The organism is Psychrosphaera sp. B3R10, assembly GCF_018861025.1.
In the GTDB taxonomy this organism is placed as follows: Bacteria; Pseudomonadota; Gammaproteobacteria; order Enterobacterales; family Alteromonadaceae; genus Psychrosphaera; species Psychrosphaera algicola.
Map to the genome: position 1 here is coordinate 115,344 of NZ_JAHKQH010000045.1, position 57,671 is coordinate 173,014.

Annotated in this window: 53 protein-coding genes (1 of these 53 only partly in view); 35 read left to right on the forward strand and 18 right to left on the reverse strand. The window is 39.9% G+C overall.

Going from position 1 to position 57,671, the window contains the following annotated elements; translation table 11 throughout:
• Positions 1–74: 74 nt before the first annotated feature.
• On the forward strand, positions 75–446 hold the full coding sequence (locus KO525_RS18280) for a DUF3718 domain-containing protein (RefSeq protein WP_215965277.1): 372 nt from the start codon (positions 75–77) through the stop codon (positions 444–446).
• Between the two features lie 34 nt (positions 447–480).
• Here KO525_RS18280 and KO525_RS18285 read toward each other — a convergent pair whose 3' ends face one another.
• On the reverse strand, positions 481–2,982 hold the full coding sequence (locus KO525_RS18285) for an EAL domain-containing protein (RefSeq protein ID WP_215965278.1): 2,502 nt from the start codon (positions 2,980–2,982) through the stop codon (positions 481–483).
• 177 nt (positions 2,983–3,159) lie between these two features.
• Here KO525_RS18285 and queA point away from each other — a divergent pair, with 177 nt between their 5' ends.
• A complete protein-coding gene (queA, locus tag KO525_RS18290) occupies positions 3,160–4,218 on the forward strand; it encodes a tRNA preQ1(34) S-adenosylmethionine ribosyltransferase-isomerase QueA (protein ID WP_215965279.1) in 1,059 nt (352 codons plus the stop codon).
• Positions 4,219–4,259: 41 nt separating this feature from the next.
• On the opposite strand, the gene KO525_RS18295 is transcribed toward queA, so the two are convergent.
• On the reverse strand, positions 4,260–4,520 hold the full coding sequence (locus KO525_RS18295; protein WP_215965280.1) for a hypothetical protein: 261 nt from the start codon (positions 4,518–4,520) through the stop codon (positions 4,260–4,262).
• 219 nt (positions 4,521–4,739) lie between these two features.
• Here KO525_RS18295 and tgt point away from each other — a divergent pair, with 219 nt between their 5' ends.
• The 5 genes from tgt to KO525_RS18320 all read left to right on the forward strand — a co-directional run bounded on the left by tgt (position 4,740) and on the right by KO525_RS18320 (position 9,774).
• Complete coding sequence (gene tgt / locus KO525_RS18300; RefSeq protein WP_215965281.1) at positions 4,740–5,873, forward strand: tRNA guanosine(34) transglycosylase Tgt; 1,134 nt, start codon at positions 4,740–4,742, stop codon at positions 5,871–5,873.
• A 93-nt stretch (positions 5,874–5,966) separates the two neighbouring features.
• The gene (gene yajC, locus KO525_RS18305) at positions 5,967–6,302 is read left to right on the forward strand and encodes a preprotein translocase subunit YajC (protein WP_215965282.1); all 336 of its coding nucleotides are present in this window, start codon (positions 5,967–5,969) and stop codon (positions 6,300–6,302) included.
• Positions 6,303–6,368: 66 nt separating this feature from the next.
• Positions 6,369–8,228: a protein translocase subunit SecD gene (gene secD, locus KO525_RS18310; RefSeq protein WP_215965283.1), complete on the forward strand. Its 1,860-nt coding sequence runs from the start codon at positions 6,369–6,371 to the stop codon at positions 8,226–8,228.
• Between the two features lie 18 nt (positions 8,229–8,246).
• Complete coding sequence (secF, locus tag KO525_RS18315) at positions 8,247–9,218, forward strand: protein translocase subunit SecF (RefSeq protein ID WP_215965284.1); 972 nt, start codon at positions 8,247–8,249, stop codon at positions 9,216–9,218.
• A gap of 70 nt (positions 9,219–9,288) precedes the next feature.
• Positions 9,289–9,774 (forward strand): YajQ family cyclic di-GMP-binding protein, encoded by a 486-nt coding sequence (locus KO525_RS18320; protein WP_215965285.1) that lies wholly within the window; start codon positions 9,289–9,291, stop codon positions 9,772–9,774.
• Positions 9,775–9,796: 22 nt separating this feature from the next.
• Here the strand turns inward: KO525_RS18320 and KO525_RS18325 are convergent, their stop codons facing one another.
• Complete coding sequence (locus KO525_RS18325) at positions 9,797–11,407, reverse strand: hybrid sensor histidine kinase/response regulator (protein WP_215965286.1); 1,611 nt, start codon at positions 11,405–11,407, stop codon at positions 9,797–9,799.
• Between the two features lie 1,702 nt (positions 11,408–13,109).
• On the opposite strand from KO525_RS18325, the gene KO525_RS18330 reads away from it, so the two are divergent.
• From KO525_RS18330 to KO525_RS18350, 5 genes are all read left to right on the forward strand, one after another.
• On the forward strand, positions 13,110–13,517 hold the full coding sequence (locus KO525_RS18330; protein ID WP_215965287.1) for a YacL family protein: 408 nt from the start codon (positions 13,110–13,112) through the stop codon (positions 13,515–13,517).
• Positions 13,518–13,524: 7 nt separating this feature from the next.
• The gene (locus KO525_RS18335; RefSeq protein WP_215965288.1) at positions 13,525–15,276 is read left to right on the forward strand and encodes an ATP-binding protein; all 1,752 of its coding nucleotides are present in this window, start codon (positions 13,525–13,527) and stop codon (positions 15,274–15,276) included.
• A complete protein-coding gene (locus tag KO525_RS18340; protein WP_215965289.1) occupies positions 15,273–16,100 on the forward strand; it encodes a PAS domain-containing protein in 828 nt (275 codons plus the stop codon). The genes KO525_RS18335 and KO525_RS18340 overlap by 4 nt, the downstream gene beginning before the upstream one ends.
• A 15-nt stretch (positions 16,101–16,115) precedes the next feature.
• On the forward strand, positions 16,116–16,769 hold the full coding sequence (locus KO525_RS18345; protein WP_215965290.1) for a response regulator transcription factor: 654 nt from the start codon (positions 16,116–16,118) through the stop codon (positions 16,767–16,769).
• 94 nt (positions 16,770–16,863) lie between these two features.
• Complete coding sequence (locus KO525_RS18350) at positions 16,864–19,605, forward strand: ATP-binding protein (RefSeq protein ID WP_215965291.1); 2,742 nt, start codon at positions 16,864–16,866, stop codon at positions 19,603–19,605.
• Positions 19,606–19,654: 49 nt separating this feature from the next.
• Here the strand turns inward: KO525_RS18350 and KO525_RS18355 are convergent, their stop codons facing one another.
• The 3 genes from KO525_RS18355 to KO525_RS18365 all read right to left on the reverse strand — a co-directional run bounded on the left by KO525_RS18355 (position 19,655) and on the right by KO525_RS18365 (position 21,997).
• On the reverse strand, positions 19,655–20,518 hold the full coding sequence (locus KO525_RS18355; RefSeq protein ID WP_215965292.1) for a DMT family transporter: 864 nt from the start codon (positions 20,516–20,518) through the stop codon (positions 19,655–19,657).
• A 157-nt stretch (positions 20,519–20,675) separates the two neighbouring features.
• The gene (locus tag KO525_RS18360) at positions 20,676–21,161 is read right to left on the reverse strand and encodes a peptidylprolyl isomerase (RefSeq protein ID WP_215965293.1); all 486 of its coding nucleotides are present in this window, start codon (positions 21,159–21,161) and stop codon (positions 20,676–20,678) included.
• Between the two features lie 8 nt (positions 21,162–21,169).
• Positions 21,170–21,997: a folate-binding protein YgfZ gene (locus tag KO525_RS18365; protein ID WP_215965294.1), complete on the reverse strand. Its 828-nt coding sequence runs from the start codon at positions 21,995–21,997 to the stop codon at positions 21,170–21,172.
• A gap of 225 nt (positions 21,998–22,222) precedes the next feature.
• Between KO525_RS18365 and KO525_RS18370 the strand changes: the two genes are divergently transcribed.
• Together KO525_RS18370 and KO525_RS18375 are read left to right on the forward strand one after the other, a co-directional pair.
• Positions 22,223–22,525, forward strand: coding sequence for a succinate dehydrogenase assembly factor 2 (locus tag KO525_RS18370; protein ID WP_215965295.1), 303 nt, complete (start codon positions 22,223–22,225; stop codon positions 22,523–22,525).
• A 13-nt stretch (positions 22,526–22,538) separates the two neighbouring features.
• A complete protein-coding gene (locus KO525_RS18375; protein WP_215965296.1) occupies positions 22,539–23,057 on the forward strand; it encodes a hypothetical protein in 519 nt (172 codons plus the stop codon).
• A gap of 68 nt (positions 23,058–23,125) precedes the next feature.
• Here the strand turns inward: KO525_RS18375 and nadB are convergent, their stop codons facing one another.
• Positions 23,126–24,736 (reverse strand): L-aspartate oxidase, encoded by a 1,611-nt coding sequence (gene nadB / locus KO525_RS18380; RefSeq protein ID WP_215965297.1) that lies wholly within the window; start codon positions 24,734–24,736, stop codon positions 23,126–23,128.
• 270 nt (positions 24,737–25,006) lie between these two features.
• On the opposite strand from nadB, the gene rpoE reads away from it, so the two are divergent.
• The 14 genes from rpoE to KO525_RS18450 all read left to right on the forward strand — a co-directional run bounded on the left by rpoE (position 25,007) and on the right by KO525_RS18450 (position 38,035).
• Complete coding sequence (gene rpoE / locus KO525_RS18385; RefSeq protein ID WP_215965298.1) at positions 25,007–25,588, forward strand: RNA polymerase sigma factor RpoE; 582 nt, start codon at positions 25,007–25,009, stop codon at positions 25,586–25,588.
• A 122-nt stretch (positions 25,589–25,710) separates the two neighbouring features.
• Positions 25,711–26,328 carry a sigma-E factor negative regulatory protein gene (locus tag KO525_RS18390; RefSeq protein ID WP_215965299.1) on the forward strand — a complete coding sequence of 206 codons (618 nt, stop codon included), beginning with the start codon at positions 25,711–25,713 and terminating at the stop codon, positions 26,326–26,328.
• Between the two features lie 97 nt (positions 26,329–26,425).
• A complete protein-coding gene (locus KO525_RS18395; RefSeq protein WP_215965300.1) occupies positions 26,426–27,472 on the forward strand; it encodes a MucB/RseB C-terminal domain-containing protein in 1,047 nt (348 codons plus the stop codon).
• On the forward strand, positions 27,472–27,942 hold the full coding sequence (locus tag KO525_RS18400) for a SoxR reducing system RseC family protein (RefSeq protein ID WP_215965301.1): 471 nt from the start codon (positions 27,472–27,474) through the stop codon (positions 27,940–27,942). Before KO525_RS18395 ends, KO525_RS18400 begins: the two co-directional genes overlap by 1 nt.
• Positions 27,943–28,028: 86 nt before the next feature.
• The gene (locus KO525_RS18405; protein WP_215965302.1) at positions 28,029–28,658 is read left to right on the forward strand and encodes an OB-fold-containig protein; all 630 of its coding nucleotides are present in this window, start codon (positions 28,029–28,031) and stop codon (positions 28,656–28,658) included.
• 107 nt (positions 28,659–28,765) lie between these two features.
• Complete coding sequence (locus KO525_RS18410) at positions 28,766–30,583, forward strand: flotillin family protein (RefSeq protein WP_371744431.1); 1,818 nt, start codon at positions 28,766–28,768, stop codon at positions 30,581–30,583.
• A 225-nt stretch (positions 30,584–30,808) separates the two neighbouring features.
• Entirely contained in the window at positions 30,809–32,599 is a 1,791-nt protein-coding gene (lepA, locus tag KO525_RS18415; RefSeq protein WP_215965304.1) for a translation elongation factor 4, read from the forward strand.
• A 23-nt stretch (positions 32,600–32,622) separates the two neighbouring features.
• Complete coding sequence (lepB, locus tag KO525_RS18420; RefSeq protein ID WP_215965305.1) at positions 32,623–33,540, forward strand: signal peptidase I; 918 nt, start codon at positions 32,623–32,625, stop codon at positions 33,538–33,540.
• A gap of 84 nt (positions 33,541–33,624) precedes the next feature.
• Positions 33,625–34,299, forward strand: a complete 675-nt coding sequence (gene rnc, locus KO525_RS18425; protein WP_215965507.1) for a ribonuclease III — start codon at positions 33,625–33,627, stop codon at positions 34,297–34,299.
• Positions 34,300–34,330: 31 nt separating this feature from the next.
• Positions 34,331–35,257, forward strand: coding sequence for a GTPase Era (era, locus tag KO525_RS18430; protein WP_252736776.1), 927 nt, complete (start codon positions 34,331–34,333; stop codon positions 35,255–35,257).
• A 3-nt stretch (positions 35,258–35,260) separates the two neighbouring features.
• A complete protein-coding gene (recO, locus tag KO525_RS18435) occupies positions 35,261–36,040 on the forward strand; it encodes a DNA repair protein RecO (protein ID WP_215965307.1) in 780 nt (259 codons plus the stop codon).
• A gap of 18 nt (positions 36,041–36,058) precedes the next feature.
• A complete protein-coding gene (gene pdxJ / locus KO525_RS18440) occupies positions 36,059–36,796 on the forward strand; it encodes a pyridoxine 5'-phosphate synthase (RefSeq protein ID WP_215965308.1) in 738 nt (245 codons plus the stop codon).
• A gap of 2 nt (positions 36,797–36,798) precedes the next feature.
• Positions 36,799–37,173: a holo-ACP synthase gene (gene acpS, locus KO525_RS18445; protein WP_215965309.1), complete on the forward strand. Its 375-nt coding sequence runs from the start codon at positions 36,799–36,801 to the stop codon at positions 37,171–37,173.
• A 70-nt stretch (positions 37,174–37,243) separates the two neighbouring features.
• Positions 37,244–38,035 (forward strand): ABC transporter substrate-binding protein, encoded by a 792-nt coding sequence (locus tag KO525_RS18450; protein ID WP_215965310.1) that lies wholly within the window; start codon positions 37,244–37,246, stop codon positions 38,033–38,035.
• Here the strand turns inward: KO525_RS18450 and KO525_RS18455 are convergent.
• Complete coding sequence (locus KO525_RS18455; RefSeq protein WP_215965311.1) at positions 38,032–38,751, reverse strand: Sir2 family NAD-dependent protein deacetylase; 720 nt, start codon at positions 38,749–38,751, stop codon at positions 38,032–38,034. The genes KO525_RS18450 and KO525_RS18455 overlap by 4 nt on opposite strands.
• Positions 38,752–38,767: 16 nt before the next feature.
• On the reverse strand, positions 38,768–40,282 hold the full coding sequence (locus KO525_RS18460) for a DUF3612 domain-containing protein (protein WP_215965312.1): 1,515 nt from the start codon (positions 40,280–40,282) through the stop codon (positions 38,768–38,770).
• Positions 40,283–40,434: 152 nt separating this feature from the next.
• Here KO525_RS18460 and KO525_RS18465 point away from each other — a divergent pair, with 152 nt between their 5' ends.
• On the forward strand, positions 40,435–41,034 hold the full coding sequence (locus KO525_RS18465) for a malate synthase (RefSeq protein ID WP_252736770.1): 600 nt from the start codon (positions 40,435–40,437) through the stop codon (positions 41,032–41,034).
• A 60-nt stretch (positions 41,035–41,094) separates the two neighbouring features.
• On the opposite strand, the gene rdgC is transcribed toward KO525_RS18465, so the two are convergent.
• Together rdgC and KO525_RS18475 are read right to left on the reverse strand one after the other, a co-directional pair.
• Complete coding sequence (rdgC, locus tag KO525_RS18470) at positions 41,095–41,985, reverse strand: recombination-associated protein RdgC (RefSeq protein ID WP_215965313.1); 891 nt, start codon at positions 41,983–41,985, stop codon at positions 41,095–41,097.
• 87 nt (positions 41,986–42,072) lie between these two features.
• Positions 42,073–43,836 carry an ATP-binding protein gene (locus tag KO525_RS18475; RefSeq protein ID WP_371744432.1) on the reverse strand — a complete coding sequence of 588 codons (1,764 nt, stop codon included), beginning with the start codon at positions 43,834–43,836 and terminating at the stop codon, positions 42,073–42,075.
• Between the two features lie 439 nt (positions 43,837–44,275).
• Here KO525_RS18475 and thrA point away from each other — a divergent pair, with 439 nt between their 5' ends.
• From thrA to ung, 4 genes are read left to right on the forward strand one after another with little or no spacing between them, the layout of a single operon-like run.
• Complete coding sequence (gene thrA, locus KO525_RS18480) at positions 44,276–46,732, forward strand: bifunctional aspartate kinase/homoserine dehydrogenase I (protein ID WP_215965314.1); 2,457 nt, start codon at positions 44,276–44,278, stop codon at positions 46,730–46,732.
• Positions 46,729–47,682 (forward strand): homoserine kinase, encoded by a 954-nt coding sequence (gene thrB, locus KO525_RS18485; protein ID WP_215965315.1) that lies wholly within the window; start codon positions 46,729–46,731, stop codon positions 47,680–47,682. The genes thrA and thrB overlap by 4 nt, the downstream gene beginning before the upstream one ends.
• Before the next feature lie 43 nt (positions 47,683–47,725).
• The gene (thrC, locus tag KO525_RS18490; protein ID WP_215965316.1) at positions 47,726–49,003 is read left to right on the forward strand and encodes a threonine synthase; all 1,278 of its coding nucleotides are present in this window, start codon (positions 47,726–47,728) and stop codon (positions 49,001–49,003) included.
• Positions 49,004–49,015: 12 nt separating this feature from the next.
• On the forward strand, positions 49,016–49,687 hold the full coding sequence (gene ung / locus KO525_RS18495; RefSeq protein WP_215965317.1) for a uracil-DNA glycosylase: 672 nt from the start codon (positions 49,016–49,018) through the stop codon (positions 49,685–49,687).
• A gap of 54 nt (positions 49,688–49,741) precedes the next feature.
• Here the strand turns inward: ung and KO525_RS18500 are convergent, their stop codons facing one another.
• The 4 genes from KO525_RS18500 to tal all read right to left on the reverse strand — a co-directional run bounded on the left by KO525_RS18500 (position 49,742) and on the right by tal (position 53,834).
• On the reverse strand, positions 49,742–49,921 hold the full coding sequence (locus tag KO525_RS18500) for a DUF3545 family protein (protein WP_215965318.1): 180 nt from the start codon (positions 49,919–49,921) through the stop codon (positions 49,742–49,744).
• A 182-nt stretch (positions 49,922–50,103) separates the two neighbouring features.
• Positions 50,104–50,988: a DMT family transporter gene (locus KO525_RS20035; RefSeq protein WP_215965319.1), complete on the reverse strand. Its 885-nt coding sequence runs from the start codon at positions 50,986–50,988 to the stop codon at positions 50,104–50,106.
• An 86-nt stretch (positions 50,989–51,074) separates the two neighbouring features.
• The gene (pgi, locus tag KO525_RS18510) at positions 51,075–52,703 is read right to left on the reverse strand and encodes a glucose-6-phosphate isomerase (protein WP_215965320.1); all 1,629 of its coding nucleotides are present in this window, start codon (positions 52,701–52,703) and stop codon (positions 51,075–51,077) included.
• Positions 52,704–52,880: 177 nt separating this feature from the next.
• A complete protein-coding gene (gene tal, locus KO525_RS18515; protein WP_215965321.1) occupies positions 52,881–53,834 on the reverse strand; it encodes a transaldolase in 954 nt (317 codons plus the stop codon).
• 253 nt (positions 53,835–54,087) lie between these two features.
• On the opposite strand from tal, the gene KO525_RS18520 reads away from it, so the two are divergent.
• Together KO525_RS18520 and yaaA are read left to right on the forward strand one after the other, a co-directional pair.
• Positions 54,088–54,570, forward strand: coding sequence for a DUF3429 domain-containing protein (locus tag KO525_RS18520; protein WP_215965322.1), 483 nt, complete (start codon positions 54,088–54,090; stop codon positions 54,568–54,570).
• Positions 54,571–54,706: 136 nt separating this feature from the next.
• Positions 54,707–55,483 (forward strand): peroxide stress protein YaaA, encoded by a 777-nt coding sequence (gene yaaA, locus KO525_RS18525; RefSeq protein WP_215965323.1) that lies wholly within the window; start codon positions 54,707–54,709, stop codon positions 55,481–55,483.
• Between the two features lie 115 nt (positions 55,484–55,598).
• On the opposite strand, the gene KO525_RS18530 is transcribed toward yaaA, so the two are convergent.
• The 3 genes from KO525_RS18530 to KO525_RS18540 all read right to left on the reverse strand — a co-directional run.
• Entirely contained in the window at positions 55,599–56,045 is a 447-nt protein-coding gene (locus tag KO525_RS18530) for a hypothetical protein (protein ID WP_215965324.1), read from the reverse strand.
• A gap of 148 nt (positions 56,046–56,193) precedes the next feature.
• Entirely contained in the window at positions 56,194–57,129 is a 936-nt protein-coding gene (locus KO525_RS18535) for a tetratricopeptide repeat protein (RefSeq protein WP_215965325.1), read from the reverse strand.
• Between the two features lie 59 nt (positions 57,130–57,188).
• Positions 57,189–57,671, reverse strand: partial view of a hypothetical protein gene (locus KO525_RS18540; RefSeq protein WP_215965326.1) — the 3' portion only. 471 nt of this gene lie beyond the right edge of the window; the window shows 483 of its 954 coding nt (coding positions 472–954); its start codon lies beyond the right edge, outside the window; the stop codon is at positions 57,189–57,191.

A 57,671-nucleotide genomic window follows, 5' to 3' on the forward strand; every position in this document is an offset into this window, starting at 1 on the left:
TGACAAAACATAGACTTGAATAACAATAATTCTGTGGTAATGTCCTTAATAATAATAAAAAAGCGAGAATGTTTATGAAGTTTGTAACAACACTATTGTCTGTTTCTTTGATTTTAGGTGGAATTGCGTTTTCAACTCCAGCCAAGTCTGCAGATATGGCTTCAGTGCTTGCAGGATTTTGCGATAACGTTGCAACTGATAACAAATCACGTGTCCGTAAGAAGTTAAAAGAAGCCGGCGTAAAACTACGCCATATCTATGACGGCATAACTTGTGGCGGAGAGAACTTGGTTCGTTACGCAATGACAAAAAATGCTCAAGGCGCGGGCGAGTTTATCGTTAAACGTATGCCAGCATCACATTTTGCTGATTCAGGTGATTTAGATTGGGCAAATGCCAATGGTCACGGAGATTCAGAGATAGCCAAAGCAATTAAAGACAGATAATTTAAAAATTATTTGGATAAAAAAAGCCACTTTATTAAGTGGCTTTTTTATTGTGTGCGAATTGAAAGTCTTTAACGTCATCAAGTTGTAACGGTCGGCTAATGTAATATCCTTGGGCATATCGAACCCCCATTTTCAACAACTCGTCAAAGATATCGGCGTTTTCAACAAACTCCGCGACGGATGTCTTACCTAACGCGGTTGCGACTTCTGCAATAGCACTTACAAGAGTTTTATCAACCGAATTATTGTTCATGTCTTTAACAAAACTACCGTCAATTTTAACAGAGTGTGCCGGCAGTTCTTTCAAATAAGCAAACGTACTAAAGCCCGTACCAAAATCGTCTATGGAAAATTCACAACCTAGCGCGCTTATGGTCTCAATCATCCGCCTTGTGCCACTTACATTAGTTAAGCTGGCTGATTCAGTGAGTTCGAATATAATTCGATGACCATCGACATTGTATTTTTTTAGTTTTGATTCAATAAGTGGCGCTAAGCGTTCATCTGAAAAAGCATGTGCAGAAAGGTTAATGGCCACACGGTGTAATTCAGGGTTACTACTCAGGGATTTTAATGCTTGGTTAATCACTTGATGATCGAGAAAACTAATGTCCTCTGCACGTTCAAGCGCAGGAATAAACTCGTTTGGATAAGTTAACGTATCGCCATGTTGCAGTCTGACCAACGCTTCAAAGTAGGCCACTTTGTTTTCTTCAAGATCCCAAACTGGCTGGAAGTGCAGTATTAGATTGTCATTAATAACAGCATCTTGTAGCCGGTGTACCCATTTCATATTGTCGAATTGCATTGTCGATTCAACGTCATCTTCTGCAAAACAATGAATTTGATTTCGGCCTTTATTCTTGGCCACATACAAAGCGATATCAGCTTGTCGGAGGTATTCAGGCGCTGTGCTGTGGCCGTCTATTTCTGACAGACCAATACTGGCGCTGATTTTATAGGTGTTGTTGGAAAATTGAAAATGGGTATCGGATATTTGCTTACAAATATTATTGCCAATCGTTTTTGCGTTTTCCATTGTTGTACTGGACAACAGGATAACAAATTCATCACCACCAACTCGGCATAAAATGTCTGACTGTCTAAGGCGTTGCGAAAGTATCTGAGACACTTCTCGAAGGACCATATCACCCGTTTGATGACCTTCTGTATCATTAATTACTTTAAAGTGGTCAAGGTCGATGTAGAGCAAACAGTGGCTGTCATCTCCGCGTGACGCAAGGAGTGTCAACCGACTCAGTTGCGTATCAAAGTAATATCGATTATAGAGACCAGTTAACGTGTCGTGTAATGCAAGGTGACTTAATTTTTCTTCTGCTTTTTTACGATCATGAATATTATCAACTGTTGCACTTAAACCTGACGTTACGCCATTTTTAATTATTTTATGCAGCTTAATCTCAACCCACAAATTGTAATTGTAAGCCGTTTTAATTTTGACCTCTTCGGTAGAGGATGTTTGATTCAACTTCAACATGCTGTTGATTTTGGCGGTGAATCTGACAGCGCCTAATTCATCAACTTCAATAAACTCGAGTAAGTTTTTGCCAATACATCGTTCAATCGAAAACCCAGTTAAACTGCACCAGGTTTTGTTCAGGAATTTTATTTTACCGTCTTTATCTAATTCAATGACAACAGAACTCAAGTTCTCTAGAAGGGTTGTATGCTCGTCAAAAAGGTCGCGAAATTTCCGTTCACTTTGTTCTAGCTGCGATACTTTTTGCGCAAATTGATTATTGCTGATCATAAAGTCATTGCGTCGCGCAGCCCGTTCACAAATATTAAGGACTCGGGAAGGATTTAAAGGACGGTAGATAAAGTCACTTGCGCCATGGATCATGTAATATTCGGCAACTTCAATATCGTTCCTAGGAACGATAACGACACATGGAATTTCTGGCAGTTCTTGATGTACAGCTTTGATTAATTCTGACGCTGTGTTTTCCGGCAGCGCATTATCAACGATTAGAAAGTCAATGTTTTGTTGGCGGAGAATAGCCAAGCCATCTTTGGCATTTGGAACGGTGAAGGTCTCAAATTTTGAATCAATAAGTAATTCGATTTCCGACGCTAAGCTTTTGTCCGCCATAACATTTAAGGCGGTCATTTTACTACTGATCGGTAATGAGAGAGAAAACGCGTCGGCTAAGATTTCGTTTACTTTAGATGTTTCACTTTTAGTTAATACCGCGTTTATACCAAATGCTTTAGCTGTGGCTTCGGCAATACGTTCACTGTGAGTGTCGGTCAACAATACGATAGGAATTTTACGGTCGCATACGTAAATGTCCGATCGAATTAAACTTGATAGACACCAACCATCAACATCACCGATATCAATATCTGAAATGATAAAGTGAAAATTATTATTTTTTAACTTTTCAATTGCACTTGTGCTGTTTTCAACAGTATGGATATCAAACAGTTGTAAACTTCTGATTCGACTACTTAGTTGTACACGATTTTTAGGATCAGATGTAATGAGTAGTAGGGGAAGTTTACGATCCACGAAATTACAACCTTTATATTACGCGTTCATTTAACGCATCTGTGCCTAAAAAGACCTTTACTCTATAAAGAAACGAGAATTTAAACAAGTCGTGAATAAGATAAGTACCACAAGTTGGGGATTTCTATTAAAGACTGGTAGAATATCGCGAATTTTACCAACTATTTGAGGTTAGATGTGCAAGTCGCCGATTTCCATTTTGATTTACCCGAGCAGTTAATTGCCAAAGCACCTAAAAGTGAACGCAGTAGTAGCAAACTAATGGTGTTAGATGGCAATACGGGCGAGGTTAACCACAGGGTATTTTCTGATATCGTGTCGTTGGTAGAACCTGGTGATTTACTTATCTTTAACAATACTCGTGTTATTCCAGCCCGGATGTATGGCAAAAAAGAATCTGGCGGAAAAGTTGAAATTTTAGTTGAACGATTGATTGACGAAGCTTCTGTCTTAGCGCATGTCAGAGCCAGTAAAGCGCCAAAGCCCGGGACTATTCTTATTCTAGAAGAGGACGTTCGGGCAGAAATGATCCAGCGGCACGATGATTTATTTGAATTGCGATTTCTTACAGACTCCACAGTTCTTGAGGTTTTAGAACAAAAAGGGCATATGCCACTGCCACCATATATTGACCGTCCGGACACCGAATCTGACAGGGAACGTTATCAGACGGTTTATAACGAAAAGCCAGGTGCGGTTGCTGCACCAACGGCTGGTTTGCATTTTACTGAAGGGTTATTAGCGGAATTAGCCGCAAAAGGTGTGCAAACTGAGTTTGTTACTTTACATGTAGGCGCTGGAACGTTCCAGTCGATTCGTGTTGATACGGTGACCGACCATAAAATGCATGCTGAATATGCAGATGTGTCGGCAGAGGTTGTTGAAGCAATTCAAAAAACTAAAGCGAATGGAAAACGAGTCATTGCGGTCGGGACAACGTCGGTGAGATCAATTGAATCGGCGGCTTGGAAGTCAGAGATGCAAACGGGTCAATATTCGCAATTAAAACCTCTAACTGGCGAAACAGATATTTTTATTTATCCTGGATATGAATTTAAAATAGTTGATGCGATGGTCACTAATTTTCATTTACCTGAGTCAACCTTGATCATGTTGGTGTCTGCTTTTGCTGGTCAACAACATATTTTGAATGGCTATAACTTAGCGGTTGAAAATGAATACCGATTTTTTAGTTACGGTGACGCGATGTTCTTAACTAAAAAAACGGTTCCATAGCTGATGAAAGAAAATGGTAGAGCGGAAAACCGCTTTACCATTTAGACTTGCACTCGGCCTTTTCTAAAATATTTATACAATCCAACCAAAGACGCTGCTATCCAAAACAGTTCAATGACAAAACTCGCTAAGTTAAAATTAATGCAAAGGCTAATCAGCAGCAAGATTGCGCCAACCAAATTAAGCAAATTGTAGATCACGCCTTTGGGATCCATTTTATCCAATTGGATCATGAAATAGGCAAGAACAATCGAAAAAGTGCCGCACATACCAATGATGTCGGCAATTATTGAGGTAGACATTATGACTCCTAAATCTCTATACAGATTAAAATAACCTGGCGCGGTTCCTTGGAGACATGCCCATGCAGCGTGCGCTGACTTCCATTTGGCAGAAGTTGCCATTGTAATTCACCTAGTTGATTATTCAATAGGGATTTTTACTAAGAACTCAGATATAATGCGCGCAATTTTAGAAGACTTAATCAAGCTAAATAGTGCTTGTCATTTTAGAGACCAACGATGAAATTTGAATTGATCAACACCGACGGCAAAGCTCGCCGTGGTAAATTAAAGTTTGATCGCGGTGAGGTAGAAACTCCTGCGTTTATGCCGGTCGGTACTTACGGTACGGTTAAAGGGATGACACCCGACGAATTATTAGATACCGGTGCTCATATTTGTTTAGGCAATACGTTCCATTTGATGTTACGTCCAGGCACTGAAATTATTCGTAAACACGGCGATTTACACGACTTCATGAATTGGCAAAAACCAATTCTGACAGACTCGGGTGGTTTTCAGGTATTTAGTTTAGGCGATTTGCGCAAGATAACTGAAGCCGGTGTGGAATTCCGTTCACCAATTAACGGTGAAAAAATTATGTTAACGCCAGAACGTTCAATTGAAGTTCAACGCGATTTAGGCGCTGACGTTGTGATGATTTTTGACGAATGTACGCCATATCCAGCGACAGTTGAAGAAGCTAAAACGTCAATGGAATTATCATTACGATGGGCACAACGTTCTAAAGAAGAACACGGTGACAGCAAAGCGGCATTGTTTGGTATCGTGCAAGGTGGCATGTACCCAGACTTACGTGAAGTTTCACTAGCGGGTCTAGAAGAAATAGGTTTTGACGGTTACGCCATTGGTGGATTGTCGGTTGGTGAGCCTAAAGAAGATATGATAAATATCTTAGATACTACGGCTTACAAATTACCAGAACAAAAGCCTCGTTATTTAATGGGGGTTGGAAAGCCTGAAGATATCGTTGAAGCGGTAAGACGTGGTATTGATATGTTCGACTGCGTAATGCCAACTCGAAATGCTCGCAATGGTCATTTATTTGTTACTGACGGTGTTGTTAAGATCCGTAATGCACGTCATAAAGACGATACGGGCACACTTGATGCTGGATGTGATTGTTATACCTGTGGTAATTATTCCCGCGCTTATTTACATCACTTAGACAAATGTAACGAAATTTTGGGCGCTCGTTTAAATACGATCCACAACCTTCGTTATTACCAACGATTAATGCAAGGCTTACGTGATGCAATTCAAAACGATCGACTAGATGAATATGTTGCTGAGTTTTACGCATTACGTGATTTACCTGTTCCGCCAATGTCGGATGAAGGGTTAAACAAATAGCTTAAAATTAGTGGACGAGGCATTGTATAAACGCTGTTTCGTCCTTATATAGAATTTCATTGTAAAAATTATTAAAGAGATTAAGGGAAATCCATGAGTTTATTCATTTCTAACGCATATGCCGAAGGCGGCGCTCCAGCTGCAGCTGCAGGACCTGACATGTTGATCATGTTGTTAATTTTCGGTGTGATCTTTTATTTCATGATCTACCGTCCACAGGCTAAACGCGTAAAAGAACATAAAAACCTAGTATCGTCACTTGCAAAAGGCGATGAAGTTTTAACGGCTGGCGGCATGATTGGTAAAATCACTAAAGTTGCTGACGATAAAGACTTCGTTCGTGTTGAACTTGCGGAAGGTATTGAAGTAATGGTTCAAAAAGGCTCAATTAATTCTGTTCTGCCTAAAGGCACAATAAAATCAATTTAGTAGTTGTTAAGTCCGGCTTAGCCGGGCTTTTTCATTTAACGATAATAATTATAAAAGGGTCTTAACGTGTTAAATAAGTATCCACTCTGGAAATACGTCATGGTGGTGTTGGTACTGCTTATCGGCGGGTTGTATTCTGCACCAAATCTCTACGGCGAAGATCCCGCCATCCAAGTATCTGGCGTCCGTGGCGCTGAAGTTAATGCGTTAGTATTAGACACTGTTGTGGCTAAGTTAGATGAAGCCAAAATAGAATATAAAAAATCAGAATTGGCTGAAGGTCGTATTTTGGTTCGACTTAAGCGTGAAGATGATCAATTAAAAGCGAAAGAAGCGATTGGCGATAGTTTAGGCGACGGCTTTGTAGTAGCGTTAAACCTTGCTCCTGCAACACCTGGATGGTTACAGGCCTTTGGTGCTGGTCCACTTAAGCTTGGTCTTGACTTACGTGGTGGTGTGCATTTCCTTATGGAAGTGGACATGAAAGAAGCCATGAATAAAAAATTCACTGAAATGGAAGAAGACTTTAAAGCTGACCTTCGTGAAGAGAAAATTTATTATCGTCGTATAGCGCAAACCGGTTCTGGTGAAGCTGTCCGAGTTCAGATTCGAAAAGCTGAAGAATTAGACGACGCCCGTCGCTTTATCGAGAAAAAATATCCGGATCTTGTCGTTATTGAAGATAGCAAAACAAGTGAACCTGACTTGTTAGTTTCAATGACGGAACAAAAAATCAAAGAAACGCGTAATTACGCGGTTGACCAAAACATTACTATTATTCGTAATCGTGTAAACGAACTCGGCGTAGCTGAACCTTTAGTTCAACGTCAAGGGCAAGAACGAATTGTTGTGCAATTACCAGGTGTACAAGACACTGCACGTGCGAAAGAAATTTTAGGCGCCACTGCGACATTAGAATTTAAAATGGTTTATCAAGACGGTGATATTGGCGCTGCTATGAACGGCCGTGTTCCACCAAAAGCTAAACTATATGACAGTAAGAAACAGGGACCTGTTTTACTTGAGAAAAAAGTAAGACTTACGGGTGACCACATAGTTGACGCACAAAGTTCATTTGATCAATACGGAATGCCGCAGGTAAGTATTTCATTAGATACAAAAGGCGGCAATAAAATGTCGGCGATGACAAAAGACAACATTGGTAACCCAATGGCTGTTGTGTTCATCGAATACAAGCCAACTGAAGTAAAAGACAAAAATGGCGTTTCGATTCTTAAAAAATATGAAGAAGTTATTAGTGTTGCAACGATTCAAGCGCGTTTAGGTCGTAACTTCGTTATTACCGGTTTGGATTCGTCATCAGAAGCACATAACCTTGCCTTGATGTTACGTGCGGGTGCGCTAATTGCGCCAATTCAAATTGTTGAAGAACGTACGGTTGGTCCAAGTTTAGGTCAAGAAAATATCGATGCTGGTTTTAATGCCGTAATGTTAGGCTTTGGCTTAGTTTTACTGTTTATGCTGGTTTATTACAAAAAGTTTGGTCTTGTTGCAAACGTCGCACTAGCTGCAAACTTAGTTATGATCATCGGTGTAATGTCTATGATCCCAGGCGCAACACTAACCCTTCCTGGTATTGCGGGTATCGTATTAACCGTTGGTATGGCAGTTGACGCCAATGTACTTATATTTGAAAGAATAAGAGAAGAGTTGAAAGATAACCGTAGCCCTCAACAGGCGATTCATCATGGTTATGACAGTGCTTTCTCGACAATTGCCGATGCCAATATCACAACGTTTATTGCTGCGGTTATATTGTTTGCTATAGGTACTGGACCAATTAAAGGCTTTGCGATTACGTTAGCCATTGGTATTGCTACTTCCATGTTTACTGCCATTGTTGGGACACGTGCAATCGTGAACGCAACATGGGGTGGTAAACGAATCGAAAAACTTTCGATATAACTCGGCGAGATTATTAATATGCAACTTTTAAATTTATCAGAAACAGTTAATTTTATGTCGCTTCGCCGCATAACGTCGGCGTTTTCAATCTTATTAATTGTCGCTTCAATCGCGTCATTTGCAACAAAAGGTTTAAACTGGGGCCTTGATTTCACCGGTGGTAGCTTAATCGAAGTTTCTTTTGAGCAAAGTGCTGACTTAACAAAAGTCCGTCAAGTTATGGATGAAAACGGCTTTGGTGACGCTACGGTACAAAACTTTGGCTCAAGTCGTGATGTATTAATCCGAATTGCACCAAGATTACATGCTGAGGGCGAATCAGTAGGTGAAAAAATTGACTCTAAAATGATCGGAGATACGATCATGTCAGCGTTAACTGCTATGGACGATACAGCGACAATGCGTCGAATCGAGTTTGTTGGCCCGAGCGTGGGCGGTGAACTTAGAGAACAGGGCGGTTTAGCCATGTTAACGGCGTTATTATGTATCCTAATCTATGTTGCTCTTCGTTTTGAATGGCGATTTGCGTTAGGCTCGGTATCCGCGTTAGGACATGACGTTATTATTACGGTTGGTTTATTTAGTGCCCTAGGTATTGAATTTGACCTAACGGTATTAGCTGCTGTGTTAGCCGTAATCGGTTATTCACTTAACGATACTATTGTTGTATCCGATCGAATCCGAGAAAACTTTCGAAAGATACGTCAAGGTGAAGCAGAAGAAATTATCAATATCTCGTTAACGCAAACGCTTAACCGTACTATGGTTACATCATTTACGACAGCTCTAGTGTTGTTGGCCTTGTTGTTTGTTGGCGGTGAGCTAATTAAAGGCTTTGCCACTGCGTTATTGTTTGGTGTTGTAATTGGTACATATTCATCAATTTATGTTGCGAGCTCTATCGCGCTTGCTTTAGGGATCAGTAAAGAAGACATGATGCCAACAGAAGTTGAAAAAGAAGGTGCTGATCAAGACCAGTTAATGCCTTAACAAAGTCCGCGTAAATTTGTATTTTGATAAACGGTAAGCCTAGGCTTACCGTTCTTTTTTGGAGATTATTATGCCTAGTTTCGATATTGTGTCAGAAATTGATGTAAATGAAGTGCGTCACGCTACTGAAAATGCAACTCGAGAAGTGTCAACACGATTTGATTTTCGTGGGGTTGAGGCCAACTTTGAATATAAAGACGGCACCGTGAAAATGGTTGGTGAAGGCGATTTTCAGTTAAAGCAAATGTTAGATATTTTGAGAAATAAATGCACCAAGCGCGGATTAGATCCGGCATCAATGGACACCGAAGGGAAAGTCGATATCACCGGTAAAACCTATACACGAGTTATTGGTTTTAAAGAGGGCATTGAACAAGACATGGCTAAAAAGATCGTTAAGTTGATCAAAGAAGACAAACTTAAAGTTCAGGCGTCTATCCAAGGTGATAAAGTCAGAGTGACGGGTAAAAAGCGTGATGATCTGCAACAAGCTATGCAAGTGCTACGAAGCGCAGAGCTGGGGCAACCGCTACAATTTAACAATTTCAGAGACTAGTCGATATTTTACGATCTACGTTTTAGGTAGTCGCTTGGATTAGTAAATTTTGACTAATCGCGTCGACTAATTGGTCAAGAGCAATTGGTTTAGTGAGAAAGCTATCAAATAAGGCTTTCTCTCTACTTGACCTATACACATCTGCGGTAAGTGCTAGGATCGGAATTTTGACTTTGTTCGCTCTTAGCCGGCGAGTGGCTTCTATCCCACTTATTCCCGGTAAATGAATATCCATCAAAACTAAGTCAAAATCAGCATTTGTACCAAAGGTTACAGCCTCTTCGCCAGTCCCTACGATTTTAAACTGCACCGGTATTGCGCCTAACAAGGCTGCAATAACCATTTGATTGACTTTATTATCTTCAACAACAAGTATGTTTGTCGTGTCTGGGATGTTCTTTGTTTGTATATTGCTGGACGAGGGCGTCGGTACATTCTTATAAGGCAGAGACACAGTTACTGTTGTGCCGACTTTGTTTTTACTTTGAACATCGATATGACCATGCATGAGTTCGACTAAGCCCTTAGTAATCGATAGCCCTAAGCCCGAACCTTCATTGTTTTGTGATTGCCCCGTAATTTGCGCAAACTGATTAAATAGGTAAGGGATCTTTTCAGTTTGAATTCCAATACCGCTATCGACGACTTTTAATATCAGTGTCTCATTAAGCACTGATGCACTCACAATGACCTTGGAGTTTGAATGACTAAACTTGATGGCATTGTTTATTATATTAGATAAAACACAACCAAATTTAGCTTCATCAATTGCCACTGTTTTAGGAATATCATTGGCTATTTGGACATCAACTTTAATGCTTTTTTCGTTGGCCTTGATCATTAAGTTGTTTACGACAAATTTGATATAGTCAGAAGGGTCAGAATGCGTAATTTCTAGATTTAACACACCAGCATCAATTTTACCGACCTCCAATAAGGCATTCAATGTTTTTAACATTTGCTTGCCGCTTAAGTCTATTTGCGACAAGTTTTCAGTGACGGCGGGAAATTGCGCTGCGAGTTCGACATTTTTCGTCAACAAGTCGGAAAGGCCAATGATTGCATTCAGAGGGGTTCGCACGTCATGGGAAATATTAGACAAAAACGATTCTTTGTAGCTGTTTGCTAAAATGAGCTTGGTACTTTGTAATTTTAATTCTAGTTGAGACATCACGGACGTTGCCAAAGTAAGCAATGATTTACTTTGCTTTGAACTCAATGTTTTAGGTCGGTCACTGGCAACGCAAATCGTGCCTATATTTAGACCTGATGGGGATTTAAGGGGCGCTCCTGCATAAAATCTAATGTGTGGAGAATTGGTCACGAGTGGGTTGTCAGCAAACCGTTCGTCTAACATAGTGTCACGAACTTCAAATATTTCATCTTGTAAAATTGCATGGGCACAAAACGCTACGTCACGACTTGTGCAGTCTATATCGACACCAATCCGAGATTTATACCATTGTCGCTTTGCATCTACTAAGCTAATCATTGCAATTGGGCATTCACATATTTCAGACGCCAATATTGTTAAGTCATCAAAAGCTTTTTCATGTTCTGTATCAAGTATCCCATAGGAAAATAAGGTCTTCAGACGTTCTTTTTCATTTTTAGGTAAATCAGCAATTTTCATAATAAGTGTACCGAGTAATTGATTACGTCCATTTATTTCCGCCTATCGTGTAAAAATAGCTTGCGAACCGTCAGCATCAATTTTACTCATTGCAGTTGTCTGTTATAAGCGAGCAAGTTACATCGCAAGTTTATTGATATTGCTTATTAACAATATGTTTTTACCCAAGTAAGTTGTAAATATCCCCACCGCTTCGTTTATACATGTACCTTCAATTACGCAAGAAATGCTCTAGCGGTAAAAATTAAAATCGACTCTTAATTAGATTATAGACAGTAAATAAAATGTTGAGGGACTAATTTTGATCACTTTTAATGGAGTAAAAAATAGGTGAGAAATAGTAGAATAAAAAGCTGAAATCCATATGATTCAGTAGCTGTGTGTGCATGTCTGGGTTTATTTGACAGAGCTTGATGATAAAAGCTGTAGGTGCGAAGTTCAGTTTGAATGTTAGTCGTATGAATAACTTAAAATGACGTAATTACACAATAGAATGTCGATAAGCGGTGATCTACAGTCATAAAAAAAGCAGCGCTAAGCTGCTTTTTTCATAGACTCTTTAAGCGTCCTGCTCAACTAATTCCGTTAGTATCGTCTTCCCTGTTTGCTCCTTGCCCTCAATTCCATTGAGTTCCCATCCATTTGGTCCCATATTCCTTTGCGCTACCTTGCGTTCATGTCCTTATGATTCCAATTTCCATACCGACTGATTTCCGTATTGTTCGCTCCGTGCGTCCATATTAGTCCGTTAACGCATCCTACGTTTCCATCCCTAATAGTCCAATTAGCTTCCCATCTATCCCTATCCATTTCCTTGTGTTTAAGCTCCTGCTTTCCTACAATATTTCCTTATTCGCTTCCAGCGTTTCCTATCCCTGTGTGTTAAATCATTTAACACTCTCGTCGTTTCGTTGAGTTCATATTAGAGACAAACGAAAAATGGGGAACTATGAAAATATTATGGTTTCTAAATATAAAAGTAGTCACATTGTGTTTTTATTGTTATTTTCCTTATGAAACAAGTGTTTATGGTGTTTTGTTCTATGGTTTAGTCGTCTATATTCAGAAAGGTCTTAGGGTACTGTGAGATATGTCTTACAAGTTTTCAGGCGGTATACGCTTTTGCCCATAACGTAACTTGGTATCCGCCATTCAAAATGAATTTTTAGTCAACTGTAATGGTCTGCCGGGTCAACCCTTTATATACTAGAGTACTTTACGTGATGGTGAGTTTAGTCCAATATTTTCTTTTAATAACGACACTCAAGCAATGCAGGTTGATAGTAATTACGGAAATGCTAGCTTATTTAAAACTCCTGTTGCCAATGTCCTAGGATCAATGTGGTCGATAATTATCAATAAGCAAGAGGATGACTTATTATTAAAGCGTAACGGTTAGTTATTTTCTTGTAGTAAGAATTTGTTTGGATATGATGAAAGGAAAGTCTATAGGCACTTTTAGTGAATTATTTATCGTTTCTAAACAACTTCTAACGCGAATTTTGACGCGAATTTTACGGAAATGCTTCAATTGGTTATTCCTAATCTAGTTGCAGCGCTTAAGCTACTTAACAAGAATACCCACTTATTTTTAATATCCGCAGATTATTCATTAAGGCTTTTTGTTTAAAACAACTACTATAAGTTAATACGACACTAGCGTAATGCGAGCGGTATACGCAATTACAACAAAGGACTTAACTTGGACTTTCAGTTTGTTTACGATCGACGTCTAAAACGACATTTTTTAGAACTTGGCGGTGAGTACACTGTTGTCGCTAATTTTTTTAACGACGAGTTAGCGCCAGCTGGTATGAGTATTTCAGTGCTGCAAACTTTACGCGAGCAATTGCTAAAAAATTCTGGGGTATTGCTCGGGCAAGAGTGGTCGGTCAATATTGAAGCAGAAGAACTCACTATTTATCACAATAATTATGCTGAGCATTTAGAAAATCTGGTTACTGAACGTGACGAAGATGAGGATATGCGTCAGGAAAAAACAGAAGATGAAAGCGAATACGATGTATTTCTAGGTGACCATATTTTGAGGTGCGGTAAGGACGATCTTATTTATCTAATTGATAAATGGATTGATTTTATTCAGGAATGAATAACGAATGTTAAATAGTACAAATTCACCTCGTCATTTTGTAGTGGCCACGTTGGCATTTTTTGCTTCGTTTGTTGTGATTATTTTTATGTCACAAATGCAAACAGCCATCTTTCTAAACTATGATTTTTTTGTAAAAGTTAAAAGCTTCAAGGCAGTACTGTGTTTGTCTGCGCTATTTTATCTTTCATTTTTAACAAAAAGTTATTTGGGCAGTGTATTACGTTGGGATCGTTTTAAATGGCATATACCGACTATATTGGTAGCACACGGCATTGAATCAACATTTTATGGGTATGTTGATAATCCCGCATACTGGGTTGTCATTAGCTGTATAACATTAATTATTTCCGCCGTTGTTACGCTATTTTATGTTGTATCCCAGATAAAAAAAATCAAAAAAGAATGGCTGATTAATATTCTAATTGGTACCGGGTTAATTTTTAGCTGTGTTTATGCATTTACATTAAATGTGAATTTTAATCATATTGATGAATTCAGTTTGTTGCTTGTCATACTGGTTACGTTTTCAGCCTCGTGTTTAATTTTGTCTTCATTACTGCTGTTGAGTCATCCCCATAGTTCGCAACGTGAAATGCATTCTGTACCTTTGGTCATAGCTATTATTTCTTTATTTGAAATATTTGGTCGGGAAGGGTTCGTTGTCTGGTGGGGAGCGGTAATTCTCCATGTATTTCTATTTTATTTGTTGGTTGTCACAATTGTTAGAATAAATCAGTCAGTAGCTCGCGTGATGAATATGTATCAACAAGGCTTAGATACGAATTTAACTCCATACTTTTGTGGTAGCCTAAATGGCCGTATCTTGTTTGCTAATCAAGCATACAAGCGTCTTGTTGGCGAGAAAATTGATAGCAACACCAAAGAATTACATAATGTTTTGTTGGAACACCCCCTTTGGCCAGAAATTAAAGAAAAATTTTGTACAAAAGGTTTTTATAAAGCGGAAACAGTAATCAATCGAAATAACTTAGCCCCACATACAGTGTCGTTACATATTAAACCATTGCATCCAGAAAACGATTGGTACCAAGCGTCTTTTACCGATTTGGAATCTCGAATCGAAATCCAAAAGAATCGTGATGATGCGCTTGAAAAACTCGCTCAATTGTCAAAAAACTTGATGGAAAAGCAGGAAGAAGAAAGACGATACTTTGCTAAAGAACTTCACGACGAAATTGGCCAAGGTTTGACGCTTCTTAAAATTCAGCATCAATTGCCTGAACCGGATATTGAACTAATTAATCATGTGCTAAACGAGTTATTGGAATCGGTTCGTAATCTATCACTTAATTTAAGACCTTCAATTTTGGACGATATGGGGGTATCTGTTGCATTAGGCTGGCTAGCAGAACGACAGGTTAAATTCAGTACATTAAATGTTGAGACTAAGATCCAAACTGATGTTCCGAGGATGTCCGAAAAATTGGAGATTTCTATTTTTAGGATTGCACAGGAAGCGTTTACCAATATTCATAAATACGCTAAAGCGACAAAAGTTAAGCTCGAGTTCACCTTTGTTGATAATACAATTACATTATCAGTAATCGACGACGGCATTGGTTTTGATGTAGGCTCTAAGTTAAATTTTGCAATCAAGAGTCAAAGTTTAGGACTGGTAAGTATTAGAGAGCGTGCTTTTACTATTAATGGAAAATTGCAGTTAAATTCCAGTCCTGAAACTGGGACATCGATTAAACTGGTGGTGCCTTTTGTTGGCAGAGGTAACGTAGTTTGAAATCTCTTAAATATATAGTCGTTGTGTTGCTGGTATTGGCATTTAGTGCAAATGCTAACGCACAGGCCAATTTTAATGTGGTTTATAAGGTCATTACCAGCGCCGATAATCAGCTATTTTTAGTTACCGATAATGGGACTTGGAAAGTAGACGGTCAATATATTGTTAGAGTTGACTCTGTAACAGTTGAAAAGCTTAAACTTGCTAATTTTGATTTTCCAAAACCTGTTTTATCGTTTAACCATGTTTCAGAAAACCCAAGTTGGCATGGCATTTTTATTGTTATCGTAGGGATATTACTTTGTATTGCACTATTTATTTTGCAGCGCGATTCAAGCCTTAAAGATAAACAATATATGACTACGTTGAGGCAACAGAAACGATTAATGGATTTGTGTTTCTGGGTGACAGGTGACATTGTATTAGATTGTGATTTAGAACAAAATTTTGTCGAAAAAATCACAGACAGTAAGCTGTTTTTTGATCTGGATGGAATTACATTTTTATCTGACAGCTACTTAAATCAGATCCACCCTGACGATAAATCAATGTTTCAAACGCAATATCAAGCTATATTGGCAGCTGGCCACAATCGATTTCAATTGATGTACCGATTTTCTGATAACAATGGCGATTGGCGATGGATTGTTGAAAGGGGGTGCGTCATCGAACGTGCGTCTAACGGAGAAGCAAAACGAATAGTAACGAATTTGCGAGATGAAAGTGAGTTGCGACGTGAGCAAAATAATCTGGTTAGAATTAATCATGCTCTGGAAAAGAAAATTGCAGCGATTAAAGTGCAAGAGCAGGCAAACAAAAACTAAAATAGGTGATAGTTAATGGAGAAATACACCATATTATTTGCAGATGATCATACCTTGATAAGACAGGGGATCATCAGCTTAGTCAGACACTTTGCCTTTATTGATAGTGACAACATATTACAGGCAAGTAATGGCCTAGAGGCCATCGCTATCGTTAAACGTGCGCATCCTGATGTTGTTGTTATGGACGTTTCTATGCCACAGATGAACGGACTTGAAGCGACCCAACTCATTAAAAGTCAGTTTCCGGAAGTGAAGGTGCTTATATTGTCTCATTACAATAACGAACCTTATGTGTTAAGAGCCTTAAAAGCTGGTGCCGATGGTTATATGTTAAAAGACGCTGCGGTAAGCGAATTGGAGCAAGGTTTATTAAATGTGCTACATGACAAATTGTATATTAGTCCGGATATCGATCAGAATATTATCGCAAAGTTGAATAATAGCCCTAACGGACTGAATGACGCATTAGAATTGTTAACTGCACGGCAGCGTAATATTCTACAATTAATTGCAGAAGGTCATTCTACTAAAGATATAGCCGAAAAACTTTTCCTGAGTGTAAAAACCATTGAAGCTCATCGTTCTAATATAATGGATAGACTCGCTATACGTGATATCCCTGGGTTGGTTCGTTTTGCAATTCGAGTTGGACTGATTCAAGCCTAAATTATTAATAAATAACTCAATAGCTTTATTTGGAAATGCAGAATTTTTAATAGGACTTATACTAAGGTTACATATTTAAAAAAGGGTATTTGAATTGACTAATAACTCGCTTCTAGCGCAGCGGTATGCATTTTTGTTACTTGGCTATTTTGGTACCGGTTATATCCTTTCTAATATTTCTTTTAACAGTCAAATTGTACCAGTTTGGTTACCTGCGGGTATCGCGCTTAGCGCTGTATATCTATGGGGATACAAGCTATTACCTGCGGTATTTGTCGCATCAATCATTTTCAATTTTTCAGTTTTGCCCAATTTTGAAGTTTCTCAAATATTGTCTGAACTCGGCTTTCAAAATATCCTAATCGCCTCCGGTGCGACGTTGCAGACCTTTGTCGGTGCATACATTCTTAATCGTTGGATTGGTAATCCTATAAAACAAGCAGAAAGTAAAAAAACCATCAGTTTTATTTTTTTTGTGGGCCTATTTGTTAATTTAATTTCGTCAAATATTGGCACTTTGTCACTGACTTTACTGAATGACCTTTTTAGCTGGGACGCTTACCTACTTAATATGATGTACTGGTGGTTGGGAGACTCATCGGGTGTATTGATCATGACACCATTTTTACTCAGTCTTTACACAGTTAATGATGAACAGCAGGACTCAAGTCAACCGAAATATATGGTTGTGAATTCGGTTAGTATCTTGTTTGTAGCAATTGTTATGATGACTTGGTTATTCGTAGAGGACTCTAATCAAAATGCGGATTCGCATATTGATTCAAATATTAAAACCATTGAAAATGCGATTTACAGAAAAATAACAACCAATGTCGCTAAACTTCAGCAATTGAGTCATTCAATTCAATTGCAGGATGACTTAAAAAAATCTGATTTTTTAATGTTATCTGATGATTTTTTGGCCATTGATAATTCGATTAAGGCATTGTCCTGGAACCCCTTAATTTCACAAGACAAACTGGATGCTGCGCAACAACTTCTGGCAAGAGAATATAGTGATGGTGAGCATATTAAAGGTGACCCTTTAAGTGAGGGGGACCCTATTGTTTATGTGCAATATATCAATCCAATTGAAGGTAATAAGCAAGCCGTTGGCTTTAACGTCTATTCAAATCCTTTGAGAAAGCTTACTATTGATTCAATTTTAAATACCTATCAACCCGCAGCGACGCAAATTTTACAGTTGGTTCAAAACGACTTTTTTGATCCATCTTTTTTGGTGTTTTATCCAGTTCTAAAGCCTGGTCACGACATCGATGACCCCACCAAAAATCACATCACTGGATTTGCTACAGGTGTTTTTTCGGTTTCTAAAATAATCGAAATGGCCTTAACTAAAGAGCAACGACATTTATTTGAGTACGAGTTATTTGAATTTGGCGAAGAACACCCATTTTTAACCAGCAAAAATTTTCAGGACGTTAATACACTAAAGACTAGCGCAATTTTAAATCTAAATATGTTGAACCAGATTTGGAAGATGAAAATATTTGTCAATGAAGCAAATCTCATACTATTTAAAAATCGTTCGTATTTAGTGTTGTTTATCCTGCAATTTACTTTAGTGGTTATTTTTATAAGCTTAATTTTAATGATGAATAATCGACAAGTTGTATTAGACCGCCTCGTTTCACAAAAGACCAAGTCGCTCAGTTTGGCGGTGAAGGAAGCCAAACATGCAAATGAAGCCAAAAGCCGGTTTTTGGCGAATATGAGTCATGAAATTCGAACACCAATGAACTCTGTTGTTGGTTTTGCTCGACTTGCGAATAAATCTGATGATATCGATGAGATTAAGTCGTTTGTTAATAAAATCGAAATTTCGTCAGATATTATGATGAATGTCGTCGACGATATCTTAGATATTGCCAAAATTGAATCCGAGAAATTGAAACTAAGCGAAGAGGATTTTGATTTAAAAATAATTTTGCAAAAGGTATCTGTGATATTTAAAGCTCAAGCAGAGCAAAAATCCATAAACTGGTTGATTAATGACAACTTACCCGACGGGGTGTTGTATAAAGCTGACAAAACAAGGTTGCAACAAATTATTATGAATTTGTGCAGTAATGCTATTAAATTTACCGATAGCGGCAGTATTACCTTAAGTGCCGATGCTAAAATGCAAAGGAACGGGGTTGCGGAAGTAAAGATTGGCATAACGGACACAGGAATAGGCATGACCCCGAGCCAACTTAGGCACATTTTCACGCCATTCACTCAGGCAGACGATACAACCTCAAGGAAATACGGTGGCACAGGATTGGGATTAGCCATATCTAAACAATTGAGTGAATTGATGGGAGGACAGCTTACTGCTAAAAGTCAAATATCAAAAGGGACGTATTTTGAACTATCGTGCCCGTTGAAAATATCAACTAAACATGGACATGAGAAACTTAAAACACAGCAATCTGTACCAACGGTAGATATTAGCCATTTAAAAATATTGGTTGCAGAAGACAATAAAATTAACCAACTGCTTGTGACTAAGGTACTTGAAGAATTTGCTATTACACCAACTGTTGTAGAAAACGGTGCATTGGCTGTTGAGGCAGCAAAACGCGAACCCTTTGATGCAATACTCATGGATTGCCAGATGCCTGTGCTGGATGGTTATGAGGCGACAAAACAGATTTTAATGACACCAGATTTAAACAATATGCGAATAATTGCCTTAACTGCTGATGTGGACGTATTAAGTAAGTCCAAGGCACAGGATTTTGGCTTTTCCGCACATCTTTCGAAGCCAATTGATGTCGAAAAATTGTATGAATGTTTAGCTGAAGTTGTTCGTCATTCCAAACATAAATAGCAAGACGTTAAGCGGAGAATATTCCGCACAGGTACAGCCATATTCGACTTTAGTTGTTTCTTACACTCGAACTTTTTTGGCTAAATGGTTTCGCTAAAACAAGAAAAATACCGCCAATAACCAATACGGATGCGCCAACGAGCCGCAACGTAATTGCTTCATCAGCCCATATTAAGCCACCAACCGCTGCAATAATCGGAACGGCAAGTTGTATAACGCCGGCCTGTAGTACGTTGATATGTTTTAATATGATGTACCAGACCGTGTAGCCAGCCGCACTTGCTAATACACCAGATGCGATCGCAAGCAAAACCCCTGTCTGATTGATAATAGTTGTGTCTAAATTAAAAAGCGCAACAAGCAGGCAGATTGGTACGGCGTAAATAAAGTTAAAGCTAGTATCAATGCTTGGATCAGAGCCAGCTTTTCCACGAATCGTATAAACTGCCCAGGCCATACCTGACAGGGCCATTAGGATAAACCCAACAATACTCGGTGATGTTAACTCCGGAAACACCAAAACTACGAGCCCCAAAAAGGCTAATCCTACGCCAAACTTCTCAATGGCTAATGTCGATTTTCCCTGCAATGCAGAAGCAATAAACATGGTTATCTGTACAGCGCCAAATAATATTAGTGCCCCTGTGCCAGTATCTAGTGAGACATAGGCAAGTGAAAAGCAAAAGGCATAAACCATTAACCATAATGAAGAAAGCCAATTCGACTTCCGATTCAATGCCAATTTTTGTCTCTTTGCAAAAAGGAAAATAGCTAATGCAATAGCACCAGATATTAGTCTAATGTTGGTGAACGTTATGGGGTCGATGTGGTTATCACCTAACGCTAAACGGCCAAAAATAGAATTGCCAGCAAAAGCAAAGAGCGCAAATAAAATAAGGAAAATCAGCTGCACGTTAATAATGGCCTAGCCTATGTTGATTAACAGTTATGCGAATCAACTATTGTTATTGGAGATATTATTTTGAAGACAAGAATGAACAGATAAATACTAACTGTAAATTTTGAGCTAATGTCACACTTTGCAACATTAACCCAAACAGTTGATGCGCCTAGTGAGAGTGGCCACATCCGCCTGCACTATGAACATGACCGTGGGCAAGTTCATCTTGAGTTGCTTCACGCACCTCTAGTATTTCAACGTCAAATGCTAAGTCGATTCCCGCAAGAGGGTGGTTACCGTCAACAGTTACACTCTCGTCGTCTTTTGCGACAACGATAACCGTTTGCTCACCATTGTCTGTCCCAGCGCGCAATTGCATGCCAACTTCAACTTCAAAGTCTGCAAACAACTCTTTACCAAGTTTTTGTACTAGACCGTCAAAACGTTCCCCATATGCATCTTCAGCGGCAACTTTAACTTCAAATGTATCGCCGACAACATGGTCAATTAACTCTTTTTCTAATCCTTCGATTAAAAATTTTGTCCCTAAAATAAACTCGATTGGTTGTGAGTCATAAGAACTGTCAATTAGAGTATCTTCGCTATCTTTTACCGCGTAATGCATTTTAACAACGGAGTTATTTGTAATTTTCATTTTTAGCCTTAGTTTTCTGCAAGAGAGTAGGGCAATTCTAGTAAACTTAGTGCCGTATCATCATCTTGGTTTATATAAATAGGTTGCTGTTCGATGTCCTTTGGCAACACGAGTTGCACGGCGGTTTCACCTTGATAGTTAGAGAAGTTTATCACTTTACCCTGCGCTCTGCGATTGCCATTTAACGCAACGTATACGTCTTGGCCAATTTCAAATTCAACAGGTTGGTCAATTGAAGCGACAAATAATGCACGTTTGTTTTTGCCCAAGTAGCGCATTCTGGCGACAGTTTCTTGTCCCATATAGCAACCTTTGTTAAACGAAATATAGTCTAACGCTTGGAGGTTCAACATTTGAGGTACGTATTCTCCAATTGTCTTGGCGTACAGATGTGCGCGTCCGCTTAGGACTTCTTGATGCCACCATTGGGCAGCATCACCGCTGGTTTCGATTTCATCTTTACTTAAAATTAGGACATGTCCAGGAGCCAATTCAAAGTTAAAACCTTGGGCATTGACGTGGTCTGAACCATAAACGTGCCAGTTAGCGGTGTCGTCTACGATATCCGCTTTTGCAAAAACACCGTATTTGTTTAGTTCAGCTAATGAAGCTGCAGCACTGTCTTTGGTCGCGATTAGATAAAGTGCATCGTCAATTTTTTTAGCGATAAAGGTCGACCACATTTTGCCTTTGGCATTGCAGTGACTACCGGCAAGCCAATTTGCGTCCGTCAACTTTGTGACGTCACAAGAAACTTGACCTTGTAAAAACGAGGTGGCGTCGACCCCAGAGAGTTTAATCACACTGTATTGAGTTAAGGAAACGGTCATTGACATGGTTTAGTCCAATTTTTACGAATTGCCTACTTCTATGGGGATGAATTTACAAATTCCAATTGATTTTGTTAATTAGTCTATCAGAGCTGAGAAATGGGGGTTGTCGTAAAACATGATTAAATGCCAAGTTGATTTGGACAAAAAGAATATAAGCTGAAGTCCAGCTATATTTTAAACTCAAACTTTTGGTATCATAGGCCTTCAAAATGATAATCGAGACGGTTGATGACGGAAAAAAAAGCACAAGTCGTATATGTAGATGAGAGCGGCACAAAATTTCAATTAGATTCCAAGCCAAAACTTAAATGGGCATGCCGACGCGGTATGTTAGAACTCGATGTATTGTTTGAACCGTTTGTTGACGATGCATATGACGCGTTAAACGAAAAGCAGCGATATACTTTTCAGCGGTTATTGGCGAGTGAAGATCCAGAGTTGTTTGCCTGGTTTATGGGACATGAAATTTGTCCAGACGAGGAATTACGCGGCATGGTTGAGCTCATATTAAATAGAGTTAAAGTGAGTTAACGAGAATAGGATCATGGATGATTCGTCTTACTTTAGGGTAGCCGTAGCAACAACCAATAAAGTGCGACACAGGTTGTATGTTGCGCTTTGTTTCTTAGTTGTAGTTAGTGTCTTAATAACACCGCATTTAAATACCCTATTGTTATCACTAATTAGTTTGCTGATTGCGCTATCTGGCCTATTCATCTTTTTGGTGTTTTCAAAACGTCCGACACCACATCTTCTCCTACTAACTGAAAAAGGCCAAGTAAACCTTGTATTTATTGCGCGTCATAGCAATAGGCCAGCAATGACAACGGCCGCCAAACCATTGAAAATTGATTCTATGCCTAGCACCTATGAATTGTCGCAAGACATGCAAATACAGTCGGGGAGTTGGGTGTTATTTGGTTGTTTGCATATCAAATTACAAAACAGATTGTCGGCTCAAATTACTTGGTTAACGCTTTATTCTGATCAAATAATGGCAAGTGATTGGTGTCGGTTAAGGCGGATTTGCCTTAGATGTAATCGACCAGCGCCAATAAGCTAACCTAAATTGGCGCGTTTAGTGGTCAATATTTTAGTAAATTTAATTACGACATAAATCGTTTGGTAAAACTAGGCATCTTTGTCCGGTGATAAAAACGTTGGAGTTGCGATGTCTAAGGTATCAGGATAATCCTTGTTAAAATGTAACCCACGACTTTCTTTTCGTTCCAAAGCACACAGCACAATAAGTTGCGCTACTTGTGCCAAATTACGTAACTCAAGCAAGTTATTACTCACTTTGAAATTAGCGTAAAACTCGTCTACTTCCTGTTTTATCAATTCGATCCGAGTAATCGCTTTATGTAAGCGGCGATTGGAACGGACAATACCGACAAAATCCCACATTAGTAATCTGAGTTCGTGCCAGTTGTGACTGATAAAAATGTTTTCTTCTGAGATGGTTACGCGACTTTCATCCCACATCGAAATTGGATCGGGTTCACTGATATTGTTTATTTCAGCCAGAATTGAACTCGCCGCGCCATGGGCAAATACAATACATTCCAGCAAGCTGTTGCTGGCCATGCGATTTGCGCCGTGCAACCCTGTGTAGGCCACTTCACCGATAGCAAACAAGTTGTCTAAGTCTGTTTTGCCGTTTAAGTCAGTAACAACACCGCCACAGGTATAATGTGCTGCAGGGACAATTGGAATTTGTTCTTTAGTAATATCAATACCTACTTTTAGGCATGTGGCGTAAATCGTAGGAAAATGTTCCAAGATAAAAGTTTCATCTTTATGACTTATATCAAGGTACATGCAGTCAGCACCAAGGCGTTTCATTTCAAAGTCGATTGCCCGTGCCACGATATCTCGAGGTGCGAGTTCTTCACGTTCGTCAAAGTCAGGCATAAAACGAGTGCCATCAGGACGTTTTAGATAGGCCCCTTCACCACGCATTGCCTCAGTAATTAGGAAATTTTGTGCTTTATCATTGTATAAACTTGTTGGATGAAATTGATTAAACTCCATATTGGCGACACGACAACCGGCACGCCATGCCATTGCAATACCATCGCCGCTGGCAATATCGGGGTTTGACGTATATTGATAAACTTTACTGGCACCACCTGTCGCAACCGCAACGAACTTAGCTTCAATGGTTTCGACCCGCTCTTTTGATCTATTCCAAACATAAGCGCCGTGTACCCGCTTGTCTTTTTTACCAAGTTTTTTGCTTGTGACCAAATCAAGCGCATTGAAACGTTCAAATAGAAAAATGTTTGGGTGGGCTCGTACTCGGTCAAGCAAAGTGGTTTGTACTGCTTTACCTGTCGCATCTGCGGCATGCAATATTCTGCGATGACTATGACCGCCCTCGCGGGTTAGATGAAATCGAGTTGAACCATCCTGGGCAATAATTTGATCAAATGGTACGCCTTGGTCAATTAGCCATTGCATTGACGTTTTTGCATTGGTTGCTGTAAATCGCACTGCTTCTTCATTACATAAGCCTGCACCGGCAATTAATGTATCTTGAACATGAGATTCAATACTGTCATTCTCGTCAAAAACGGCGGCTATACCACCTTGGGCATATAGGGTCGAACCTTCTTTCAGTTCGGACTTACTCAATATAATGACTGATGCTTTATCGGCTATACTTAGCGCTAAAGTCAATCCAGCGGCACCACTGCCGATAATTAAACAATCTATTTTATGTTGGATTTTGTCATTCATCTGTAATTGGCCAGTTAAATTAAAATTCATAAGTGGTGGAGTGTTATCCCATATTACTATTTAGTCACTTAGTAACCGTATAATTAAATGGAATGGCATGGCTCAAACCACTATAATCCCGCTATGAGATCTTGAAAAATAAGAGATTTCGAGTTTTTTACAAAAAAAAGTAAATATATTCGAACTTTTTTAAATTCAGCAGGTCATAGTTGTAACAGATAGGGATGATATCAGATTATCAACTCTAATAAACTGGGAGTAGTAGCTCGAATGAGCGAGCAAAGCAAAGATTTAGGACTGGTAAGGCGAGCGCAAGCTGGTGATAAAAAGGCCTTTGATTTATTGGTTAGAAAATACCAGAACAAAATCATTAGCTTAGTTTCTAGATATTTGGGGCATAACGGGGATGTACAAGATGTTGCGCAGGACGCATTTATCAAGGCATATACCGCATTACCTGGATTTCGTGGAGAAGCGGCTTTTTACACTTGGTTGTACAGAATCGCCGTAAATAGTGCAAAAAACTATTTAATGGCCAAGGGGCGCAGACCCACAAACGTAGACGTTGATGCAGAAGACGCCGAATATTACGAAACAAGTGATGCCCTTAGAGAAAACGCATCACCTGAACGGTTGGCATTAACAGAAGAAATTAAACATGTAATTTTTGACACCATGGAAAGCCTCCCTGAAGAGCTGAGAGTAGCGATTCAATTAAGGGAAATAGATGGCATGAGTTACGAAGATATAGCAGCAGCGATGGGATGTCCGATTGGGACCGTAAGGTCTAGGATATTTCGAGCAAGGGATGCAATTGATATTAAATTGCAACCGTTGTTAGATAATCGTTAAAACAGGTTTAAAAATTGCTAGGTGTTTTAACTAGCGCCTAATTATTTGATAATTGTTTTGTTTTGGTGAGCATTTAGGTTTTACTAAAAGCAATACAGTAATAACTGGAGTCGGTCGTATTTATGACTAACAATAATTTAGAATCTCTTTCCGCATTACTGGATGATGAAGTAAATCAATCTGAAATAGAACAGACAATGGATGTTCTAGGTGATGAGCAAACGGCAACGTTTGGGCGTTACGGATTGATTGGCGATGTATTACGTAACGAACAACAGTTGGTTACAGACAATGCGTTTTCCATGAGTATTCAAGCCGCAATTGAAGGTTTGGAACAGGATGCCGGATTAGAATCGAGCGTTGCTTCAGATTCTGTTGTTGCAATAAGTACGCATCCTAAATGGCATCAGCGTATTACTGGTAAGGTTAAGAGTTTCACGTCTAGCTCTACTGGTAAAGGCATGGGCCAAATGGCAATTGCCGCGTCAGTTGCACTTGTAGCGGTATTTGGGGTGAGCAACATGGCACCACAAAATAATCTAATGCCTTCTCCGGTATTAAATACAACACCGCTTATTGATGGTATTTCACCGGTGTCGACGGATGGCTTAAAAGCTAAACCTTCAGCCAACCAAGTGACCCAAACTCGCATTAATGCGTTGATGGCTGACCATAATCAACAACTTCGTGTTGCTGAAGATGAAGAGCTAGATAAAGACAAAGAAGAGAACGATAACTAAATTCAATTTGTCTAATGATGTAAAGTTAAAATCAATTAGTGTAAAAACGCCTGTAACTCGATAGAATTACGGGCGTTCTTGTTTATAAGGAAATCCCGTGGTCCCTTTGTTTTCGTTTAGCTTCACTACTTATTTTAATCGTATTTTTGTGGCAGCTAAGTCTTCCATTATTTGTTTGTTTTTGCTGTTTACCAGCACAGCATTTTCCTCTCCCGCCATTCCTACCGATATTGCAGCAACGACTGAAAAAGTTAATGCAGCCTTCTGGTTATCTAAATTACGAATGGCATTAACTCAAACCAACTTTGAGGCGGGCATTGTCACTTTAAAAGGTGAAAAAACCGAATCTTTTCAATGGGTCCATGGTGTTGAAGAAAGCACTGGTACAGAAGTAGAGCGAGTATCCCCCCTTATTGGTGGCGGCGTTATGACGATTCGTAAAGGCGATACTGTGACATTTGTGGAGCCTAACAAAGAACCGTATTCAGTTAAAAGTACAAGCATTCGAAGTTTTATTCCGCCAGTTTTTTATAAAAATGCTGCACAACTCATTAATAGCTATCAGTTTGTGTTGGTGAGTAAAAGTCAAATCGCAGGCCGTTCAGCACAACTTATCCGTATTGAATCGGTAAGCAAACATGCCTATAACTACTGGATTTGGATCGATGTATTAAGCGGTTTACCGCTACGTTTAGCCTTTGTCGACGAAGTAGGCGATGTTAAAGAACAAGTTCTGATGACTCACTTAACGTTGCACAAAGAGCCTGCACCAGAGATTACAAAACTTTTTGAATTCTCAACACCACCGGCTACAGAGGCATTGATCGCCCAGCGTCAGGAAACGAATAATTGGAATATGTCATGGTTACCAAACGGCTTTAAGTTGATTAAAAGTGACCGTCATCATGTCTCTATAAGTCGTGAAGTTTCTGATTATTATCTATATAGCGATGGCTTGGTTGAAGTATCTATCTACGTTCAAAGACCACTGGAGAGTTTTAATGGACCTTTAGTGTTACGAGATGGTGCAACATCGTTTGCAATGGTGCACGCTAATGGGTTTGACGTGACCGTTGTTGGTAAAGTGCCAGAAGAAATCGCCGTAAAAATTGCCAGCTCAGTGAAAGCGGTTCAACAACCATAATGATTAAAGAGCAGGGGGTTGTTGTCCAACTCGAAGGTGAATTTGCATGGGTTGAAACGTCAATCAAGTCAACCTGCTCAAGTTGTGCGGCCAAGTCGAATTGTGGCACAAGTGCTATTGCAAGCGCTGTAGCCGGTAAGTCAGTTGTCAATAAAGTGGTAAATCATTTAAATGCTGAAAACGGAGCCGTTGTTGAAATTGGTATTGCAGAAGATACGATAGTTAGTGGTGCGTTTTATATGTATATTCTGCCACTTATAACTGCAATGTTTTTTGCCTTTTCGGCACAGTATTGGTTGGCAAATTTGATTGAAGTGACCGAACCTATGGTAATACTTTTTACCTTTGCAGGTGGCGCATTGGGTTTCTATTTGGCCAAGTTAAAACTGAGTAATTTGTCGGACACTGCTCTGCTACCGCAATTATTGAAAATCATTCCACAATCAATTGAAATTAAACAACTGAACTAAAAGAAAAAACTAATTAACAATGGATTTTTTGTGTCCTATAGGTTACGTTTGTAATTTATAAGCGCACGTTATAGGGAGAATAACCAATGAGTGAATTTCTATTTGCATCATTTAACAGTTACTACACCATCGCTTTATCAATCGTATTAATATTGTTGTTTATCGAACTTGCCGGTCAACTGGTTGGCTTTTCCTTTTCTCATCTATTCGACAGTGGTGCAGATATTGACACGACAGCGAGTCTTTCTGGCAGCGCATCAGTGTCATTGGATATTTTGGGCTGGTTAGGTCTAAAAAAATTACCCTTGTTAATTTGGCTTGTGAGCTTTTTAACAGTCTTTGCCATTGTTGGCTATTGCTTGAGTTATTTTGTCTTTTTTGTACTCGATGTTTCAATAGCAAAACTTTTAGCTGGTGGTATTACACTTGTTATCTCGCTCTTCTTAAATAGCAAAGTCTGTACTAAATTGGCAGAGATTATGCCAAAAGAAGAATCCTCAGCAGTATCGAAAGAATCTTTTGCCGGTTTACTTGCAAACATCACAGTTGGCACGGCGAAGCTAGGTCAACCTGCAGAAGCCATGATTAGAGACGAATTTAATCAAAAACACTATGTGTTAGTAGAACCTATTGAAGAAGACGAATTTAGCCAAGGCGAAAACGTTGTTCTTGTAGTTAAAGAAGGTTCTCGGTGGTTGGTAACACGGTTTGATTAATCTTGTTTAACTCAATAAGTTTATTCTAAATGGATGGCGTGTCAGCGCCTCCCAAATAAAAAAGTAAGTCAAATAAATCAACAAAAGTTAACTCTTACAAAATGGAGATGGATATGGAAAGTATTACAACGGATATGAAACTTATATTAATTATTGCAGTAGCAGTGGTGGTCGGTTTACTTACAATAGGGCTGATTTTCGCTAAATTGTATGTCAGAGCAACAAAAGAAGTTTCCTTTGTTCGTACCGGCTTTGGTGGTGAGAAAGTCGTAAAAGATGGCGGCGCATTAGTGTTGCCAGTTTTGCACGATACAATCCCAGTAAACATGAACACGCTACGAATTGAAGTGGAAAAAACGAAATCTGAAGCCCTTATCACCAAGGATCGATTGCGGGTCGACGTTAAAGCCGACTTTTATTTACGCGTTGCGCCAAATCAAGAATCGATCGCTATGGCAGCACAAACTCTCGGTATTCGTACGACACGCGTTGAGGAACTTAAAGCGTTAATGGAATCTAAGTTTGTTGACGTTTTACGTGCAGTGGCCGCTGAAATGTCAATGACAGAAATGCATGAACAACGTTCTGAATTTGTACAGAAAGTGCAAGTGAATGTCGCTAACGACTTAGAAAAAAATGGTCTTGAACTGGAGACGGTTTCTCTCACCGGCTTTGACCAAACCGATTTGCAATATTTCAATGAAAACAACGCGTTTGATGCAGAAGGTCGTGCAAAACTGGCTCGTATTATTGAAGAAAAGAAAAAAGAAACAAATGACGTTGAGCAAACCAACCGGATTGCAGTTGAACGCCGTAATTTAGACGCGTCGCGTGAATCACTAGATATTAGTAAAGATGAACAACAAGCTAAACTTGAGCAAGAAAAATCGCTGGCATTTTTACGAGCAGAGCAAAATGCAGAAATCGTAAAAACACGTGAATCAAAAATGCGTGAAGAGCGACAAGCTGAAATTGAAAAAGAACAAGCGATTGAATCGTCAGAAATCGAAAAACAAAAAGAAATTGAACGTCGGAATATTGAAAAAAACAATGCGATTGAACAAGCTAAAATTCAACAGCAACGGGATATCGAAGTCGCTCAACAAGAAAAGCAAATTGCTGTAGCAGTGAAGTCGGAAGAAGAGTCGGCGGCACGTGCTAAAGCGGCGGAATCTGAGAAGCTGAAAGTTGAAAAGGAAGAGGCGGTTGTAACAGCAAAGCAAGTCGCCACAGCAGAAAGACAAAAACAAATTGAAGTTATCGATGCGAAGAAAATAGCTGAACGTGAAGCTGTCGGTGTCACAGTTAAAGCCGAAGCAGAAAAACAAGCCGCAACAGACTATGCTGAATCTATTCAGATTAAAGCGCATGCTGAAGCAGAGTCAGCTGTGTTATTGGCTAAAGCTGACGAGAAAAAATTCGAAGTCGAAGCCGCCGGTAAACGTGCCTTGCATGAGGCTGATAACGTATTGAGCGCCGAACAAGTCGAGCTGCAAAAAGCGTTGGCAATGCTACAAGCCTTACCCCAAGTGGTTGCAGAAGCCGTTAAACCTCTACAAAACATTGATGGTATTAAGATTTTACAGGGTTATGGCGCAGGTCAAAGCCAGGGTGGAACTGAAAGCAATGGCACCAATGGTGGTGGTTTTTCAGAGCAGGTAACAAGTGCAGCACTTAATTATCGAGCAAATGCGCCACTTGTTGATGCTATGTTAAGAGAGTTAAATATGGTTGATGGTGAAAGTGGAACATTAAATGACTTAGTTTCAGGTAATTCGCCACTGCTACAAAACTCGGTAAATCAAGGGGCTGAGCAGATCCAAGTAAATCAGAGCCAGCATAGTGAAAATAAACCAAACAGCGTCCAGGCGGAGGTTGTAGCGAATAATTCGACGTTAGATAAAACGGAAAACAGTCGTACTTAAGCGGTTTAAATATTTTGTTACCAAAAACCAGCATTGAGCTGGTTTTTTTATGTCACAATTTTATCTCAGAAGTTATTGGTTTAAAAACCCGCTGAGTTATTTAACAGTGGAGTACAACGTCATTTCAGTGTAAAATTGCGCCCTTTTTATACGCTTGAAAATGTCGAGCGTAGATCAGTTTTTGTTATTACGTCAGTATCATGGCGAAGGTATATCACTAAATATATGAAGAACATCCGGAATTTCTCAATAATTGCCCACATAGACCACGGTAAATCCACATTATCAGATCGCCTAATTCAGTATTGCGAAGGACTAACCAATCGTGAAATGAAAGCGCAAGTACTAGATTCGATGGATATTGAACGTGAGCGTGGGATTACGATAAAAGCACAAAGCGTAACGCTAAATTATAACGCTAAAAATGGTGAAAGTTATCAATTGAACTTCATCGACACGCCTGGACACGTTGATTTTACTTATGAAGTTTCTCGTTCGTTAGCGGCCTGTGAAGGTGCCTTGCTCGTTGTTGACGCCGGTCAGGGTGTTGAAGCGCAAACGGTAGCCAACTGTTATACCGCCATTGAGATGGACCTAGAAGTACGTCCTATCTTGAATAAAATCGATTTACCGCAAGCTGATCCTGACCGAGTTTCTGAAGAAATTGAAGACATTGTTGGTATTGATGCTCTCGACGCCGTGCAATGTTCTGCTAAAACGGGTATCGGTATTGAAGATGTACTTGAAGATATAGTATTAAATATCCCGCCACCGGTCGGTGATCCAGAAGCCCCGCTTCAAGCGCTTATTATTGATTCGTGGTTTGATGCTTATCAAGGTGTTGTGTCGTTAGTTCGAATTAAACACGGCAAATTGAAAAAAGGCGATAAAATTAAAGTCATGTCGACTGGCGCTTCTCATATCGTTGATAAAGTTGGTATTTTCACGCCTAAACAAACAGACACTGGTACGTTAGGGACTGGTGAAGTTGGCTTTATTATCGCAGGTATTAAAGATATTTTGGGCGCACCAGTAGGTGATACGTTAACGTTAAAAGACAACCCATCGCCAGAGCCGTTACCTGGTTTTCAAAAAATAAAGCCACAAGTATATGCTGGTTTATTTCCGGTGAGCTCTGACGATTACGAAGCGTTTCGTGATGCTTTGTCAAAGCTAAGCCTAAATGATGCTTCTTTGTTCTATGAGCCAGAAAGTTCGACAGCACTTGGACTTGGATTCCGTATTGGTTTCCTTGGTATGTTGCATATGGAAATTATCCAAGAGCGTTTAGAGCGTGAATATGACTTGGATTTGATCACCACAGCACCAACGGTAAACTACGAAATTCTTAAAAAAGACGGCGGAATAATTAAAATCGACAGCCCGTCTGAACTACCTTCTGTAGGTGAAATTGAAGAAGTTCGGGAACCAATTTGTAAAGCCGACATCTTAGTACCACAAGAGTATCTCGGTAATGTGATTACTTTGTGTATTGAGAAACGCGGAACGCAAACCGCCATGAGCTACCATGGTAAGCAAGTTGCAGTAAGTTATGACTTACCAATGGCGGAAGTTGTGATGGATTTTTTCGACAGATTAAAATCGACTAGTCGTGGGTTTGCGTCGCTAGATTATAACTTTACTCGTTTTGCTCCTGCGGACATGGTACGTGTTGATATTTTACTTAACGGTGAACGCGTCGACGCGTTATCAATGATTTGTCACCGTGACTTTTCACAAAGTCGTGGCAGAGAATTAGCTGACAAGTTACGTGAGCTTATTCCACGCCAAATGTTTGATATTGCGATTCAAGCGGTAATTGGTGCACATATTATTGCGCGTACAACGGTTAAACAGCTTCGTAAAAACGTAATAGCGAAATGTTACGGTGGCGACATCTCTCGTAAGAAAAAACTATTGCAGAAGCAAAAAGACGGTAAAAAACGAATGAAGCAAGTGGGTAATGTTGAATTACCACAAGATGCATTCTTAGCCATTTTGAAAATTGGCAAGTAAATCTAAAATAGGAAATTATTGGTATGGCAGGATATTTCGCAGTATTTCTGGTGGTTATCACTTTGTTGAGTGGCCTGATCTGGCTTATTGATGCAAAGGTGTTTGCGCCTTCTAGAAGAGAAAGAGTTGCAACCGCAGTAGCTTCTGGTGTTGAACTTCCTCAGGAAGAGCTAGATAAAATTGCACCGCAACCAGCAATTGCAGAAACAGCACAGTCCATTTTTCCAATTTTGGCGGCAATTACTATTTTCCGTTCGTTTTTGTTTGAACCGTTTCAAATCCCGTCGGGTTCGATGATGCCAACGATGTTGGTGGGTGATTTTATTTTGGTTCAAAAATACTCGTATGGTGTCCACGATCCTGTTTGGCGCTCTGAACTGGTTGCTACGGGTGAACCAAAACGCGGAGATATTGCGGTATTCAAGTACCCTTTAGATGAACGTCTTGATTACATAAAACGTGTTATTGGGTTACCAGGTGACCGCATTGTTTATCGTAATAAACAATTGGCGATTCAACCAAGTTGTGACCGTGAACCAGAAAATTGTAAAAAACTGATGCCGGTTGAATTGGAAGCTAAAGAGCAGGGGGCCTTTGTTCATATGGGCATGCCATTGATTACGGCCAATGAGCAATTAGGTGACGTAAATCATGAAATATTAGTTAACCCAGCTATCCCAGACATGGCAGATCGCTTTTATCAACAACCTGGAACGCGCGCCAGTGAATGGATTGTCCCTGACGGCAAATACTTCATGATGGGCGATAATAGAGATAATAGTACAGACAGTCGTTTTTGGGGTTTTGTTGACGAAGAGCAGTTAGTAGGTAAAGCGGTATTCATTTGGATGAGTTTTGTTTACAACGATGGCCAAGTGAGTTGGTTACCAAATTGGGTTCCAGTAGATATCCGTTTCTCACGTCTCGGCACAGTACAGTAACTTTAAGAAAGACAGGCCAACTCGAATTTGCTCTGCTAGAGTTAATTCGAGTTGGCCTTATTGTTTTTTGGGCGAAAAAAATTGATCAAAAAAGATTATAAGCAATTATGTAAAAAACTTGGTTACCAATTTAACGATGAGTCGTTATTGGTACAGGCGCTAACGCACCGAAGTTTTAAAGGTAGTCACAATGAACGTTTAGAGTTTATTGGCGACTCGTTATTAGGAATGTTTGTTGCGGAAAAACTGTATTTTTCCTTTCCTAAAGCAACAGAAGGTGAATTGACTCGAATGCGATCACAAGTCGTTAAAGGTCAAACCTTGGCAATTGTAGGTAAAGACCTCGAGTTAAGCGAGTGGTTGCGTTTAGGTCCAGGCGAAATGAAAAGCGGCGGTTGTCGCCGCGAGTCAATACTAGAAGATGCAATTGAGGCGATTATAGGTGCGGTCTATTTAGATTCGGGTCTGGAAGAATGTAAAACATTTGTCCTTAATTTAGTCGACAAACAATTAAAAAATGTTGATCCAAATTCAGCATTAAAAGATCCAAAAACGCAGTTACAAGAGTGGCTGCAATCAAGAAAACGCGCTTTACCTATATATGAAGTTGAAGAAGTATTAGGGCAAGCACATAATCAAAAGTTTAAAGTCTCATGTACTTTAGACAATGGTGAAGTCGTTTTGTCATCAGGCACGAGTCGCAGGAAAGCGGAACAGGGTGCAGCACGACTAGCTTTAGAGGTAATTAAAAGTGAGTAATTCAGAAAATAATCAACAAGAATTAGACGCCTTGTTGGCAAACCTTAACAATCGTGCAGATTTATCTGACCCTAAACGGTGCGGATTAATTGCGATTGTTGGGCGTCCAAATGTAGGTAAATCAACCTTGATGAACCAAATTTTAGGGCAAAAGATTTCGATCACGTCTAAAAAACCACAAACGACACGTCACCGTATTTTAGGTATTCATACGGAAGGCAATGATCAGGTCATTTACGTTGACACGCCGGGTCTGCATAAAGAAGAAAAGCGCGCGATTAATAAGCTAATGAACAAAGCCGCGTCAAGTGCTCTTGGTGATGTTGAAATGGTGTTGTTTGTTGTTGAAGCCATGAAATGGCATGAAGACGATGAAATGGTATTGAACAAAATAAAACGTTCAAAACAGCCATGTATTCTTCTTATTAATAAAGTCGACAACATCAAAAACAAAGAAGAATTAATGCCATTTTTGCAAGAGATTGGTGCCAAACATAAGTTTGAAGAAATCATTCCAATTTCAGCAGAAAAGTCGACAAACATTGAGCCGATAAAAGAAACTGTTCTTAAATTTTTACCTGAGAACCCATTCTTTTTTCCAGAAGATAATGTCACAGATAGAACTTCTCGTTTTATGGCCGCCGAAATTGTTCGTGAAAAGCTAATGCGATTTTTAGGTGAAGAATTACCTTACAGTGTAACTGTTGAGATTGAACAGTTTAAATGGGATGAAAAAATCTGGCGCATCAATGCCTTGATCTTAGTTGAACGTGAAGGTCAGAAGAAAATGGTTATCGGTAAAAAAGGCGAAAAGCTAAAAATTATCGGCCGTGACGCACGTCAAGATCTTGAATTGTTACTCGACGAAAAAGTCTTCCTTGAGCTTTGGGTTAAAGTCAAAAGTGGCTGGGCTGACGACGAACGTGCACTGCGTTCATTGGGGTATGGCGAAGATTAATTAATGACACCTGATGTAGAGATAAAATCTGCTTTTATCCTTCATTCTCGAAGTTATAAAGAGAACCAAGCTATCGTAGAGGTTCTACTCGAAGATGAAGGAAGAGTGTCTATTGTGACCTATAAAGGGAGCAAGAAAAACTCTCAGCGCTCTGCACTGCTCCAGCCTTTTAGACCCTTGAATGTCGGTATTCAAGGGACTTCAGGCCTCAGAAAGTTAAAACAAATTGATGCCGACTTAGAACAATCTAAACATTTGTTAGCACTAAAGGGTAAAAGCCTTTTTTGTGGCTTCTATTTAAATGAAATCATTTGCCGTTTGTGTGCATCGGATGCGTTTTTCCCCGAACTTTTTTCAATATATCAATCCACCCTTATTTCATTGTCAAAACTGGATAACACTGCAGCGCATTTTTCAGTGCAGATGGCGTTATTGTTGCGCCGGTTTGAATTGCAGTTATTGCTGCAACTTGGCTATGGACTAAACTTTGAAACTGACATGATGACAGGGGATGACATTGTATTTAACGATGTATATGAGTTATTTGACGCCAGTGGATTTGTGTTGTCTAACCGGTCGATTTCTGCGCCTGATACATTTATCGGAGAAGATCTCAGTTTAATGTCGAGTTTATTAGAAATCCCTTTTGAAGACATCACAATTGACCAATTTCGTCAGCACCAGCCACTGTTTCGACAATTAAAATTGATTATGCAAACATGTTTGCATCGCCATTTAGGGGATAAACCGTTAAAATCCCGTGAATTATTTAGAACCGCTTAATTCTTTTTTGGAGACTGTATGAGCGAAATCCACTTAGGCGTCAATATTGACCACATCGCAACACTTAGACAAGCCCGTGGTACAACGTATCCGGATCCCGTTCATGCTGCTGCTGTAGCCGAGCATGCTGGGGCGAGTGGTATTACTATTCACCTTCGTGAAGACCGTCGCCATATTCAAGATAGAGACGTATATGTTTTGGCAAAAACTCTACAAACACGCATGAATTTAGAAATGGCGGTTACGGATGAAATGATCCGTATTGCAGAGGAAGTCAATCCTGAGTTTGTGTGTTTAGTGCCTGAAAAACGTGAAGAGTTGACCACCGAAGGCGGTTTGGATGTTTGCGGTCAATTAACCAAAATTACCGATGCGGTGACTCGACTTGATGCTATTGGTACAAAAGTTTCTTTGTTTATTGATGCCGACCAAGCGCAGATAGACGCAGCTGTTGCGACTAAAGCGCCTTATATTGAGATCCATACAGGTCACTATGCTGATGCAACAACAGAACAAGCGCAATTAGCAGAACTCCAAAAAATCATTGAAGGCGTTAAATACGCGACTAGCAAAGGATTAATTGTTAACGCTGGGCACGGCTTACATTATCATAATGTAAAACCTATCGCGGAAATTTCCGAAATTTATGAATTAAATATTGGTCACGCAATTATTGCCCGAGCGGCGATGGACGGTTTAGACAAAGCGGTACGTGATATGAAAATATTAATGAATGAAGCTCGGCAGGGAATATAGCCATGTCAGTCATCGGTTTGGGAACAGATATTGTTGAAATCGCTCGGATAACGCAAGCGTGTGCAGGGTCAGATAGACTGGCACGTCGAGTGTTAACAGATTATGAAATGGGCTTATTTCAGCAAGATAATGAACCAAGCCGATATTTAGCCAAGCGTTGGGCTGCTAAAGAAGCAGCCGCAAAGGCGCTAGGAACAGGCATTGGACGTGGAATTTCATTTCAACATTTTGAAATTCGAAACAATGATCTGGGGGCCCCCAAATTGACTTTAACATTAGCTGCAAAACAAAGAGCAGATGACCTCGGTGTAAAAAGCGCTTTGCTTTCTATTTCAGATGAGCAAAATTATGCGATGGCGACAGTAATTTTATCGTAAATAAACTGGCTAAACCGTAATCGAGGGTTACACTTAAAGTATCCATAGTTACAGGGATTGATATTGGGAAATGTCTAAATTATTTAGTTACTTAGTTAAACTTGTATTGGTGATATTGTCATTTACGTTCAGTCAGGCCGCGGTCGCTGATGATGAGTGGGTTGAACTCTTCAAACTTCACAATCAAACGAACTATGTGGCGGAAAATTATCCACCGGCAAACTTTTATAAAGATAATTTACTGCAGGGCGTTTCCATCGACTTGCTTCACGAAATTTGGTCGACACTCTCCTTACCCAAAAAAGACGTTTTGGTCGTGCCATGGGTGCGAGGCTATCGACAGCTAGAAAATACACCTAATACTGTACTGTTTACTATGTCGCGGACCAAGGAGAGAGAAGACTTATTTAAGTGGGTGGGTCCGGTATTTTCATCGACTCATGTGCTAGTTGCAAAACAAAAAACAGTCATCGATATAAAAGAAACTAAAGACATCTTTAAATATAGTGTCGCCACAGTTAGAGCGGATATTTCAGAAAAGTCACTGCGCAAAATTGGCTTCCCAGATCAAAAATTAGCAAAGTTGTCGAATGTAAAACAAGCCTTTTTAATGCTTAAAAATGAAAGAGTTGATTTGGTTATGCTGTCTATTCACGGCTTACATCATGTATTGATGGAACTTCACGAGTCGAGAAACCGCTATAAAATAGTCTGGCAAGTTAATAAAATTGGTAATTATTTTGCGTTTAGTAAAGAAACCCCAGACCTGATCATAAATAAATTTCAGCAGACGCTAGACTCACTTGAAACCAAACGTATAGAAATACTGCAGAAATACAAATTGCCAGAAGAGGAGTACTAATCCTGCTTGGAAATGTACTCTAGTGCCGTCATCGCGTGGTAAGTGACATCCGGATGTAATACATGACTTGGTGATGGGTCTACAACTTCAATTGGGATTCTATTCTGGCGCGCGATATCGAGTGCCATTTGAGTGATATTGACGCTAAAAGACGTCCCCATAAAGACTATTTTCGCCGCGTTTTTCATTTTAGTCTGAGCCGCTGATACCCGGTACAAGTCGGTATAAAATTCATCAAATAGCAATACAAACGGCTTTAACGATACATATTTCTCGGGGCCGGTTGCTGGAATTTTGAAAATGGATAACAACGATTCGGTTAAATTTGATTCGTCTACCTGATCCCAAGGTGCGGCTAAACAATCAATATCTTGGCCTTGAGTATGAAACAAAGTAACTTGGTCGATACGACCGTGAATTGGAATATAATCGGTATTCCCTGCCTTACCATCTAAGCCATCAATGTTTTGAGTTACAACATCCTTGTTTGCTAACCAATGGTGGACGTCATTCGGCCCACAGTTCCGATATGTAACAAAACGCTTGTAATACCAGGTCAAAAACTCACTCGGATTTGTTTTATACATCTCACGAGTAGCCATTTGCTGGGGAGTGTAATTTTGACTGCCTATGGTCCAAAATCCATCTTCTCCTCGAAATGTAGGAATGCCACTTTCAGCACTGACACCGGCGCCCGTGATATATAATGTACTCATTTAAGTCCCGCTAAAGTTATGACGAACATGGGTTGTAGCAACTCGGTTGGCGAGGGCACACATTCCCCCTCGAACAAATGAGTTTAGCTTGCTTATCCATCGCCCGTTCTATCCAGTTAATATTTAATATTTTTGCAACGCTCAACAGGTTGGATTTTAGTTTTGGCGTGAGCACGGCACTGCCGCCATTTTTAACACAACTTTGTTGGATTTCATAAGTGATAGAATCTGCGTCTTTTCCCTGCGCTTGAATGGCTGGTGTTAAATCGATGCCCGCGCAAAGCACGTGGTGGTTAGTCGCCATATCTTGAACCTTGATGGATTCACAAATATACAATCTCGATTGGCCATCGACGTTCATTATTGAAAGTTGCGCTGACGTGCCTTCAGTTGGTTCTGAAATCATATTAAAAACAGCCCAATGCTGACAAGGATCGTCTACTTTTGTCATATTTCCCCAGGGAAGCGGGATGCCATTACCTCGATAAACCGCTTTAAGCTTACCAGGAGAGTATGCATCGAAATAATGCCAGTGACGATATGGTGATACCGCGGTCATACGACGCATCGCGACTGAGGCCGATACATCGGCCATCTGGTGACTCGAAATTTCATACCCGTTTCGATCGAGCAGTTGCCTAAAAGGCACTTTGGGGCACAACAGTGCGCCGGCAAAAAAGCTCGACTCGAAGTCATGCCATGCATGGAGGATATCCTGTGGGTCGACGCCTGAGTGCGCGGTTGGTCTGTTACTAGATGTATTGTTTTGACTGCCAACGGACTGAGCACTACGTAGACTTTCTTTGTTATGTAAAATGCAATGGCCAATGTAAACCGCGAGTTCATATTTCAAACGGCGAGGGTATTGCTTTAGGCGTCGGTTTAAGTACAGTTTATTGGCGGGTTCAAAATAGGATGTGATTAGGTTTTTTGACGTGACCCCTAATTCATCACGCGCTTCTTTTGGTGCTTCGTCAAACCAAAATATTTTAAGCCCAACCTGTTTAACGATGGCAAATAATTCATCGATGGTCAGCGGCATGCGTTTTAATCCTACTTCTTCAGCTGCGCGTTCTAAATCGGGAAAATGGTTTTGGTTGTTTTCTTGATGCGCTCGAATTAGCAAATGAGCAAATTGACGTCCGGATATACCTGTTTGTGACAGCATTTCGGGTATTGCGATTTGTAAAATATCTTGCGAAAACAAAAAACTAGGCTCAAGTGGCATGCCGTTTATGCCGCCTCGATTACCTTTGTCTGGCACAATATCCTGATGTTCTGGGGTATCATCTAAAAACCACTCTGTGGGCTTTTGAAAAACACTGGCCACCACCTCTAACATATCAATACTTGGCACTCTTTTGCCACGTTCAATCATCGATAAATATGAAACTGAGGGTGCATATTCAGGGTCAATCCGAATACAACGTGCGGACAAATCTTCAATGGTTAAATTATTTCTCTTTCGTAAATTTCGTATCTTTGTGCCAAGGAAATGGGACTTACGTAACAGGCTTTTATTCGGTCGCATTTTGGTTCCTATTTTGTAAAATTTACAGTGTGAAATTTTTATTGTGAAATTTTAGTGTAAATTCATCTAGACTGCTTATCAAGCAATTCGGACAAATACTACACAAAAAAGAATTGCACTAAAAATACCCGACATATAACGAGGATTGAACAATGAATATGACAAACACTTCACAAAATGAATTTAATGCTACGTCTGGTTTTGATCAGTTCATAAATGAAGAAGTATCCATTTTGGCTGAATTAAACGAGAAACGCGTACTTGAAATTATGACGTACTCTAAAAGTTTCTTAGATAAGGTTTTCCCTTTGGAGTCGGGTTCACATCGTGATGTGAGTAGCTATGTAATTTATTACACGCATTTATTGGCGTTCTTCCCAGACGGCAGCAAAAGTGGCTTAAGCCATCCCAAACAGTTTGTCGCTTTATCAGGTCACAAAAGCGAACCAACCTCGATTGTGTTAAAAAATGACGGTTTTCATGTTGAGCTTATTTTCAATAAAAATGGGACTCGTGGGATAAAAGATATTGCCGGTATCGATGACATTCAAGTAGAAACCAACAAGCTAAACTTTGGTGGCGAAAATGCGGCTAATGACGAAACAACAGAACAAAAAACACGTCATTGGTTCAGTATGATTAGAAATGACGACGAAATGGTTTATGACGCAAAGGGCAAACAATTGTGTCGTTGTGTTGACGTACCAAAAGCGTTTACTGATAAAAACGGTGAGGACTACCCGCTTTCTTAAGGGGATGCATGGTCAACATATAAGGGTCAGTAATAGACCCAGTATGTTGACCATGTTTTGTTATACGATGACTTTTTCCAGTTCTAAAATGAGCTGGTTCAATTCGCCTGTCATGATGGCGTAATCGGCGTCAAACTTCGCCAATTTGTCTTCATTTGGCACATCTTCAGTTTGCTCTTTTACGATATCCAAAAACTTAATTTGTTTAATGACAGCTTCTTCATTTAATACAAACTTAGATTTTTCAGACCAAACTAAACCTAATTTTGTGACAAATTTACCGTTTGAAATATGCAGTTGCACTTCTTCTTCGGTGACATTGTGATTTTTTAGTTTTGCGACAGCGGCTTCTTCGTCTAATGCTTTTAGTTCAATATCCTGGGCAAATTCGAAAGGAGCAGGTAATTGATCTTTTTGAACCCACAACGTCATGGTTGCCATTAGATCACCCTCTGGTTTGAATGGCAAAACAGGTAAAGTCCCTAAACATTGGCGCATGAAAGATAATAGGTTTTCAGCTTTATTTGCGCTTGAAGAATTGACCACAATAAACTGGTCAGTCACATTGATATAGGCGTAAAGACGACTATTGCGAGAAAACGCTTTTGGCAATAATTGCTGAGTGATCTCTTCTTTGATTGTTTGTTTTTCTTTTTTACCGACTTTCTGTCCACGTTCTGCTTCAATCAGCTGAACTTTTTCATCTAATGCTTCTTTAATGACAGACGAAGGAAGAATTTTTTCTTCGGTTTTAAGACAAACTAAAATGTTGTTATTGGCGCTGTGGCTTAAACCTTCAGTTCCAGGAATTGGTGAAACCCAACCTTGAGTTTGTTGATCTTGGCTTCCACACGGGCGAAATAGGTGCGCTTGAAATGAATCAACTAACTCTGCTTCGCTAGTCGTAAACGGTTTTGTAAATTTGTAAATATGAGCGTTGTTAAACCACATGATCTTGACCCTAACTTTGATGAGCCAAAGATAATACCAGAGTAATGTTAAATTGGCTGTTCAAATCACAGCCAATTTATCGACATTTTATCTGTGAGTCTGAGGTAAGGCGTTTTCCAATGATTTTGGAATTCGCAAATGATAGGTTAGGCCTTCACCTTCTTTAGAACTGGCTTCAATGTCGCCCTCGAGGGTCTGCTTCACTAAGTTATAAGCGATATTTGTACCCAGCCCAGACCCGCCAGCTTCTCGCTTGGTGGTATAAAATGGGTCAAATAACATCGCAAGTTGTTCTTCTGAGACACCATTGCCATTATCTTTATATATAATGTCTACATATTCGCCATCGAGCTTTACGTCGATATCGATACGGCCTTCATCTCGACCGTCAAAGCCATGGATCACACTATTCAATAAGAAGTTGGTAAAGATTTGAGAAACCGCACCAGCAGGAACTTTCATATCCAAGTCGTCTGGGCAATTAATAAAAATATCGTGTTTTGACTTTTTCAGTTTTGGTTTTAACGATGTGATCACTTCATTGAGGTATTGTTTAATATTGATCGTACGAACAGCTTCACTTGTTTGGTCTACTGCAATTTGCTTGAAGCTTGCAATAAGTTCGCTGGCGCGTGACAAGTTGTTGTTGAGTAAGTCGATGCTCTGTCTGCTTTCAGATACAAAGCTTTTCATGTCAGAAGCACTTAAAGATTTGTCGTCAAATTTTTTGCTTATGTGATTCAGGCGGTCAGCTAAAAAGCTAGTTGCAGTTACACCTACACCAATTGGCGTGTTTACATCGTGAGTAATGCCGGCCACGAGACCACCAAGTGCAGCGAGTTTTTCAGATTCAACTAGTTTACCGTGCGCAAGGCTTAAGTTTTCGATGGTGTTTTCAAGTTGATTGGTTTTTTCAACCAGTTCTTTTTCTGTTTCGCGTCGAGTTTCAATTTCTTCTTTAAGATTTTTTTGCTGAGTTTCCAATTGATATTTCTGTTTTTGCAAATCCATCATAGCTTGGCTGAGATTGGCGGTTTTTTTCGCGACTTCTTGCTCCAACATCAAATTTTGTTGGTCGAGCATATCGTTGGTTTTTAGCAATTGTTTTTGAGCTTGCTTCAATTCGTCTTGGGAACTCGAGACTTTTCCAATGAGATTATTAAAGGACAGTTGGATAACGCTCAATTCGCTTTCTTCAAGTTCGGTCACTTGCAGTTGTGCTGTTCCTAAGTTATCGAGATCAATTCGTTCAATTTGGTCAACCAAATCGCCAAGTGGCTTGGTAAGATGTTTTCTAAATGCGAGTAAAAATAGACCAATTAGAAATGCCGTTTTTGTCGCTGCGCTGCCGAGCATAAAGTAAATACTGACAATGATTCTATCGATGACAACATGGTGACTTGAGAAAAGGGTGACATCGCCTACATGGGTCGAACGGCCAGAAAATTCGAAAACGAGAGGAAAGGTATAGCCAAATAAACCATCGGCACCATGGATGACATTGCCATGTCCTGTTGAGGTGTTGCTTCTAGAGTTCTCAAATTCTGAGACTTGACCCATTTGGGTCAGCAATTCGCTTTGATCATCTCGGATCAATACGCCTTCAATCATTGGGATCGCCAATAAACCCTCAGAAATGGATACAACTTGTGGGGTATTAAGTTCCCAAATAGCGCGGGTTAAACTGGCACTGAATGTATTTTCTAATGTCCTTAGCTCGTCACTAATGTAATTTTTGGTCGTGGTATATTCGGCCACAACTTGAATACAAGTCACTGCAAATGTTAGGACAAAGTAGACAGATAATACACTTACAAGTAGTCGACGCGAGATACTCTTGGTTGCCAGCATTCCAACATATTCCTAATCGGTTTAAAGAATCAATAGCTGTAGACTTACAGTTTGGCTATTTTTCTGTGAAAATCCAGTATTATAGTGAGGATAACCCAAAAATGACGTTATTCAATTTAATTTCTTAATGTTAGTGGTTATCTAAAATCAAAATCTACAGTAAATTTATTGGTAACATTAACAATAAATTGCGTAGAATTGTAACCGGATTATGTTTAGTTGCAATTAATGCAACATTAGCTGTAATAATTAGCACTTGACTTTTTGGCCCATTCCGTCAAATTTAGCACCTATGAATTTACGCATAATCCGCACTATTATTACGACCACCAACATTACCCATACGGGCTAGTGGTCGAACGAGTGCAACAAAATTTTGTTAAACCCGTGACCAAAATCACGGGTTTTTTTGTCTTTAGACTTGGAAAGGTAGTTTAGTATGAGAGTAGTTAAGTTTGGTGGAAGTTCTTTGGCCGATGATTTTAGATTTCAATCGGTTGCGGCTATTATTAGCGAGCAGGCGACCTCTAGCACAATTACCGCGGTACTTTCAGCGCCAAAAGGCGTTACCAATAGATTGGTGAAGTTGTGTGATATCAGTGAAGCAGGTGAAGACTACCAAGGCGAACTTGATGGTTTAGAGAAACATTTTCTTAATATCGCCGAGCAAGCCGGTTTTAGTCAAACAGCTGAATTAGTATCAAAAATAGAACAAACTATTTCTGAACTAAGTCAAAGACTTCAAGGCGTGAAGTTATTACAACATTGCCCTGATCATATCCGTGCGTTCATTATTTGTCGTGGCGAAGTGTTTAGTGTGCATTTAATGCAGCAATATCTAAAAGTAAAAGGGTTTGAATCGCAGGTATTAGACCCTACCAAATCGATTGTTAGTTCTGACGATTATTTAAATGGCGTTGCGGATATCGAATTATCACGCGCGGCGTTATTGTCACATATGGAAAACGGTAAAAAAGTTTACTTATTACCAGGATTTACCGCCGCCAACGAAAATGGAGAGTTAACAACGTTAGGTCGCAATGGTTCAGATTATTCTGCGGCAATTGTTGCAGCGTGTTTACATGCTGCTGTTTGTGAAATATGGACAGACGTTGATGGTGTTTATAGCGCAGACCCTCGTCAAGTTCGCGGTGCTATGTTAGTTGAAAAGCTGTCATATGGTGAAGCAATGGAGTTGTCTTATTTTGGCGCCAGTGTTTTACATCCAAAAACAATCGGGCCTTTGGCGCAGCACCAAATTCCATGTGTTATTAAAAATACGTTAAATCCAAATGCAGAAGGCACGTTGATTGCTGAAGAAGCCGCCGCAAATACGTCGCCGATTAAGGCAATTTCATCTTTAGAAGATGTAAGCATGCTAACCGTTTCAGGCCCAGGCATGAAAGGTGTTGTTGGTATGGCGAGTCGCACGTTTAAGGCAATGGCCGACCGTGAAATATCGGTTGTACTTATTACTCAGTCTTCCTCTGAATTTAGCATCAGCTTTTGTATCCCAACGGAACGTGAAAAAGACGCTGTTGCTGCGTTGTTACGTGAATTTGAATTAGAAATTAAAGCCGGTTTATTGGCTCACCCTAAAGTAGATAACGAAGTCGCTATAGTGTCGATGATTGGCGAAGGAATGAGGCAACACAAAGGGATTGCTGCCAAATTCTTTACGTCTTTAGCACAAGCCCGTGTGAATATTCTTGCGATTGCTCAGGACAGTACAGAATCGTCAATCTCTGCAGTACTTGAGTCTAAAAAATGCGCCGATGCGATTAAAGTCTGTCACGAAAACTTCTTTACTAAAGTTCCGTCAATCGATGTGTTCATCTTAGGATGTGGCGTTGTTGGTGGTGAGTTGGTAGAACAAATTAAACGTCAGCAAACGTGGCTACATCAACGCAATATTAAACTCAATGTTTACGGCATCGCAAATAGTCGTAAATTGTTGCTTGACGCAGAAGGTATCGACTTGGCGTCTGACTGGCAATCGACACTAGCGGATTCTGAAAACAATTTCAGCCTGTTAAACGTGACGCAGTTTGTTCAAGACAATCATTTAGTAAACCCCGTACTTGTCGACTGTACGTCTTCTGAAAGTGTTGCAAGTCAATACGTAGAATTTTTAGCTGCAGGTTTCCATATCGTTACGCCAAATAAAAAGGCTAATACGGGCAGTATGGCGTATTACAACGAGTTACGTGATACCGCACAGTCAACAATGCGTCGATTCTTATATGAAACGACCGTTGGTGCAGGCTTACCAGTTATCGATACATTGCAGGGGTTGTTCAATGCCGGTGATGAATTAGTTGCATTTGAAGGGATATTGTCGGGTTCTTTGTCTTATATCTTTGGCAAATTAGACGAAGGAAAAACCATTTCTGAAGCAACAATCGAAGCGCGTAATTTAGGTTATACCGAACCAGACCCACGTGATGACTTAAGTGGTATGGACGTGGCGCGTAAGTTATTAATCATGGCGCGTGAAGCTGGATTAAACCTTGAATTATCAGACATCGAAGTTGAATCTGTATTGGGCAACGACTTTGACGCCACTGGCAGTGTTGATGAATTTATCGCAAAATTACCGAGTTTAGATCCAACGTTTGCTGCCTTGATTGATAACGCCAAATCAAGCGACGAAGTACTACGATATGTTGGTGAAATTAAAGACGGAAAATGTAAAGTTAAGATCGTTTCAGTCGGCGCTGACAATCCATTATTTGCCGTTAAAAATGGCGAAAATGCATTAGCGATTCATAGTCGTTATTATCAACCAATTCCGTTTGTTTTACGCGGATATGGCGCTGGTGCCGCTGTCACAGCAGCGGGTGTGTTTGGCGATGTAATGCGTACATTGAGTTGGCAACAAGAGGTGATGCTGTGAGTCAGATAGGACAACGCGCTTCAGCGTTTGCGCCAGCAAGTTCTGGCAACGTTAGCGTCGGGTTTGATTTGCTTGGCGCTGCGCTTCTTCGTATCGATGGTGGCGAACTTGGTGACCGTGTTAATGTTGAATTTGCAGAGCAGGACGAGCTGACAAATTCGGGTGAATATGCCCATGTGTGTCCAGATGATGCTGAGCAAAATCTAGCGTGGCAAGCTTACCGCCTGTTTCGCAGTAAATTAGCAAATGATAGTTTTCCAAAAGTAAAAATGGAACTGGTAAAATCGTTGCCAGTGGGCAGTGGACTAGGTTCTAGTGCCTGTTCTGTGGTTGCAAGTTTAACCGCCTTGAATCGATTGTTTGGTCATTATTTTAGCGATAATGACATGTTACTGATGATGGGTGAAATTGAAGCCGCAGCAAGCGGTGACTTGCATTATGACAATGTCGCGCCTAGTTATTTTGGCGGACTACAATTAATGTCACCGTCATCGGATGAGCCCGTGCTAGATTTACCAATACCAGATCAATGGTATGTGGTTGTCGCGTTTCCTGGCTTTGCTTTCCCGACCAAACAAGCTCGAGAAGTATTGCCAAAACAGTACGACAAACATGATGTTATTGCCAATGCTCAAAATCTATCTGTGTTTATTACGCAATTATTTAAGGGGCAACAAGTTAAAGCGGCCCAGGCAATTAAAGATGTCGTGGCTGAACCTTTTAGAGGCAAATTAATCAAAGGTTTTGTTAGTGCGCGTAACGCATTAGTGGAACAAGGGGCTTTAGCGGTTGGAATTAGTGGGGCAGGGCCAACATTGTTTGCTGTAACCACTGAGTTAGCAGAAGCCAAAAACTACGAACAATATTTGAATGAGCATTACCTTCAATCGGAGAATGGTTTTGCCCATATATGTAGAATTGCCCCGCAGGGTGCAAAACATCTAGATTAACCCAGTAAATACTGGAATAAAGTAAGAAGTAACGAGGATTTCAATGTTGTTAGCCAATATAAAACATAACGACCAACAGGTAACGTTTGAGCAAGCAGTAAAAATTGGCTTAGGTCGTGATCAAGGTCTATTTTTTCCACAAAAAATTACTCCGCTTGAAAACTTGAGTGAACTACTGGCAATGCCGTTTGTTGAACGTAGTGGAATAATTATTTCTCATTTATTAAACGGTGAAATCAATGTAGCTGATGCAACAGCTATGATTAAAAATGCCTTTGAGTTCCCAGCACCTTTAGCCAATGTTACTGGTAATATATATAACTTAGAGTTGTTTCATGGTCCAACGTTAGCATTTAAAGACTTTGGCGCGCGATTTATGGCTCAGTGTCTAAGTCGTTTTTCCCAGGATGGCAAGCTAACGATTCTTACAGCAACATCAGGTGATACTGGTGCGGCGGTGGCACATGCTTTTCACGGCATTGACAACATTCGTGTTGTTATTTTGTACCCTAAAGGCAAGATAAGCTTGTTGCAGGAAAAGATGTTCTGCACATTGGGTGGTAACATTGAAACAATCGCAGTTGAAGGCGACTTTGATGATTGCCAAGCATTAGTTAAAGCGTCTTTTGAAGACCAAGAATTACGCCAAGAAATTGGGTTGAACTCGGCAAATTCAATTAATATCAGCCGTCTATTTGCACAGGTTTGTTACTACTTTGAAGCAATTTCACAATTGCCAGCAGAGCAACAAGATAAAGCGGTAATTTCAGTACCAAGTGGTAATTTCGGTAACTTAACAGCTGGTATTATCGCTAAAGTATTAGGCTTACCAATTAAACGCTTTATTGCCGCTACTAACGCCAATGATACCGTTCCACGTTACCTAGCTACGGGCGAATGGAAACCAAAAACGACAGTCGCGACCTTATCAAACGCTATGGATGTGAGCCAACCAAACAACTGGCCACGCGTAGAATTTATGATTGAGCAAGGTTGGTTTGATAAAAGCTTGTTATCAAGCTACATGATTGACGAAGACTTAACGCAAATGGGTGTTAAAGAACTTTATCAAATGGACTACTTGTCAGAGCCCCATGGTGCGATAGCGTATAAAGCGTTAAAACACGAAATTAAAGAAGGCGAAGTTGGGATCTTTTTAGGTACCGCTCATCCAGCTAAATTTAAAGAAAGCGTTGAAAACATTTTGGGTGAATTAATTTCATTGCCTAAAGAACTAGCAGACGTCGCTGGGAAAACACTATTGTCTAGTGAGATGGCGCCTGAATTTGCTAAACTACGAGCCTACTTAACAAATCAATAGGCAAGGTTATCTTTGAATTGGCAAACCTTAATTGAGCAACAAAAGCAGCTAACGTATTTTCAACAGATTGAAGCTAAATTAGCTGCCGAGGTGGAAAGTGGTGCAACCGTTTATCCGCCTCAGAAAGACATTTTTTCTGCGTTTGATAATACCCAGTTTGACCAAGTCAAAGTCGTAATTCTAGGCCAAGACCCATACCATGGACCCAATCAGGCACATGGTATGAGTTTTTCCGTTTTGCCAGGTATCAAAATTCCCCCCTCATTACGTAACATGTATAAAGAATTGGCGTTAGAGTATCCAAATTTTGAGATCCCGACGCACGGTTTTTTGCAATCTTGGGCGGACCAAGGTGTGTTGTTGATCAACAGTGTCTTGACGGTTCGAGCAGGTGAACCTAATTCTCATCAAAAATGGGGTTGGGATATCTTCACTGACAATATGATAGCGGCATTAAATCAACACAGAAGTGGCATCGTGTTTTTATTGTGGGGCGCGTTTGCACAGAAAAAGCAAAATCTAATCGACCCAGAACGTCATCATATTTTAACCGCGCCACACCCATCTCCGCTGTCGGCCAGAAGAGGATTTTTTGGTTGTGATCATTTCATCAAAACCAATGATATTTTGGTAAAGCAGAATATGGTTGCCATAAACTGGCAACCGCCATTAAGCTTAAGCTGAACGGTATAGTCGACTTAAAGCAAAAAAGCCCAACTGGTTAAAGTTGGGCTTTTTTTAAAAATCTAATTCTGCTAAATCATATTCCATTGATGGGTCGATATCTTTAAGTTCGTCGCGAAGACGATACTTTTCTTTTATCGACTCTATTTCGCGCCACTTGCGCTTTGATGCTCGTTTTGAAGACGGTTTGTTATTTTGTACAGCACTTTCGAATAACTCAGCTAGACCTTCCATAATGGCCCCCTTAACGTCGTATTAAAATTTTTATTGTTATAAGGAATACTCAGTACATTTTTCGATGCCTGAATAATGCTTAACGCAACATTTACCATAACGCCGTTAAAAGTAAAATACTTTTGTGAAAAAAATATGACCAGTTTATGAAACTAATTTGAACAATTTGTCGGGAAAGTAAGCTATTTCCTAGGTTTTATAAGGCCTGTAGTCAACATAACGCCTAATAAAATAAGCAGACCACCAAACAACATATTGATAAATAGTTGCTCATCTAAGAAGACGTTGCCAAATACCACACCAAATATCGGAATAAGGTAGGTTACCATCATGGCTTTTGTTGGGCCGGTATTTTCAATCAATCGATAAAATAACACATAAGCAATACCCGTACTGAAAACACCAAGACAAGTTATAGCAAGCCAAGCGTTGCTTGAGACTGAAGACCATTCTAAAGAGCTGCTGAGGAGCACTGGGAGCATAATGATAGCGCTGCATGCCATTGTACTCGATGCAACTAAAAGTGGCGGTACGCCTTGTAGAAAGCGTTTAGAGTAGTTTGCAGATATACCGTATAAACACGTTGCTGTAACAACGGCTAATATTGCAAAGACTTCGGCATTAACACCGTGAGTGAGCTTATGAGATGACAGTACAACAACCCCCGCAAAGCCAACAAACAAACCAAACCAAGCGCTTTTACTTAACGTTACCGACAAAATTATAAAGCTAAACACTGCGCCCCATAAAGGGGTGACCCCATTAATTATCGAGGACAAACCCGCATCGATATTCATTGCTGCATAGCCAAACAACATAAATGGCAGAACTGAGTTGCCTATTCCAACGAATATTATGGGTTTAATGAAAGGTTTAATTGATTTCTGTTTGCTAAATTTTGTGGCCGTTAAGTACAGCAAGGGACTGAGTGTGAGCGCCGCAATGATGATCCTAAGGGACGCTAAATTTGTTGCGCCTAACTCAGGAGCCGCAACACGCATGAATAAAAACGACGCCCCCCAAAGAGCGGATAAAATAAGTAATTCGACAAAATGTTTCGCGGCCACGTTGTACTCAACTATAAAAATTAACTGTCAGGCAAAAAAAACGCCTCACTAAGGAGGCGAATTATAACACTATATTTGACAATGAGTTACTTGATGACCGCTCTAAACATGTCAACTAACTGCTGAGTAGACGAGTCGAGTTCCGGTTGCGCTTTATCTTGTAATGCGTCTAGCACTCGGTTACCTAACACTTTCCCTAGTTCAACACCCCATTGGTCAAAGCTATTGATATTCCAAATAACACCTTGAACAAATACTTTATGCTCATACAAGGCGATTAGAGAACCGAGTTGTTTTGGAGATAATTCATCCATCAACAGGGTATTTGACGGGCGGTTACCAGGCATAAACTTATGTTTAGCCAGTTTTTCCGCTTCGTCAGCATCAACGCCTTTTGCAAGTAAGGCAGCCTTGATTTCTTCTCTTGTTTCACCTTGCATTAACGCTTGAGTCTGCGCAAAACAGTTTGACGCTAACATTTGGTGATGTTCAATTTCGTCATGTGCCGGTTTTACTGGCAAAATGAAATCCGCTGGAACAACGGTATTGCCTTGATGCATTAGTTGGTGGAAGGCATGTTGGCCATTTGTGCCTTCGCCGCCCCAAATAATAGGACCAGTTGAGTATTCAATTTCTTCATCCTCGTGGCTCGTACGTTTACCGTTTGATTCCATATCCAGTTGTTGGACGTATGCTGGGAATCCGCGCAGATAATGCGAGTATGGTAACAATACGTGGCTTTGGCAGCCAAAAAAGTTGCTATACCAAACACCAAGTACGCCCAAGATTACAGGTAAATTTTCGGCTAAAGGTGTATTTTGGAAATGATCATCCATATCACGAGCACCGTCAAGTACCGCGGAAAAATTGTCGTAACCAACGGCAAGGGCAATAGGTAGGCCAATCGCTGACCAAAGTGAATAACGACCACCAACCCAATCCCACATTGGGAAGATATTTTCTTCAGCAATGCCAAATTCTGTTGCTTTGGCAATATTGCTCGAAACACACATAAAATGTTTTGCGATATCAGTAAATTTCGCACCAGACGCCAAAAACCACTCACGGGTTGTTAACGTATTTTGCAAGGTTTCTTGGGTCGTGAAGGACTTAGAACTCATTACAATTAGCGTTGTTTCAGCGTTTAATTTAGCCAAAACGTCAGTTATATGATGACCATCAACATTAGCAACAAAATGTACTTTGATTGCTTTTTGTTGATAAGGTTTTAACGCCTCAGTAACAATTTTAGGACCTAAAAATGAACCGCCTATCCCAATGGCAACAACGTCAGTAAATGTTTTTCCGGTGTACCCTTGGCGAGTGCCGTTGTGAACTTCTGCGACAAATTGTTTGATCTTGGCAAGCGTAGCGTGAACTTCATCAACTACGTTTTCGCCATCTACTAATACCGAATCGCCTTTGGCTCTGCGCAATGCGGTATGTAAAACTGCGCGTTGTTCAGATAAGTTGATAACTTCTCCGGCAAACATAGCGTCACGTTTTGATTCAACACCTGAGTCACGGGCAAGTGAAAGCAGGGCGTTCAAACTTTGCTGGTCTATTCGGTTTTTTGAGTAATCTAATGTAAATCCGCACGCTTTTGTGGTGAATGTTGCTGCTCGATTTTGATCGGCTGCAAACAAATCACGCATATGGCTCGGTTTCATGCGGTTATATTCTTGCTCGACATTTTGCCATGCTTGATTGCTCATTAATTGGTCCTCTAAAAGCTCTTTGATTGACGTTGTAATAAGTATTACAACGATATTTACGAAAATAAAACAAATCGATTTATAGCATTAACGTCTCCCACAACATTAACTCAATATCATCGAATTTATTAAACGTAAAGTGTAGTAGAAACGCGACCTAAAAGGTCGCGTTTAATTTTATAGTTTAGCTTGTAATAATGCTTCAAGCTTAACTTGGTCTTTGGCGAAGTTGCTTATGCCTTCAGCTAATTTTAGCGTAGCCATTGGATCTTCGTTATGATCCCAACGGAATTGCGCCTCTGTTAGTTTTTCAGGTTTAGCTTGAACTTCACCAGAAAACGTTAGTTTTCTTTCTAATGGTTGAATTTCTTGTTCAAGTTCGTCAAGTAATGCAGGTGCGATTGTTAAACGGTCACAACCAGCAAGTGCCTTGATTTCATCGGTGTTACGGAAACTCGCGCCCATAACGACAGTTTGATAACCGTGTTGTTTGTAATATTGATAAATTGAACGAACTGAAATAACACCTGGATCAGTTTCACCGGTGTATTCTTTTTGGTCCGTGTTGGCTTTATACCAATCTAAGATACGGCCAACAAATGGTGAAATTAAGTAAACGCCAGCTTCTGCACACGCACGAGCTTGGGCAAAACTAAACAATAATGTTAGGTTACATTGAATGCCTTCCTGCTCTAATTGCTCAGCAGCTTTAATGCCTTCCCATGTTGACGCAACTTTAATTAGTACGCGGTCTTTAGAAATGCCAGACTCTTCGTATAATTTAATTAACTTGTGTGCTTTAGCAATAGTCGCTGCAGTGTCAAATGAAAGACGAGCATCTACTTCAGTTGATATACGACCTGGGATAACGGCACTGATTTCTTTACCGATTAATACGGCTAGCTTGTCACCCGCATCATCTAACTGTTGCTTAGGATCATTAGATTGGCTTTTTGCATAGCTTACTGCTTCATCTAAATAACTCACGTACTCTGGGATCTGAGCCGCTTTTAACAATAAAGAAGGGTTTGTCGTGGCGTCGACTGGTTGGAATTTTTTTATCGCTTCGATTTCACCCGTATCTGCGACGACAGTTGTCATTTCTCTTAATTGCTGTAATACACTTGCCATTTTTGGCTCCTAAAATTAACTGAATATTTGGTGTTTATCTAATTGCAGATTGGATTTTGTAGTTCTGTAACTTTATTACAAAAAACAGTCTTTCATCAAGTGGAATTCACATTTACCTGTAGGTAAATTACAAACTGTGACGCTATTGTACAAGTACAACAGGTAATTCTGTTATTATGATTTTTCTTGTGAAATAACGGAATTCTATTAAGGTAACCGCTGAAATTCCTTGCAATTAGAATATTGAACAAATATGACCGAATCATTACAACAAAATAGTCAAAATAGCCTGAACTCTCAAGTGCGCATTATCACCTTTGCAGGGGTACTCCCTTTTGTTTTCTTTACCTTTTGTGTTTGGTTTCCACAACTGAATCCATTTAAAATTGATGCCTTGGTTATTTTCCGCTTTTATAGCATCGTTATTTTAAGTTTTATGGCTGGGGCATTATGGCCTTTGGGTTTTATCGCAGATCTTTCGACTGATAAACGCCATGTGGTTAGATCTGGACTGTTATGGGGCAGCATAATGATTGCACTTGCCGGTTGGGGAACTTTGTTTTTACTGCCTAAAGTGGCAATTTTTGTTTCAGCGTTGCTGTTTTTAGTCATTTGGCAAATAGAAAATAAAACCCAATTAGTGAAAAGTTATCCACAGTGGTATGCAAGTCTCCGGGCTGGTGTAACTATGGTTGTCGCGATAACACATATGTCCGTTTGGATGACAATTGCCTAAGCATATTTAAAGGTCCTCAAAGTGGGTTAACAATGTCATCGTAGGGACAAATCAACGTCATCGCTTTTTTATGTTAGTGCGTGGGCGTTAATTTGGTAAACTAGTTGCAGTTTATTGCAGTAATTGATGTTGAGATATGTTGTATTTAATTTCCCCCGCTAAAAATTTAGATTATGAAACACCACCTGCTATTGCAGAGTTCACTTTACCCGAGTTGATGGATGACGCTCAAGAGTTAGCAAAAGTCTGTGTTAAATTAACGCCACAGGGTTTGAGCTCGCTTATGCACATCAGCGACAAATTGGCTGGGTTAAATGCAGCTCGGTTTACACAATGGCACCCAGATTTTACCACTGAGAATGCGAAACAAGCCGTTTTAGCGTTTAACGGTGACGTTTATAGTGGCCTTGAGGCAACTAAATTTAATCAACAAGAATTTGACTATGCCCAGTCGCATTTACGCATCTTATCTGGCCTTTACGGGATCTTAAGACCGCTTGACCTAATGCAACCTTACCGACTTGAAATGGGGACCCGCTTAGCAAATCCTCGCGGTAAAAACTTGTATGAATTTTGGGGCGAGATAATCACCAACAAAATTAATGAACAAATTGCGGTAACTGATTCTAATTTTGTGGTGAACCTGGCGTCTACCGAATACTTCAAATCGGTGAAAAAGAAACAACTAAGTGTGCCATTAGTAACGCCAATGTTTAAAGATTGGAAAAATGGTCAGTATAAAATGATCAGCTTTTTTGCTAAAAAAGCCCGGGGCATGATGGTTCAGTATTTGATTAAAAACCAAATTAAAGACCTTGAAAATTTACTTAAGTTTGACATGGATGGTTATGAATATAACGCGGACTTGTCTAAGCCAAATGAACCTTGTTTCACCAGACGTATTGCAGATTGATCTAGATAATTGAACAGCGTTTTAGCGCTCCATTATAAATTTAAAAGGGCTGTATTATTAATACAGCCCTTTTGTATTGTCGCTTTGTTAGGGTAAGAAGTGATCAAGCTATGGGTTAAGCTTTACTGTCATGCCAACTAAATTCACATGACTTGTCATATTCCTTCCAAACAACAGGTGTCCAGTGTTGTCCCGTTCTTATCTGTGATTTTGCATCCCGGTTAAACTTTGAGGCTAAGGCATATTTTTTATCCGCGCTCACATTTAAGGTTAATGTTTTCGCTTCGCTCGTGCCATTGAGTTGTCTAAAACGTCGAACCGTTTGATCATCTATCATTTCCTTCAGTTCGATTTCATGAGTCCCGACAGGTAAGTTCATTGTTTGTCTTTGGCCCATAATATTTTTACCATCGACTTTGTAAATAAAAGCAGGGTAGATGGATTGTGATTCTTTCGTAATGTTTTTTACCGTAATTTGACCACATTGTTGGTCAGCGAAAACTGTGCCAGAGAAAGACGCTCCAGCTGCTATTAGGCATGTTGCGATTATGATGTGTTTCATGTGTATTCCTCTTATTCATAAAAATGACGAACTAGAATTTTCAAATAAGGGCTGTCAACACTTTCCCTAACAGCCAATGTTTATTGTTAACTTCATTATTAAAGACAATACTCGACGGTTATTGGTTACAAATAAATATGATAAAAGGTTATCCACCGCTGCCCATAATAGCGGACAAAGCGATATCATTGAGTTCGCCTGCCAATATTTGGTATTGGCTAATACTCATACCTGTGCAAGTTAAATTTCGTTCACAGGTTTGGCTAAATATTTTAGAGCCGGTATTAACTCGATATTTTTCAGGTGAGATATGAGAAAAGCGCTGAATCTCATAATCAAATATTTCAATTAACGATGGTGCGCGAACGGTTATGACCTCTGTGCCATCGTCTTCAGGCCAACGAAACGTAGATTTTCTCTTGGCTTTTGAGTTTGGAGCCTGCTGAGTTTCGATGCTGTCAGATGTCTTATTTTGAATGGCGCCATTCGATTTTTTCGCAACGACTTGTTGCTCCGTATTGGCTTCTGTTTCCTTAGCTAAATTTGTGATGATCTCGTATACATCAGGTAAGTTGTCGGCATTAACTTCCCCTTTTAAATAGATATGCTCGATAAATTCCCTAACCTGCTTGTTATTCTGTTCATAGGCTTTAGTTAGCCATTTGTCAGCATCTGAAAGTGATTTTTCACCTAATTGGCCACGATAGTAAATAACACCGAGGATAAATGAAGATTGCCCACTGCCATTGCGGGCTGCCTTTTTAAAGTATTTTAAAGACTCATCGTAATCAAAATTTTCTTTGTCGGTAAGGTAGATATAACCAAGTTTGAACTGCGCTAAGGACGAACCAAATTTTGCAGCCCGACGATAAGTTTTTATCGCGCTGGAGGGATCTTTTTTCGTGCCGTATCCTACCCAATACATATCTCCTAAGGCGTACATTGCATCAGCGTAACCACGTTTAGCATACTGCCTAAACTCTTTAAAGTAAGTCACACACTCAGCATCAAGACATTCTTCCATTTGATTGGCAAAGATTGTTGGATTAAAAAAAATCAAAAAAACGATAAATAATTTTTTCATTTCAAGCTCCTTGTTTATTTACTTGCATTCATTACGTTAAATACGATGTGTCAGTTCTGTTAATCGTCATGCCACTTTAGTTCGCAATTTGCATCCGAGACTTCTAATACACTAATTTGCCATTCTTTATTATCGTTAATCATTTCAGCCGCGAGCAGATAATTTTTGTTTGGTAGAACATCAAGCGTGAATTCCTTTTTTTCATGAAGGGTTTTAAACATCGGACGCTTTTTTGTATATCTTGCTGCGGGTTCAGATTTAAATAGAAGTTTATGACGGCCAGCTTTTAGTCTTACAGAGTTTAGGGCCCCGTTTTGCTTTGAAATAATACCCATAGTGGAAACGATTTGACCGCTGAAGTTTTGGGTCGTTTTACCATCGATACGGCGCAGTTCTAACGGAAAAAACGTTCTGTCGCTTCTGGCTTTTGGGATCGTGTATATACGCCCACATTGATCTTCTAAGTTGTCTAATTTTAGGGTGAAGCCAGGAATATCAGTGACACTTAACACGGCTGTTAAGGTTTTTCGCTCGCCACCTTG

What these genes read in the sequence shown, in the direction of transcription:
- KO525_RS18280 (WP_215965277.1), top strand. Translation starts at nt 75, where the DNA reads ATGAAGTTTGTAACAACACTATTGTCTGTTTCTTTGATTTTAGGTGGA.
- KO525_RS18295 (WP_215965280.1), bottom strand. Translation starts at nt 4,520, where the DNA reads ATGTCTACCTCAATAATTGCCGACATCATTGGTATGTGCGGCACTTTT.
- tgt (WP_215965281.1), top strand. Translation starts at nt 4,740, where the DNA reads ATGAAATTTGAATTGATCAACACCGACGGCAAAGCTCGCCGTGGTAAA.
- yajC (WP_215965282.1), top strand. Translation starts at nt 5,967, where the DNA reads ATGAGTTTATTCATTTCTAACGCATATGCCGAAGGCGGCGCTCCAGCT.
- secF (WP_215965284.1), top strand. Translation starts at nt 8,247, where the DNA reads ATGCAACTTTTAAATTTATCAGAAACAGTTAATTTTATGTCGCTTCGC.
- KO525_RS18320 (WP_215965285.1), top strand. Translation starts at nt 9,289, where the DNA reads ATGCCTAGTTTCGATATTGTGTCAGAAATTGATGTAAATGAAGTGCGT.
- KO525_RS18325 (WP_215965286.1), bottom strand. Translation starts at nt 11,407, where the DNA reads ATGAAAATTGCTGATTTACCTAAAAATGAAAAAGAACGTCTGAAGACC.
- KO525_RS18335 (WP_215965288.1), top strand. Translation starts at nt 13,525, where the DNA reads ATGTTAAATAGTACAAATTCACCTCGTCATTTTGTAGTGGCCACGTTG.
- KO525_RS18345 (WP_215965290.1), top strand. Translation starts at nt 16,116, where the DNA reads ATGGAGAAATACACCATATTATTTGCAGATGATCATACCTTGATAAGA.
- KO525_RS18360 (WP_215965293.1), bottom strand. Translation starts at nt 21,161, where the DNA reads ATGAAAATTACAAATAACTCCGTTGTTAAAATGCATTACGCGGTAAAA.
- KO525_RS18365 (WP_215965294.1), bottom strand. Translation starts at nt 21,997, where the DNA reads ATGTCAATGACCGTTTCCTTAACTCAATACAGTGTGATTAAACTCTCT.
- KO525_RS18370 (WP_215965295.1), top strand. Translation starts at nt 22,223, where the DNA reads ATGACGGAAAAAAAAGCACAAGTCGTATATGTAGATGAGAGCGGCACA.
- KO525_RS18375 (WP_215965296.1), top strand. Translation starts at nt 22,539, where the DNA reads ATGGATGATTCGTCTTACTTTAGGGTAGCCGTAGCAACAACCAATAAA.
- nadB (WP_215965297.1), bottom strand. Translation starts at nt 24,736, where the DNA reads ATGAATGACAAAATCCAACATAAAATAGATTGTTTAATTATCGGCAGT.
- rpoE (WP_215965298.1), top strand. Translation starts at nt 25,007, where the DNA reads ATGAGCGAGCAAAGCAAAGATTTAGGACTGGTAAGGCGAGCGCAAGCT.
- KO525_RS18390 (WP_215965299.1), top strand. Translation starts at nt 25,711, where the DNA reads ATGACTAACAATAATTTAGAATCTCTTTCCGCATTACTGGATGATGAA.
- KO525_RS18400 (WP_215965301.1), top strand. Translation starts at nt 27,472, where the DNA reads ATGATTAAAGAGCAGGGGGTTGTTGTCCAACTCGAAGGTGAATTTGCA.
- KO525_RS18405 (WP_215965302.1), top strand. Translation starts at nt 28,029, where the DNA reads ATGAGTGAATTTCTATTTGCATCATTTAACAGTTACTACACCATCGCT.
- KO525_RS18410 (WP_371744431.1), top strand. Translation starts at nt 28,766, where the DNA reads ATGGATATGGAAAGTATTACAACGGATATGAAACTTATATTAATTATT.
- lepA (WP_215965304.1), top strand. Translation starts at nt 30,809, where the DNA reads ATGAAGAACATCCGGAATTTCTCAATAATTGCCCACATAGACCACGGT.
- lepB (WP_215965305.1), top strand. Translation starts at nt 32,623, where the DNA reads ATGGCAGGATATTTCGCAGTATTTCTGGTGGTTATCACTTTGTTGAGT.
- recO (WP_215965307.1), top strand. Translation starts at nt 35,261, where the DNA reads ATGACACCTGATGTAGAGATAAAATCTGCTTTTATCCTTCATTCTCGA.
- pdxJ (WP_215965308.1), top strand. Translation starts at nt 36,059, where the DNA reads ATGAGCGAAATCCACTTAGGCGTCAATATTGACCACATCGCAACACTT.
- acpS (WP_215965309.1), top strand. Translation starts at nt 36,799, where the DNA reads ATGTCAGTCATCGGTTTGGGAACAGATATTGTTGAAATCGCTCGGATA.
- KO525_RS18450 (WP_215965310.1), top strand. Translation starts at nt 37,244, where the DNA reads ATGTCTAAATTATTTAGTTACTTAGTTAAACTTGTATTGGTGATATTG.
- KO525_RS18455 (WP_215965311.1), bottom strand. Translation starts at nt 38,751, where the DNA reads ATGAGTACATTATATATCACGGGCGCCGGTGTCAGTGCTGAAAGTGGC.
- KO525_RS18460 (WP_215965312.1), bottom strand. Translation starts at nt 40,282, where the DNA reads ATGCGACCGAATAAAAGCCTGTTACGTAAGTCCCATTTCCTTGGCACA.
- KO525_RS18465 (WP_252736770.1), top strand. Translation starts at nt 40,435, where the DNA reads ATGAATATGACAAACACTTCACAAAATGAATTTAATGCTACGTCTGGT.
- rdgC (WP_215965313.1), bottom strand. Translation starts at nt 41,985, where the DNA reads ATGTGGTTTAACAACGCTCATATTTACAAATTTACAAAACCGTTTACG.
- KO525_RS18475 (WP_371744432.1), bottom strand. Translation starts at nt 43,836, where the DNA reads ATGCTGGCAACCAAGAGTATCTCGCGTCGACTACTTGTAAGTGTATTA.
- thrA (WP_215965314.1), top strand. Translation starts at nt 44,276, where the DNA reads ATGAGAGTAGTTAAGTTTGGTGGAAGTTCTTTGGCCGATGATTTTAGA.
- thrC (WP_215965316.1), top strand. Translation starts at nt 47,726, where the DNA reads ATGTTGTTAGCCAATATAAAACATAACGACCAACAGGTAACGTTTGAG.
- KO525_RS18500 (WP_215965318.1), bottom strand. Translation starts at nt 49,921, where the DNA reads ATGGAAGGTCTAGCTGAGTTATTCGAAAGTGCTGTACAAAATAACAAA.
- pgi (WP_215965320.1), bottom strand. Translation starts at nt 52,703, where the DNA reads ATGAGCAATCAAGCATGGCAAAATGTCGAGCAAGAATATAACCGCATG.
- tal (WP_215965321.1), bottom strand. Translation starts at nt 53,834, where the DNA reads ATGGCAAGTGTATTACAGCAATTAAGAGAAATGACAACTGTCGTCGCA.
- KO525_RS18520 (WP_215965322.1), top strand. Translation starts at nt 54,088, where the DNA reads ATGACCGAATCATTACAACAAAATAGTCAAAATAGCCTGAACTCTCAA.
- yaaA (WP_215965323.1), top strand. Translation starts at nt 54,707, where the DNA reads ATGTTGTATTTAATTTCCCCCGCTAAAAATTTAGATTATGAAACACCA.
- KO525_RS18530 (WP_215965324.1), bottom strand. Translation starts at nt 56,045, where the DNA reads ATGAAACACATCATAATCGCAACATGCCTAATAGCAGCTGGAGCGTCT.
- KO525_RS18535 (WP_215965325.1), bottom strand. Translation starts at nt 57,129, where the DNA reads ATGAAAAAATTATTTATCGTTTTTTTGATTTTTTTTAATCCAACAATC.